Origin of the sequence: Reyranella humidisoli (genome assembly GCF_019039055.1) — a bacterium.
Lineage (GTDB): Bacteria > Pseudomonadota > Alphaproteobacteria > Reyranellales > Reyranellaceae > Reyranella > Reyranella humidisoli.
Window position 1 is genome coordinate 1 of the sequence record NZ_JAHOPB010000001.1, and the last position, 54051, is coordinate 54051.

The window sequence follows — 54051 nt, forward strand, 5'->3', positions numbered from 1 at the left end:
AAGCGCACCCCCGAAGGCCTCTCGCGGTACATCGGAGACCTTCTCAAGACCATCCGACAATCCGAATGCTGCAACTACATTCACAGCGCCGGATATGCTCTCGTCAAAACGTGAAACGCTCTAACCGCGGCGGAACACGCTCGACACAACGACCGCCCCGAAGCCCAGCACGGCGATACCGGACCCGGCCTGCACGGCCTGCCTGAAGCGGCGATTGCCGAACCGGGACTGGACCAGCCCGGCCGAGAGCCCATAGGCGAAGTGCACGCTGCCGACGACCAGGATCAGAACCGAAAACAGTACGACGAACTGAGGCGCCAGCGGCTGGTCGCGATGGACAAAGTTAGGAAAGAGCGCGGCGAGGAAGAACACCGATTGCAGGTTGGTGGCGCTGACGAAGAGGGCCTGCAGGTAACGACGCAGCGGTCCCGCCTCGGGTGCAGGTGCTCCGGCGGACACGCCTTCGCGCGAGCGCCGGGCCCTGAGCAGCGCCTTCACCCCGAGGAACCCCAGGTAGGCCGCGCCGGCCAGGCGCAGTCCGTCGTAGAGCGCGGGCATGGCGAGGAGGATCGCGCTGACGCCCATCGCCGCGGCGAGGGCCACGAGGAACAGCAGCGAGATGTTGCCGAGGATGGTGGGGGCGATGCGCCACAGCCCGAAGCTCAGACTGTGGTCGATCACCAGGATGACGTTGGGACCGGGCGACACCGACGCCACGCGATGACGCCGGCGAAGACCACGAGTTCGTTCACGCGGGCCACACCTTCGGGAAGGTCTCGCATTCCAGCCGATCCCCGGGCTTCAGACCGTGCCCCTCGATGGGCGGCGAGATCTGGCCGGCGCGCGCGCCGTAGCGGGCATCGTCGCCGCACCAGCGGGTCGCCCAGGCGCGGCGGCGGCGCGCGGTCGAGCGGTTGCCCGACGCGCCGTGCAGGGTGAGCGCATGGAAGGCGATGACGTCGCCGGGCTCCATGTCCCAGGCGAGGAACTCGTGCTGGCCGCGTTCGGCATCGAGATCGGGCAGCGGCTCGAAGCGGCTGTCCTGCACCTGCAGGTCGACGCCGCCCTGCTTGAAGAACTTGGGCTGGAACCAGCGGCCCCAGCGGTGCGAGCCCTTCACGTATTCGACGCAGGTCGCGCGATCGACGGGATCGAGCGGCGTCCACAGCGACACGACCTGCTCACCGTCGATCGGATAGTAGGGCTGGTCGTGGTGCCAGGGCGTGCGCTCCTGCGTGCCCGGCTCCTTCACCAAGAGATGATCGTGATAGTAGATCACCTCTTTCGAGCCCATCAGCCGGGCGACGATCTCGCGCGCGGGCGATTCGTAGACGAAGGCACGCGCGGCCGGATGGCGCTGCCACAGCTGGAAGTCGACGAAGAACAGGCCGGGCGCGCCCTGGGGCGTGTTGATACGAACCATCGGGCCCGGGCTCGCCATGTCGTCGTCCACGGCGGCCCGCATGCGCTCGATCCACTCCAGGGGAATGGCGTTGCGCAGGCAGACCGCGCCATCGTCGCGGAAGCGGGCAATCTCGGCGTCGGTCGGCATCGGCATGGGTCAGATCTCTCCAAAATCGCCGCTGCGGCCCTTGCCGGCGGCGAAGCGGGCCGCGCCCTTGCGCGACTCGGCCTGCAGCGCCGGCATACCGTGGCGCGCTTCGTTGACGAGGGCGGCCGGCAGGTCGAGCGACCATTGGTCGTAGGACGACAGCCGGTCGGAGCGCAGGCAGGTCTGCGGGAATTTCGTCAGCACCTCGGCCAGCGCGAGCGCCTCGGACAGCGCCGTTCCTTCCGGAACGAGCCGATTGGCCAATCCCCAGTCGAAGGCTTCGCGCGCGCCGATCTCACGCCCGGTGAGGATCATGTCGAGAGCGCGACTATGGCCGATCAGGCGCGGGAGACGCACCGTGCCGCCGTCGATCAGCGGCACGCCCCAGCGCCGGCAGAACACGCCGAACTTCGCGCTTTCCGACGCCACACGCAGGTCGCACCACAGAGCGAGTTCGAGACCGCCCGCCACCGCGTAGCCCTCGACCGCGGCAATCACCGGCTTCGAGAGAAGATGGCGCGTCGGGCCCATCGGGCCCGGCCCGGCCGGATCGTGCTTGGCGACGCCTTCGCGGCTGGCCGCCACCTTGAGATCGTAGCCCGCGCAGAAGGTGCCGCCACGTCCGGTCAGGATGGCGACGGACTGGGCATCGTCGGCGTTGAAGGCGAAGAAGGCCTCGCGCAGCAGGATCGCGGTCTCGGGATCGACGGCGTTGCGCGCCTCGGCGAAGCGGTCGATCGAGACGACCGTCGTCGTACCGACTTTCTCGACCGCGACTTTCGCCATTTACCGGCCCTGCATCATGCGCAACGGCGTGTAGACCAGCACCGTCTCGCCCCTCTGGTTCTTGATCAGATTGGTGGTCCGCACCAGGGCGCGCGAGGGATCCTTGGACGTGGGCTTGATCTCGGTGATCTCGATCTCGACGTGGATGGTGTCGTTCACGTAGGTCGGGCCCTTGATGTCGAAGCCCATCGACAGGAAGGCGAGACCCGTTCCCTGCAGCGTGGTGGGGATCACAAGCCCCTCGGCCATGGAATAGACCAGCGCGCCGGGGACGGGATGACCGCCGCGCATGGGCGCATGTTCCTGGATGTATTCCCGGTTGGTGAACAGTTCCTCCGAGAAGCCGCAGAGCGTCACGAAGTTCAGGAGGTCGGACTCGAAGATCGTGCGGCCGTAGGTGACGAATTTGTCGCCGACCTTGAGGTCCCGCCAGTTCCAGCCTTCACCGAGCTGTTTCACGATGCCGCTCCTTCAGTGGGCGTGCGCGGGGTGTGCCCCTTCGCGCAACTTGTAGAGCCGGCTGCAATAGGGGCATTCGACATGCCCTTCGGCGCCCAGGTTGAGATAGACCTTGGGATGGCCCAGCGCGCCGCCGCCGCCATCGCAGGCGACCCGGTCGGTTTCGACGATGATGACTTCGAACGGCTCCGTCACGATCCCACTCCTGTTACGCGCGCGGATGATAGCGGCCTCGACCGCCGTGGTCATGCTCCCCGTCTGTGCTCCAACAGCGCGGGCACGTCCGGCCGGGGGCTAGGCGGCGCAGCGAATGACGACCGAAGCGGGGCCACGCACCACGCTCATGTCGCCGCGGGTCGGCATGTTTTCCATCTTGAGAGTCGTGTAGTTGCCGGCGCTGCTGTTGCACATGGCGACCGCGCGGGTCTGGCAGGCGCCGGGTTCCTTGCAGCTGATGGCGATGGCGGGTTTGCCGTCGGTCCAGGTCACCTGCGTCGCATTGGTTTCCGTCCGGGGATCCTCGCCCGGCGTCCCCTTGGCCATGCCACAGGCCGCGAGCAGACCCGCGATGCCGACCACGAACGTCCACTGAATCATCGATCGCGCCGTCATCGCCTCTCCCTTTTGGCCCCGCTGAAAGGGGCAAAGAACAGTACATCGCGCCTGCGGACAGGTGCAAGGTCGCGCGGTCGCGGCGACGTGATCCAATACCGGCCCGAAAGCCTCTAGAATGAGGCATGAGAACACGCTCCAGCGCCTTGCTTTCATGTGCTCTTGCGGTTGCTTTGCTGGCTCCCACCGCGGCAAGCGCCCAGCAGACCAACGAGCAGCTCGCCGCACGCTGCGCCGAACTCGGCGCGCTCTACGACCGTTACAATGCGCGCCGCGGCGAAGGGTCGGGCGGCCCCGACATGACTCGCCTCGGGGCCGGGATCGATTGCCAGAAGGGGCGCTACCAGCAGGGCATCAAGGCGCTGGAGGATCTCCTGCAGCGCAAACGCATGCCCATCCCTCCGGCAAGCTGAGGCCTACTTTCCCTTCAGCTTGAAGTCGCGCCACAGCACGATGCCGCTGGCGTTGTCCAACGTCGTGCCGTCGAGCTGCTTCTTCAGCTCGTGTGCCGTCGGCCGCCAGATGAGCGTGCTCTCGCCGCTTGCCCCGGCGAAGCGGGCGGTGCCGCCGGTCAGCTTGAAGGTGCCGCGGCAGCCCACGAGCTCGTAGCCGGCGCAATCCCATTCACCCCACGCCGTGGCGCCATCGCCCGCCGTGAAGGTGCAGCCGCCCGACGCGCTGGTCTTGCGGCTGGCCTGGTCGATCTTCGACGACAGCGCGCAACTGACGCGCCCGGCCTGCTGCGGCCCATCGTCGGTTTCGATGAAGAGCGGGCCGGCCAGGCTGGCGGCCACGACGAGCTGCTTCTCGCCGGCACGGACGATCGTGCCGTTGGCGCCGACGACCGCGAAGGCGTTGAAGGTCTGGACGTCGTCCTGGGCGAGGACAGGACTGGCGGCGGCCACGCAGAGAGCACCCAGAAGGGCGCGAGCGAACATCGTCATGGACCGCCTCACTTGAAATCGATGATGACGGCGTCGGCGCCGAGCGACACCGCGAGGCCCTGGCGGCGCGTCTTGAGGTCGATCATCACGCCGTTGGTGTTCTCAAGCCACATCTCGCCCTTGCCCTGGTCGCCGTAGGCCGCGCCGTAGCGCGCCTGGCCGTAGGCGCCGGGGAACTGGCGCAGCTCCTTCAGATTGTAGACGTCGCCATAGGCTTCCATCTTGGAAACGCCGAAGCCGCCGACCCCGAGCCCGCCGACCGAGAACCGGTAGTTGCGGCCCTCGTAGTGCAGCGTGCCGCTGCCGACATTGCCGCTGCCGAAGAAGGCCACCTGGACCTGCTCGATGCTGACCGTGCCGGACTTGACCCGATGCGGCTGGGCGATGGCCGGCGCCGCCAGCGCCGTTCCCACCAGCCCCACCGAGCCGACCAGCGCCTGCCGGCGCCCGAGCAATCCCACTCTCTTCACGCTCATTACGCTCTCCCCGATCGGCCGCGTCAGACGTCGACGACGGCCGTAGCCTCAATTTCGACCAGCAGCCCCGGCACGGCAAGGGCGCTCACGGCCACCAGCGTCGATGTGACCACCGAGCCCTTGAGTGCCTTGCCCAGCGCCGCGCTGACGGCGCCCATGTCACGGATGTCGGTCACGTAGATCGTCGTGCGCACGAGGTCGCCAAGGCGGGCGCCAGCCGATTTCAGACCGGCCTCGATCTTGCGCATGGTGATGGTCGTTTGCTGGGCCGCGTCCTTGCCCTGGACCTGCCCCTTGGCATTGAGGGAAGTCGTGCCGGACACGAACACGAACGGTCCGCTCTTGATGGTGCGGACATAAAAACCCGCCACCTCGGTGCCGTCCGGAAAGACTTTCTTGGCCATGCCTCGCTCCAGTTCTTCGATGCGCTATGCTGGCACTCTAGGCGGCCGTTCGCGCCGGGCAAGGAGGAAGCCGTGTCACTCGATCGCTATCGCACCGCCATCGTCACCGGTGCCAGCCGCGGGATCGGTGCGGCGATCGTCCGCGAGCTGCGGATCGGCGGCCTCGACGTCTATGCCGTCGCCCGCTCGGCCGACGACCTCACCGAACTGGCCCAGGAGACCGGTTGCCGCCCGCTGGCACTCGACATCTCCCATCGCGATGCCGTGCTGCATGCGCTGGGCTCGCTCGATGCCGACGTGCTGGTCAACAATGCATCGGCTCCGGTGCGCGGCGGCGTGTCGTGGGAGACCCCGCCCGACGACATCGACGTGCTGATGGACGTGAACCTGCGCGGGACGCTCAACTGCCTGGCCGCCGTGGTGCCGGGCATGACGGCGCGCGGGCTCGGCCACATCGTCAATCTCGGCTCGACCTCGGGCACCGCGCCCCTGCCCGGCATGCCCGTCTATGCCATGACCAAGGCCGCCATCCACAATCTCAGCCAGACGCTGCGCCTCGACCTGCACGGGACGGGCGTGCGGGTGACCGAGATATCGCCGGGCAGGGTCGAGACCGGTGCCCATCTCGGCCTGATGGAGGATCGCGAGGAAGGGCGGCGCCGCTTCTACGAGGGCTTCGAGACGCTGCAGCCGGGCGACATTGCCGAGGCAGTCATGTTCGTGCTGGGCGCGCCGCAGCGCATGGATGTGAGCTTCATGGAGATCGTCCCGACCGACCAATCGTACGGCGGTTCGCAATTCCACCGCCGGCGCTGATCTGCGGCACGTCGCTTGCAGGAAGAACGTCCGTTGGGCAATCAGGGAACCATGAGCCTCAAGAACCTCGCTGCCATCCTCGACCCGCAGGCGCCGGCCGACCGGCCCTTCATCATCCAGGTCTCGCCCGAGGGCGACGAACAGCTCCGACTGAGCTACGGCGAGGCGCGCGCGCGCATCGCAGGCCTTGCACGCGGCCTGCTGAAGCGCGGCCTCAAGCGTGGAGAGGCCGTGGCGATCGTCGCGGCCAACAGCGCCGACTATCTCGTGCTCTACATGGCCACCATGGCGGCCGGCCTCGTCTCGGTCTGCGTCAACCACAAGCTGCCGCGCGAGACCGTGGCGCACATCATGAAGGACTCGGTCGTCAAGCTGGCGATCGCCGATGCCGAGCGCGCGCCGCCGGTCAGCGCGCTGGTGCCGACCGTGGCGATCGAACAGCTCGACAGCCTGCTCGATCCGGGTGCGTTCGATGCCGTCGACATGGCGCCGGAAGAAGTCGCCATGGTGCTCTACACGTCGGGCTCGACCGGGCTGCCGAAGGGCGTGCCGCTGACGCATGGCGGCTACATCTGGGCGACCGGCGCCACGCCCGAGCAGCGGCCGGGCATCGAGGACCAGAAGATCATCATCGCCGCGCCGCTGTTCCACATGAACGGCCTGTTCAGCGCCAAGCTGGTGATGATCAACGGCGGCACCATCGTGCTGATGACCAACTTCACCGCCCGCGGCTTCATCCGCGCCATCGACCGCAATCGCGTCTCCATGATCACGTCGGTGCCGACCATGCTGGCGCTGGTGATGCGCGAGACCGAGGAGCTGGCCAAGGCCGATCTCGGCTGCGTCACCACGGCGGTCACGGGTTCCGCGCCTTCGACGGCGGAGTTCTTCGAGCAGATGCACCGGATGTTCCCCAACGCCGAGACGGCGAACAGCTGGGGCACCACCGAGTCGGGTCCGCTGGGCTTCGGCCCGCATCCCGACGGCATACCGAAGCCGATGGGCGCGCTGGGCTATCCGCGCAAGAACATCGAGGTGAAGTTCGTCGGCGGCGCCGAGACCGGCGCGACGCAGGGCGTGCTGCACATCCGCACGCCGGCGCTGATGAGCGGCTATCTCAACCGCGAGACCGACACGAAGAAGCGGCTGATCGACGGCTGGTACGATACCGGCGACGTGATGCGCCGCGACGAGAACGGCTTCGTCTTCTTCGTCGGCCGTGCCGACGACATGTTCCAGTGCGGCGGCGAGAACGTCTATCCCGGCGAGGTCGAGAAGCTGCTGGGCCAGCATCCCGATGTGGCGCAGGCCTGCGTCGTGCCGGTGCCGGACGAGATCAAGTACCAGCTCCCGGTCGCCTTCGTGGTCGCCAAGCCCGGCACCTCCCCGACCGAGGAGGCCCTGCGCCGCTTCGCGCTCGACAACGGCCCGGCCTACGCCCATCCGCGTGCGGTCTGGTTCGTCGACGAGATGCCGCTCGCGGGAACCAACAAGATCGACCGCAAGACCCTGGTCGATCGCGCCGTCGCGACCTACGCGCGCGACGACGCGAAGCGGGTTTAATCAGTCATCCTGAGCGAGGTACGCCCGCTCGGGATGCCCCCGATTTCAGGAGTCCGCCGTGAAGCCGATCTTCTTCACGATCGGACCCCAGCGGTCGTAGCTCTGCTTCAGGAGCGTTGCGAGTTCCTGCGGCGTCGAGGATTTAACCTCGAGGCCCATGACGGCGAGGCCGTCGACCACGTCCTTCTGGGCGAGCGCTGCGCGCAGCGCTTCGTTGGCGCGCATGACGACCGGGGCGGGCGTGCCGCCCGGAGCGAAGAAACCGAACCATTCGGAAAAGACGAGATCCTTGTAGCCCTGCTCGGCGAAGGTCGGGACGTTCGGCGCGAAGCGGCTGCGGGTGGCGCCCGAAACGCCGAGAAGGCGCGCCTTGCCGGCGGCGACCTGCTGGGTGAACTCGCCGACCGGACCCGACACCGCCTGGATCTGGCCACCGACCATGTCCTGCACGGCGGGCTGCGTGCCGCGATAGGCGACATGTTTCAGCTCGATGCCGCCCGCCTGGCCCAGCAGCACGCCGATGAAATGCGGAACCGAGCCGGCCGCCGGCGAGCCGTAATTGGCCTTGTCCGGGTTGGCTTTGCACCAGGCCAGGAACTCGGGGATGTTCTTCACGCTGTCGGGCACGGCGGGGCCAACGCAGAAGCCGAAGTCGAAGACGCAGGCCAGTGTCACCGGCGTCACGTCGGTGAAGGCGTCGTAGGCCAGCTTCTTGTAGATGTGCGGATAGATCATCAGCATCGACGCGGGCGTCTGCAGGATGACGCTGCCGTCGGTCGCCGCGCCCTTCATCGACTGGATGGCGATCTGGCCACCGGCGCCGGCCTTGTTCTCGACGATCGCCGCCTTGGTGTAGGCGGTGCCCTTGAGGCCCTCGGCGACGCGACGGCAAAGCGTGTCGGACGTGCCGCCCGGCGGGAAGCCGGTGATGATGCGCACGTTCTCGAGCGGCTGGGTGCCCTGCGCGCCCGCACGGCCGGCGAGCCCCAGGGTGGCGAGCGCGGCAGCGGCACCCGTGGCGCGGACGAAGCCGCGGCGGTTCTGGTTGGTCATTGGTTTCCTCCCGTTTGTGCGCGGACTGTCGCCCAAATCTGCGGGCGCGCCAAGTGCGGCCGTCGGAAGATCACCTGCCACTCCGACGCCGGACAACGGCGGCCTTCTTCACGCCGGAAGGGCCGGTCCATCGCGGAAACGTCCTGGTGTCGAGGCCGAACAGGTCGAGCACGCGCGCGACCGAATGGGTCACGATGTCGTCGACGGTCTTCGGGCGCGTATAGAAAGCCGGCGACGGCACCGCGACGATGGCACCCATCTCGGTGACAGCCAGCATGCTCTTGATGTGGCCGGCATGCAGCGGCGTTTCGCGGAACATCAGCACGACCCGCCGGCGTTCCTTGAGGCAGACGTCGGCTGCACGCGAGACGAGGCCAGACGTCACCCCGGTCGCGATCTCGCTCAGGGTCCGCACCGAGCACGGCGCCACGATCATGCCCATGGTCTGGAACGACCCGCTCGATATCGCCGCGGCGATGTCGCCCGGCGCATGGACGTGATCGGCCAGCGCCCGCAGGTCGGCGGCAGACATGTCGGTCTCGAGCGACCGCGTCTGATCGCCCGCCTTGGAGATCACGAGATGGGTCTCGATCTTCAGGGCGCGCAACGCTTCCAGCACACGAATCCCGTAGACCGTTCCCGAGGCGCCGGTGATGCCGACGACCATGCGCCGGCCCGATGCGCCTGCTGCCTTGCTCGTTGCCATGCGCAGTCCCTCAGCCGCCGTTCTTGATGTTTGCGACGTGCCGAACTGCAGCGTCTCGCAAGACTTCACCTTTATGTGAACAAGTTACAGTGGAAACGCAATATGATGTAAGGTGGCCTTAAGCTGGCAACGATATCAGTGCCCCAAGATCGATCAAGGACGGTCCGCGGGCCAGTTTTCGCAATGAAAGATGCAGTGTCTCCCTCCGCCCTGAACCTCTTCCATGAAGAAGACGCCGCCGATCGCTGGCTGCCTCTGGTTCGCCGCGCCTTGCGCAGGACGAAGCCGTCCAGCGGAAGTTTCCAGAGCTTCCAGAACCTGTGCGCCGGCCTCGATCACCTCGGCATACCCTATCGGGTGAACAACTACGCGCATCTGCGTCGCCATCCCGGCGAGATCGCCTGCGTCATCGGCAAGCCGCCGGTGCTGGACAAGATCCCCTGCGGCACGCCGATCGTGTTCGGGTCGGCGGGCTACGACCATCCGGTCGACGATCCCACACTTCTCTCCGATCACAACATCCGGGGCGTGCTGGTGCCGTGCGAATGGGTCCGGAAAATGTGCGAACCCTACTGGGGCATGAAGGTGCATGCGTGGGCCGAGGGTTTCGACACCGAAGGCTGGAAGCCCCTGCCCGGCGCCGTCCAGGACATCGACGTCCTGGTCTGCGACAGGATCCGTTGCCATCCCGAGCGCGATCGCCCGGCGGTCCGCGATCCCATCGTCCGCGACCTCGAGGCCCGCGGCCTGCGCGTTGCCACCTTCCGCCACGACGGCGGACGCGAGGAACAGTTCCGCGCCCTGCTCGCCCGTGCGCGCTCGATGGTGCTGCTGAGCGAGCATGAGACCCGGGGCGTTGCCCTGCGGCAGGCCCTGTCGTCCGATGTTCCCGTCCTCGCCTGGGACGCCGGCGGCCTATGGCAGGATACCCGCTACCATCCCCATCGCGTTCAGTTCGGCCCCGTGACCTCGACTCCCGACTGGGATGACCGCTGCGGGATGAAGTTCCGCGATACCGACGACTTCGGCGCCGTCTTCCCGCGCTTCTGGACGGGCGTTCTCCAGCAACGATTCGCGCCCCGTGCGCATGTGCTGGAAAATCTGACCCTGGAAGCCGGCGCACGCCGTTACGCCGACCTCGTGCATCGCCTGAACTTCGGTGCCCTCGACCGGGAAGAGCCGGCAGACTGGCTAAAAGCTGCCTGACCGCGCGAACGCTGCCGCCCGGGCGCGTTGCACCGCGAGGGTGCCTCCGGTATGGTCCGCCGCGCTGGACCCGTAGCTCAGCTGGATAGAGCGCTGCCCTCCGAAGGCAGAGGTCGTGAGTTCGAATCTCGCCGGGTCCGCCACTTCACCTTGAATTCGATGACCGTGCGAAAGGCCGACCGCGACCCGCCGGCCTACGTGCTGGTCTTGCTCCGGGCGCCTCGCCCCCGGCCGTCGTTCGCGCCGCGACCGCCGACCGACAGAGTGATGTCCGTCAGTGTTCCCAGACGCTGGAGCACAGGCGCCACGTAGGCTCGCTTGGCCGCCGGGGCCGTGGGTCGGGCATCGGTCTCGAATACGTCATTCATGGCGTACCTCACAAACACTTGCCGCAGCGTCATCGAGCCCCGGCCACCACATTCTAGAAAAGATCGCCCCCGCTGTCCCGTTCTTCGAACGGCCGAAGCCGGACCGCATTGACACATTCGCATCCGGCGACTGATGTAGCGCCTCTGCAAACCGGGGACGCCCAAGAGCTTCGCCGGACCGGCACCGTCCGTCAGTGCAACAGTCAGGGATTCCCCGCGTGACTCCGACTTTCCTGAACGACTTCTTCTACGAGTTCGTCACGCTCTTCGTCATCCTCGATCCCATCGCCACGGTGCCGATCTTTCTCATGGTCACGGCCGGCCTGGACCGCAAGAGAGCGCTCCTGGTGGCGGCCTATGCGGTGGGCGTCGCCTTCCTGATCCTTCTGTTCTTCATCGTCGTGGGACGGCCGCTGCTGTCGGCGCTTCACATCCCGATGTCCTCGTTCCAGTTGGCGGGATCGATCGTGCTGCTGCTGTTCGGCGTGAAGATGGTGTTGGGCAAGGTGACGGAGGACGCGCTCAGCATGCCCGATGATGCGACGCCGCTTCAGCGCGCGGTCTTCCCGCTGGCGGTTCCCGGCATCGCCGGCGCGGGCGCGATCCTGACCGTCGTGCTGCTGACCGACAACAACGTCCGCTCGTTCGGCGAGCAGGTCACGACGACGGCCATCCTCGCGCTCTGCCTCTTCCTGCTCTTCGTGGCCTACGCGCTGGCCGGAACCCTGTTCCGCCTGCTCGGCAAGCCCGGCATCGAGATCGTGAGCCGCGTGTTCGGCCTCATCCTGTCGAGCATCGCCGTCACGGGACTGATCGTCGCCATCAAGCTGAGCTTCGGCCTCGGCTGAGGCTCACAATCTCAGGAGCCAGGCCTCGACGTTGCCCTTGCCCTTCACCTCGATCTCGCCGCGCGCCTCGAAGACGAACTGGTCCTTGAGCTTCTCGTAGACCGGTCGCGTGACCTGGATCGAATCGGGGATGCCGCCGGATTCCATGCGGCTCGCGAGGTTTACCGTGTCGCCCCACAGATCGTAGATGTACTTGCTCTTGCCGATGACGCCGGCCACGACCGGGCCGCTGTTGATGCCGACGCGCAATTTCATCGACACGCCATGCTCCATCGCATGCTCGCGGGTGATGTGGACCATGCGGATCGCCATGCGCACCATGCGCTCGGCGTGATTCGGCACCGGCACCGGCAGCCCGCAGACCGCCATGTAGGCGTCGCCGACGGTCTTGATCTTTTCGATGCCGAGCTCGCTGGCGGCGACGTCGAAGCGGGTGAACAGGCCGTTCAGAAGCGTGACGACCTCGGCTGGCGGCATCTCCGACGAAAGCTGGGTGAAGCCGACGAGGTCGGCGAAGGCGACCGTGACCTCAGCAAAGCCGTCGGCAATGCCCTTCTCGCCGCCGCGCAGCCGGTTGGCAATCGGCGCCGGCAGCACGTTCAGGAGAAGCTCCTCGTTCTCGCGGTTCTTCGATTCGATGACGAGGTTCTTCCGGTTCAGCTCGTCGATCATGCCGTTGAAGGCGAGGCAGAGCTGGCCGATCTCGTCGCGCGAACGGACCGGCACGTGCGCATCGAGATCGCCGGCCGCGAAGCGCCGCACGCCGGCCGTGAGGTCGCGCAACGGACCGAGCAGCGAGCGCGAGAGCCAGGCCCCGGTGAAGACCACGATCAAGAAGGCGATCGCTCCGACGATCATGAGGTCACGCTCCAGCCGATAGACCGGCGCGAAGGCTTCCGCGCTGTCGATCTTGGCGACCAGCCCCCATTTGACGCCGGCGATCCGGACCGGTCCCCAGGACGCCAGCGTGGGTACGCCGCGATAGCCGACGATCTCGCCGAACCCCTCTACGCCACCGACCGCGGCGCGCGTCGCCGACGTGTCGGCGCGCTGGTGCAGGATCGGAGAGCCGAATCGCTTGATGGCGGCAATGTCCTCGTCGGCCGCGCCGCCGGCCTTCAATTCGGTGAAATAGACGTCGCGGTTCTCGAAGAAATAGCGGCCGCTGGAGCGCACCAGGAAATCCGGGCCGATCAGATAGGCCTCGCCGGTCGAGCGAAAGCCCTCGTTGCGCCAGCGTCGGCCGCCGGTGACGATATTGTCGATCTCGTCGATGGACAGTTCCGCGATCAGCACGCCGGTCACGGCGCCCTGGTCGATGATCGGGGCCGCCATGAATGCGGACGGCAACCCTTCGGATGGCAGATAGGCCGAGAAATCCTCGAGGCACGTCGCGGAGGGATCGGGGGTGGTGGCACAGCGCGCCGCGGCCGCGGCGAGATTGGACTGGCGATAGGGGCCGGCCCGGAGCGAAGTCGCGAAGTCGGCATCTTTGTCGACCGTGTAGATCACCCGCCCCGTCCTCGGATCGACGATCATGAAGTCGTGAAAGCCGAGTGTCGCGGCCGCCGTCCGCATCAGCGGGTGATAGACCGCATGGACCTTGCTGTAGGCGCTGCCGTCGCCGGCATCGTCGAGGAGGTCCCGCCGCCCGTCGGGATGCGGATTGCGGACGATGTAGAGGTCCTGCAGGAAGTACGCGGCCGAACTGGTCGGCATGAACTCGGCGGCGGGAACATCCGCGCCCAGCAGCTTGCGCACCATCGGCAGGTAGTGGCCCCCGTACCAGCCCTGGACGGCCTGCTTCACCTCGGCCGGGAGTTCCTTGCTGTCCAACTCGTCGACGGCCTCGCGGAAGCCGCGCGTGGCGTCCACGACCATCTTGGCGGCTGCGAGCAGGCGCATCTCGCTGCGCACGGTGCGGAAATACCCCTCGACCTGGTGCGCCTTGGTCTCGCGGGCCGCGGTGAGCTGGTCGAAGATCGCCCGCTCGAGCGCCTCGCGGGCCTGGATGTAGCCCAGCACACCGGTGATCACGACCGCGACCGCGCCCAGCAGCAGCAGGATCGCGAACAGCTTGGCCGCCAGTCCCCAGCGAGTTGGCCGTGGCTCGGCGGCGGTCACGGTCATGACACGACTTATCCCTTCTTCGCGCCGTAGGTGCCGCCGGAGTTGATCGCGCGGATCTCGGCGGCGGTCTTGGCCTTGCGCATCATCTCGAGCTTCTCGGCCTCGTCGGCCAGCATCGCCTGGGCGTTCTTCAGTACGGCGCGGGCATGCTGTGCGGGAAACTTCACGGCGCCGTTCTCGTCCATGTGGATCAGCTCGCCCGGCGCCACGTCCATGCCGCCGACCGACACCGGGGCGTTGACCGACTGGACCGCCATGTCGCCGTGCCCGGCCGTGACGCCGCCCAGCAGCATCTGGAACTTCATGCGGCGGATCGCATCGACGTCGCGCGACGGGCCGTTCGACAGCAGGCCGACGCAGCCGACGGCCTGCATCGAGGTCGTCATCATCTCGCCGGCGAGGCCCGCCTTGTTCATCAGCTCCGGGGGCCACTTCTGCTGGATGACCAGGATGGTCGGCTTCTTCATGGCGTCGAGCGCATCGACCACGTCCATGAAGGTGAGACGGCCGGCGAAGTTCGGGTCTGGCAGGCCGTACACGCAGGTAACGGCATAGCCGATGAGCGCGCCCATCTCCGGATACATGCAGCGGATCGAGGTGTCGGTGTACCAGTTCTCGGTCCACGGGTTGTAGAGGCCGAGGCAGAGGGGATTCTTCGGATAGGTCGCGACCACGTTGGTAATGGTCGGCGTGTCGATCTTGCGCAGCTCGGCGAACAGCTGGTCTTCGGAAAGCTCGGACATGTCGGTCGTTTCCCCCTGGGTACGGCTTCGTTCTTCGCGCGAAAGGCGGCGGCGGGCAAGAGCCCTGCCCGCCCCCGTCACCCGCGCCGCCTCACGGCACGAAAATCAGGAAGACGAAGGTCGCGAACAGGACCAGGTGAACGAAGCCCGGCAGGATGTTCGTCCGCCCTCCACCGAAGGTCACGAGGCTGACGCCGAACGTCAGGACCAGCAGCACGATGTCGTGCGTGTCGATGCCGAGCGCGAGCGGCTGGTTCAGGACCATCGCCAGCAGACTGACCGCCGGGATGGTAAGTCCGATCGTGGCCAGGGAAGAGCCGAGCGCGAGGTTCAGGCTCTTCTGCAGCTCGTTGCGCCGGGCCGCGCGCAGCGCGGCCAGGGTTTCGGGCAGCAGCACCAGCAGCGCGACCAGCAGGCCGATGGCATCGCGCGGCGCGCCGACGGCGGTGACGACCTTCTCAACCGAGCCGGAGAAGCCCTTGGCCAGGAGCACCACCGCGACCAGAGAGACCACGAGCTGGCCGACGCTTTCCCAGAACTCGGTCGGCGTTGGGCCGCCGCCGGCCTCGCCATGGCCCTCGCCGGAATCCGAGAGAAAGTAGTCGCGATGACGGATCGTCTGGACGTAGAGGAAGACGCCATAGAGGACGAGGGTGACGAAGCTTACGAAGACGAGCTGGGTCGGCGAATAGAACGGGCCGGGTGCGCTGGTCGTATAGGTCGGCAGGATCAGCGTCAGCGTGGCGAGCGGCATCAGCACCACGAGATAGGCGTTGGCGCCCGGCAGGCGGAAACCCTGCTCGCCGTAGCGAAGCCCGCCCACGATCAGGCACAGGCCCACCATGCCGTTGCAGACGACCATGATCACGGAGAAGACCGTCTCGCGCGCGAGCCCCTCGTTACCCTCGCCCGCGAACATGATCGAGAGGATCAGCGCCACCTCGATCACCGTCACGGCCACGGTCAGCACGAGCGTGCCGTAGGGTTCGCCCAGGCGATGGGCGATGACGTCGGCGTGATGGACCGAGGAGAAGACCGTGGCCATAAGCACCGCCAGCTCGATGACGGGCAACACGGCGGCCATGGTCGGCGAGAGCGAGCCGCGGCCGATGGCCAGGGAAATCGCGAGGGCAATGAGGAGGCCGAGCGCGGGAACCAGCCGCCACGAGAGGGGCTTGCGCGCGCTGGCCATCCGCTAGCGCGCCTGGCGCCGTTTCCACCAATCCGCGAGTTCGCCGACGACGCCCTTGCGGAATGCGAGCACGATCACCACGAAGATGGCCCCCTGGATCACCAGCACGAACTCGCCGGTGAAGGCCAGGTAGTTCTGCATGGTGACGATGATGAAGGCACCGACCACCGGGCCGACGATGGTGCCGAGGCCGCCGACCAGCGCCATCAAAACGACCTCGCCGGAGGTCGAGGCCGCTACGTCCGTGAGGGTCGCGAACTGCTGCACCATCGCCTTGGTGGCGCCGGCAAGGCCGGCCAGCGCCGCCGACAGGACGAAGGCCAGCAGCTTGTAGCGATCGGCCTCATAGCCCAGCGACTTGGCGCGCTGTTCGTTGTCTCGAATGGCCTTCAGCACCTGCCCGAAGGGCGAATGGATGACGCGATAGATGGCGGCGTAGCCGAACAGGAAGATCGCCAGCACGACGTAGTACAGGACCTTGTCGTCCTTGATCGGGATCAGGCCGCCGAGCAGCGCCTTGCGGGGGATGCCCTGCAAGCCATCCTCACCGCCGGTGAACGGCGCCTGGATGCAGAAGAAATAGACCATCTGCGCGAAGGCGAGCGTGATCATGGCGAAGTAGATGCCCTGACGGCGGATCGCGAGCGCACCGGTCACGAGGCCCAGCAGCGCCGCACCGGCCACGCCGAGCAGCAGGCCGAGTTCGGGCGCCATGTCCCACGCCTTCACGACATGACCATAGAAATAGCCCGCCATGCCGAAGAACATGGCATGGCCGAAGCTCATGAGGCCGGCATAGCCCAGGAGCAGGTTGAACGCGCAGGCGAACAGCGCGAAGCACAGCGCCTTCATCAGGAAGACGGGATAGGCGAAGGCCGGCGCAACCAGCGCCAGCACGATCAGGAGGGCGTAGCCTATGCGTGTCGCGTTCATTTGGTCTGCCCGAACAGGCCGGCCGGCTTGATCAGCAGGACGAGCGCCATGACGACGAAGATCACCGTGTTGGAGGCCGGGGGGTAGAAGACCTTCGTCAGGCCCTCGACCAGGCCCAGGCCGAAGCCGGTGACGATCGACCCCATGATCGAGCCCATGCCGCCGATCACCACGACCGCGAAGACGATCAACACGAGGTTGACGCCCATCAGTGCCGATACCTGCTGGATCGGTGCGGCGAGCACTCCCGCCAGCGCGGCCAGCGCCACGCCCAGCCCGTAGGTGAGAGTGATCAGGCGCGGCACGTTGATGCCGAAGGCGCGGACCAGTGTCGGGTTCTCGGTGGCTGCGCGCAGATAGGCGCCGAGCTTGGTGCGCTCGATGCCGTACCAGGTGGCGAGGCAGATCACGAGCGCCGCCACCACGACGAAGCCTCGATAGGTCGGCAGGAACATGAAGCCGAGATTGAAGCCGCCGGGGATCGGGTTGGGATAGGGAGCGCCCGAGGATCCCCACTTCCACTGGAAGAGACCTTCGATCACCAGCGCCAGGCCGAAGGTCAGCAGGAAGCCGTAGAGATGGTCGAGATGATAGATGCGCTTCAATATCAGCTTCTCGAGAACAATACCGAACAGGCCGACGATGATCGGGGCGATGACGAGCGAGGCCCAGAACGGCACGTCGAAGATGCCGAGCAGCAGCCAGGCCGCGAAGGCGCCCATCATGTACTGGGCGCCGTGCGTGAAGTTGATGACGTTCAGCATGCCGAAGATCACGGCCAGGCCGAGGCTCAGCATGGCGTAGAAGGCGCCGTTGATCAGGCCGAGCAGAAGCTGGCCGAACAGCGCCTGGGGAGGAATGCCTAGAAGTTCGAACATGGCGGCCTCATACCCCCAGATAGGATTGCAGCTTGCCGATGCTCTGCTGCACGTCGCTCGAGGCGACCGTGTCGATCACGCGCCCGTCCTCCATCACATAGTGGCGGTCCGCAACCGTGGCCGCGAAATGGAAGTTCTGTTCGACCAGCAGGATGGTGAAGCCCCGGCTCTTGAGCTGGCGGATGATTTCGCCGATGCGCTGGACGATGACTGGCGCCAGCCCTTCCGTCGGCTCGTCGAGCAGCAGCAGCGTGGCGCCGGTGCGCAAAATCCGGCCGATGGCCAGCATCTGCTGCTCGCCGCCGGACAGCTTGGTGCCCTGGCTGTACCGCCGCTCGAGAAGATTCGGGAAGAGCTTGTAGATTTCCTCGATGCTAAGCCCGCCCGGCTTGACGACCGGAGGCAGTCTCAGGTTCTCGTCGACGTTCAGGCTCGAGAAGATTCCGCGCTCCTCGGGGCAGTAGGCGATGCCGAGGCGGGCGATGTAATCGGACGTCATGCCGATCGTCTCCCTTCCCTCGAAGGTGATCGATCCCGTGCGCTTGCCCAGGATGCCCATGATCGACCGCAGGGTCGTGGTCTTCCCCGCGCCGTTGCGCCCCAGCAAGGTAACGAGCTCGCCGCGGCGGATCTCGAAATCGACGCCGTGCAGGATGTGCGACTCGCCGTACCAGGCCTGCAGGCCCGCGACTTTCAACAATGTCTCAGCCATGACCGGTTCCGACATAAGCCTCGACGACGGCGGGGTGTTTGGAGACCGTGGCGTAAGGCCCCTCGGCCAGCACTTCGCCGCGCGCCAGCACGGTGATCGTGTCCGAGAGGTCGGCGACGACGGACATGTTGTGCTCGACCATCAGGACGGTGCGGTCCTTGGCGACGGTGCGGATCAGGGAGGCGATTCGCTTGATGTCTTCCTGCCCGAGGCCGGCCATCGGCTCGTCGAGCAGCATCATCTCGGGCTCCAGAGCCAGGGTGGTGGCGATCTCCAGGGCGCGCTTGCGGCCATAGGGAAGGTCGACGGCCTGGGCTTCCGCGAATTCGGCGAGACCGACGGCGGCCACCAGTTCCAGCGCCCGGGCATCGAGCCGGGTGAGCACGTTCTCGGAACGCCAGAACTGGAAGGAAATACCCAGCTTGCGTTGCAGGGCGACGCGGACGTTCTCGCGCACGCTGAGATGGGGAAACACGGCCGAGATCTGGAAGGACCGGGCCAGCCCCATGCGGGCGATCGCGGCCGGCGAGCTGCCGGTGATGTTGCGCCCGTTGAAATGGATCTGGCCGGCCGTCGGCGACAGGAAGTGCGTCAGCAGGTTGAAGCACGTCGTCTTGCCCGCGCCATTTGGCCCGATCAACGCGTGAATTGTGTGCCGCTTCACCCGCAGATTGACGTTCTTGACCGCGATGAAGCCCTTGAACTCCTTCGTCAGTCCTGTCGCCTCGAGAATTATTTCTTCTTTGGCCATCGGCTCTCCCTGTGCGGCGAATTAATCGAAGCTTTGTGCGTCTGTCCAGCACTGGCGTCCGCTTCGCCTCGCGGCTAGATTTCGGCCACCAGAAACGGGGAACACATTGGGAGGATCGAGTTCATGAAGTTCAAGACCAGCATCAGGCGCGCCGGAGCCGCCGCCGCCGTGGCCGGCCTCGCCGTCGTCGGCCTGGCGGCCTACGCCCAGGCCCAGGCGCCTCAGCCACTCAAGATCGGCGTCATGGAAGGCTTCTCGGGCGTCTATGGCGACCTGACCCAGGGTGAGGTCGAGGCCATCCAGATGGCGATCGACGATTTCGGCGGCAAGGTCCTCGGCCGTCCGATCGAAATCCTGCAGGCCGACCACCAGACCAAGCCCGATGTCGGCGCGGCCATCGCCCGCAAGTGGTACGACGTCGACGGCGTGAAGATGATCACCGGCATCGGCACATCGTCGGTGGCGCTGGCGGTGCGCAAGATTGCCCAGGAAAAGGGCATGATCGACATCAACACTGGCGCGGCCTCGGCCGACCTCACCGGTCCGGCCTGCTCGCCGACGGGCGCGCACTGGGTCTACGACACCTACTCGCTGGCCAAGGTGACCGGCGGCGCGGTCGTCAAGGACGGCGGCGACTCCTGGTACTTCCTCACCGCCGACTATGCGTTCGGCCATGCGCTGGAGCGCGACGTCACGGCGGTCGTTACGGCGGCCGGCGGCAAGGTGCTGGGCGGCGTCAGGCATCCGCTCAGCACGCAGGACTTCTCGTCGTTCCTGCTGCAGGCGCAGGCCTCGAAGGCCAAGGTCATCGGCCTTGCCAACGCGGGCCAGGACACGATCAACTCGATCAAGCAGGCCGGCGAGTTCGGCATCACCAAGAGTGGCCAGCGCCTCGCCGGCCTCCTGGTCTTCTCGACCGACGTGGCCGCTCTCACCCTGCCGGTGGCGCAGGGCCTCGTCCTCACCGAGGCGTTCTACTGGGATCTCAACGACGAGACCCGCGCCTGGACCAAGCGTTTCCGCGCCAAGAAGGACAAGATCCCCAGCATGCTGACGGTCGGCGTCTACAGCTCGACGCTGCACTATCTCAAGGCGGTGCAGGCCGCGGGGACCGACGACCCGAAAGCGGTGATGGCGAAGATGCGGGAAATCCCCGTCAACGACGTCATGACGAAGAACGGCAAGCTGCGCGAGGACGGCCGCCTGGAACGCGACATGTACCTGTTCCAGGTCAAGTCGCCGGCGGAGTCCAAGAGCAAGGACGACATCTACAAGCTGATCGCCACGGTGCCGGGCAACGAGGCCTTTCGCCCGATGAAGGACGGCAAGTGCCCGTTCGTGAAGAACTGATCCCTCGCGGATCGTGACCTACAAGGAGGGGCGCCGCGAGGCGCCCCTTTTTCTTTCCCGATCCAAGGGAGCGCTCCCGTTCCTTGACGGGCCATCGGTGCTCACGTCTGATGTGCGAAAGCTCGACGACAACGGGCGAGTGGGGAGTGACGCCGCGTGACCGTTCAGGATCGGCCCCTCAAAGGGGCCTGGGGCATGACCGCCCTGCTCTTTCTCTTCATGCTGATCAATTTCGCCGACAAGGTCGTCGTGGGGCTCGCGGCCGTTCCTCTCACGCGTGACCTCGGACTGACGCCGGAACAGTTCGGCGACATCGGCTCGGCGTTCTTCCTGCTGTTCGCGGTCTCGGCGATCGTCGTCGGCTTCATCTCCAACCGCGTGAAGACCAAGCACACGCTGCTGGTCATGGCGATCCTCTGGTCGATCGTCCAGTTTCCGATGCTGGGCATGGTGAGCCTGGAGACGCTCATCATCTGCCGCGTCATCCTGGGTGCGGGCGAAGGGCCGGCCGGTCCGGTCGCGACCCACGCCATCTACAAGTGGTTTCCCGACTCGCTGCGCGGATTGCCGACGGCGGTGATCGCACAGGGATCGGCCTTCGGCGTCATCATCGCCGTGCCGCTGCTCAACTGGATCATCGAAAAATACTCGTGGCACTGGGCGTTCGGCGCGCTCGGCATCGCGGGCCTGGCCTGGGCCGTGCTGTGGCTGATCTTCGGCCGCGAGGGCACACTCGTCGATGCTCCGGTGAGCAACACCGGCGGCAGCAACGAGCGCGTGCCCTATCGCTACCTGCTCACCTGCCCGACAATCCTCGCCGCCTGCGCCGCGGGCTTCGCCAGCTACTGGGGCCTGGCGCTGGGCCTCACCTGGTTCACGTCCTACCTCGTCGCGGGCCTCGGCTTCAGCCAGAAGCTGGGAGGCAACCTGACCGTCCTGCCCTGGGTCTTCGGCGCCCTCGTGGTCCTGGCCGGAGGTTACGTTTCCCAGAGACTGAAGAGGAAAGGTGTGTCCAGCCGCCTCTGCCGCGGCGTCCTGCCGTGTCTCACCATCGTCGCCGGCGGCTGCGTGCTTCCCTTCGTCGGCGCGATGCCGACGGACGGTCTCAAGATCGCCGCCCTGGTCTTCGGTTCCGCCATCGGCAGCACGATCTACGTCGTCCTTCCCATGATCATCAGCGAACTGACCCCGCATCCGCAGCGCGCGGCGATGCTGGCCATCACCACGTCGGTCGTGACGTTCGCCGGCGTCCTCGCACCCCGGATCATGGGCTCGATGATCCAGAACGCGGCAACGCCGATCGCCGGCTACGAGCAGGGCTACGTCATCCTCGGCGTGCTGCTCCTCGCCGGCGGCATCATCGGCCTGCTCTTCATCCGTCCCGAGAGGGATCGCAAGCGACTGGCCGCGCACGCCATCGCCGACCTGCCGCTCCAGCCCGCCCGCGCCTGACCGAGGAGGAACCGATGACGTCGTCGCTGCCCCGCCGCCCACTGCTAGCCGCTCTTTCCGCCGCGCCGTTCCTGATCGGCAGGGGCGCTTCCGCCCAGGGAGAACTCGTGAACGTCCAGAAGCAGCTCTTCACCATGAAGGAGTTCCGCCTCGAGAGCGGCACCGTCATGCCCGACGTCAGGATTGCCTACGAGACCTACGGCACGCTGGCACCCGATGGCCGCAACGGCGTGCTGCTGACTCACGGCTACACGTCGAGCCAGCACATGGCAGGTCGCGCGGGCGCCAACGGCGCGGAAGGCTCGTGGGACGGGCTGGTCGGCCCCGGCAAGGCGATCGACACGAACAGGTTGTTCGTCGTGTCGTCCAACATGCTGGGCTCGTCCTACGGCTCGACCAATCCGGCGCAGGTGAACCCGAAGACCGGGAAGCCCTACGGCCCCGATTTCCCGACCATCACGCTGGTCGACATCGTCAACGCGCAGAAGGCCCTGCTCGACGGTCTCGGCGTGAAGCATCTCGTGGCGGTCGCCGGCCCTTCCTTCGGCGGCTACCAGACCTTCCAGTGGGGCGTCACCTATCCCGATTTCATGGACGGGCTGGTGCCGGTGGTGAGCGCGCCCAAGGGCTCGGGTGGCGAAGCCTCGGTCAAGGCACTGATCGACGTGCTGGCCAAGGACCCGAACTGGAACGGCGGGCGCTATTACGAGAATGGCGGGATCACCAGGGTCCTGACCGACATGCGCGTGGCGACCCTGAAGCGCTACGGCATCGAGGAGCAGCTCGCCGCGCAGTTCCCCGACAAGGCCGCGCGCGAGGCCGAGATCGTGAAGCGCGCCGAAAGCTGGTCCAAGGTATTCGACGGCAATTCGCTGGTCGTGCTGCGTCGCGCCAGCGTGAACTTCGACGCCGAGAAGGACATGTCGAAGATCAGAGCCAAGGTACTCTACGTGATCTCGCGCACCGACAAGCTCTTCCCGCCCTCGATCGCGCCGGCGGTGATGGAGAAACTGAAGGCCGCCGGCGTGACCGCCGATTATTTCGAGATCGACAGCGAACTCGGCCACTCCGCCTCGGGCCTCGACGCCGCCAAATGGGCACCGCGGCTCAAGGCCTTCATGGCGACGCTGCCGAAGGGAGCCTGATCCTAGAAGGGGCGGTCGCCCTTCACCGTGACGCGGTGGCCACTGCGGGTGTGGGGCCAGTAATCCCACATGGCGCGGTGCTGGGCGCAGCGATTGTCCCAGAAGGCGATCGAGTTCTCGCGCCAGCGGAAGCGGCACTGGAACAGCGGGTTCTCCATGTGCTGGTAGAGATAGCGTAGGATCGCGTCGCCCTCGTCGCGCGGCACGCCGAGCAGGCGGCTGGTGAAGCCGGCATTGACGTAGAGGCACTTCCGGCCGGTGACCGGATGGGTGCGCACCACCGGATGCTCGGCGCGGGGATACTCGGCCTTGTCGGCCACGCCGATCGGCTTGAACAGGCCGCGATAGACCGGCTCGCCGTCATGCAGCGCGATCATGCCGTCGAGATAGGCCTTCATGCGGTCTGACAGCGCGTCGTAGGCCGCGTACATGTTGGCGAACAGCGTGTCGCCGCCGCGCGGCGGGCAGGTCTTGATGTGGAGGATGGAGCCCATCGGCGGCTCGACCTCGCAGCTTACGTCGGTATGCCACCCCTCGCCGTTGGCGCGCGGGCTGTTCCTGTCGGAGTGGATACGCATCATTTCCGGCACGCCCGGCTCATGCGGCGCGGCGGGATGGACATGCAGCTCGCCGAACAGGCGGCCGAACGACATGTGCTGCTCGGGCGTGAGCACCTGATCGCGGAAGAAGATCACCAGATTCTCGGCCAGGGCCCGGTGGATTTCGTCCTGCTGGCGGTTCGACAGCGGCTTGCTGAGATCGATGCCGCCCAGCTCCGCGCCGATGATCGGCGTCAGCTTGTCGACGGTGATCGTCTCGTAGGGCGCACCCTCCTCGGCCTTGTAGCGGATACGCGGGCCGGCATTGGCGTTCAGGGAACCTGTCATGATTGTCTCCAGGGGGGATGGAAAGAGCCGGATTCCTCTCGTCTCTATTCGTCGAGGGTGATCTTGTTTTCCCGGATCAGCTTCGACCAGACCTCGCCTTCCGCGGCGACGAACCGATCGAACTGCTCCGGGGTCCAGTCCTTGAGGACGGTCCCGAGCTGGGTCGAGCGTTCGACCACGACATCGAGCCTGGCGATCTTCCTCATCGCCGCATTCAACTTGTCTATGATCGGCTTGGGTGTGCCCGCCGGTGCGAACATCCCGTACCAGGCATCGAACACGAAACTCGGCAGGCCCGCTTCGGCCGTCGTGGGAATCTCCGGGAACGCGGGATGACGCGCCTCGTTCGCAATGGCCAGCGCCTTCACGTTGCCGTTGCGGATATGGGCCGCGAGCGAGGGCGGACTCATGACCGCCAGCTCCACCTGCCCCGCCACGAGGTCGGCGCTCACCGGCCCCGCCCCCTTGTACGGGATATGGACGAGATCGATGCCGGCCGCCTTGTTCAGCAGCACACCGCCGATATGGGCGACCGAGCCCGGCCCGAACGACGCATAGTTCAGCTTGCCCGGATTGGCCTTGGCGTAGGCGATGAAGTCCTTGAGATTGTCGGCCGGCACCTTCTTGGCAATGACGATGAGCTGCGGGGCGATCGCGCCCATGGCGACACCGGTCAGGTCCTTGGGCGACCAGTTCAGGTTCTTGATCATCGCCGGGTTCGCCGAATGGAACGACGAATACTGCATCAGCAGCGTGTACCCATCCGGCTTCGCCTTCGCGACGAGAGCCGTGGCGATGTTGCCGTTGCCACCGCCCTTGTTGTCGACGATGACCTGCTGGCCGAACTCCCGGGACAGGTGATCGGCGAACATGCGGCCCACGATGTCGGTGCCGCCGCCCGGAGGCGCGGCGACGACGAGGGTGATCGGCCGATCGGGATAGGCGCCCTGCGCCTGCGAGATCCGGCTCGCGACGATCGATCCGGCGGCGGCGGTTCCGAGCGTAAGGAGGTGTCGGCGCTGCATCCCTGTGTTCCTTCTCGATCCGCCCCACCACGGGCGCGGTTGACGCAGCGCTAGCACCGATCCACCTTATGCATGAAGTGCATTGTCTGCAGACTTATTGCTGAGGCTTTCGCAGGAATGGACAAGCGTCTCCTCGAGTCCTTCGTGGCCGTCTATCGCTCGGGATCGCTGGTGGAAGCCGCGGAGCGCCTCAACATTTCGCAATCGGCCCTGTCCCGCCGCATCACGGAATTCCAGCATCGGCTCGGCCTGTCCCTGTTCGAGCCGTCGGGCCGCGGCATGGCGGCCACCAGCGATGCGCACGACCTGCTGCCGCTGGCCTCGGCGGCGCTGGAAGGCATCGCCAGGCTCGAAGCGGCGGCCCGGGTCAACAGCGTGCAGCCCGCGGTGCACATCACGGTCGCCGCGACCGCCCATACGATCGAGACGGTGGTGGCGCCGCGGATCGCCGACTTCATCCAGACCAAGCCGAACATCCGCATCGGCGTCATCGAGGCCAACGGCGTCGAGATCGAGAACCTGGTGCTGAGCGGCGAGGCGTCGATGGGCATCACCGGGCGCCCGCGCTACGACACCGGCCTCGTCGAGCACCAGATCGTGCGCCTGGACATCCTCGCTGCATCACCGAAGCCCTTCAGCGCCAGCGAACGCCGGAGCGGAATCGACCTCCGGGCGCTGTGCGAGCGCGACCTGCTGGTGCTGGATCGCGGATATCAGTCGCGTCTGACTCTCGATGCAGCCCTGCGGCTGCTGTCGCTGTCGCCCAGCATCCGCCACGAGGGCGGTTCGGGAACGGTGATCCTTGCGCTGGCCCGGGCCGGCCTCGGCACGGCCGTCATCCCGGCGACCACACGCACCGACCTTCACACGGCCAAGATCATCGCCAACGGCATCGTGCTCGGCATGGACCTCGCCGCCATCTGGGATCCCACGCTGCGCTGGCGCGCCGAAGTCGAGCAGGTCGCCGAATCGATGCGGGCGTCCTTCGCCACCCGCAAGCGCATGCGGCGCGGGTGAACCCTAGCCCTTCACCGCGCCCGCGGTGAGGCCCGACGACATGTAGCGGCGGAATGCATAGTAGATGGCCGCCGGCGGCAGCGCGTAGAGGAAGCCTGCCGTCATCAGCAGTTCCCAAGGCGAATCGTCGGCCGAGAGGAAGTTGCCCAGCGCCACCGGCAGGGTGATCGCCGTGTTCTTCGACAGCAGCAGGAACGCGTAGAGATACTCGTTCCACGCCAGCAGCAGCGCATAGGTGCCGACGGCGATCAGCGACGGCACCATCAGCGGCAGGTAGATCAGGCGGAAGAGCTGGAACGGCGAGGCGCCGTCGATCATGGCGGCCTCGTCGAGTTCGACCGGCAGCTTGTCGGACGCCTGGCGCAGGATCCAGATCGCATAGGGCGAGGCGATCGTCGCCATCGCGAGCACCAGCGCCCAGTCGTTGTTCAGCAGCCCGTACATGCCCATGGTCTTGTACATGGGCACCGCCAGGAACGCGGCCGGGATGAAGTAGGTCAGCAGCGCCAGGTTCATCACCATGCGGCCGCCCTTCATGCGCAGGCGACTGATCGCAAAGGCCGCGGCGGTCGCCACGAACAGCGTGATCGCCGCCGTGCCGACCGAGATGACCAGCGAGTTGAACATCTGCAGCCAGAAGTGATTGAGGAAATGGTGCTTCTGGCTGAGCACCGTTCCGAAGTTGCGCAGGGTCGGATTCGTCGGCCAGAGCTGGCCCGAGAAGGCCGCATCCTTGGGCGAAATCGCGAACAGGAGCATGTGGTAGATCGGGATCAGCGTCCACAGCAGCACCGGAATCCCGATCAGCAGCAGCCCGCTCTCGAAGCCGACCGTGCGCAGGATTTTGCGCGGGCTCATCGCGAGAGCCGCCGCATCATGAAGTAGACGAGCGGCAGAATCAGCGGCAGCGCGCACACGATCGACGCCATGGCGAGACCGACCTGGTCGAGACGCAGGTAGCGGATGCCGAGCGTCGCCAGCACATGCGTGAGATCGGCCGGGCCGCCGCCGGTCAGCAGATAGACGCTGTTGAAGTCGCCGACCGTGAAGATCATCGAGAGCAGCGTGCAGGTGACGTAGAGCGTGCTCATCGACGGCCAGGTGATGTAGCGGAAACGGTGCCAGGCCCCGGCGCCGTCGACCGAGGCGGCTTCGTAGAGTTCGCCCGGGATGGCCAGCCGGCCGGCCAGCAGGATCAGCGTCCAGAAGGGCAGCGACTTCCAGATGTGCACCAGCATCGAGAGCGTCAGCGCCAGCGCGGGGTCGTTCAGCCAGTTCGGCCCGTCCTCGGCGGTCAGTCTGAAAATCAGCTGATTGATGACGCCCCACTCCGGATTGAGCATGAAGCGCACCGACAGGATGGTCGGGATCGACGGCACCGCCCAGGGCAGGACGAACAGCACCGCGAGCACCTTCACCCACCAGCGCTTGTGCATGAAGAAACCGGACAGGAACAACGCGAGCGCCATCTTCACGTTGATGGCCACGACCAGGAAGATGAAGGTGTTGATCACTGTCCGCAGGAAGATCGGATCGGCCGCCAGCTCGACATAGAGCTGCGGGCTGCGCGCCAGCCAGAAACTGTAGCCCACCGGGAACACGACAAAGCCGATGAAGATCGCGACATAGGGCGCGACGAACAGCAGGCTCCAGGCCTGCCGCTCCGACAGGCCGAAGCCGGCCCACCGGGATTTCTCCCGGGGGGCCATCGTGTCGATCGTGGACGCCGCCATACGCGTACTCGCGAAAGCGGTCTTACTTGGCCACTTCCTTGATGCGGGCGATCATCTCGTCCACGGCCTTCTCGACCGAGACTTTCTCGCTCACCACGCGATTCATCGCCTTGGCCCACACATTCTCGTTGTTGAGAATGGTGAACTTGTAGTTCTTGGTGAACTCGAAGGGCAGCGTACCGGCCTTGAACTGGTCGTACACCGCCTTGCGATGCTTGTCGGCCTGCCAGAACGGGCTCTCCTGGCTGGCCTTCGTCACCGGGAACCAGCGGCCGAGCGCGCCCTCGACATAGGGGCGGAGGTTCTCTTCCTCGAGCAGGAACTTCAGGAACTCGCGCGCGCGCGGCTTGTTCTTGGAGTCCTGGAAGATAACGCCGACCTTGACGGCCGTGCGGTAGACCATCTGCGAGCCGTCGGGCTTCTTGGGGAAGCCGGCCGTCGCGATCAGCTCGTCATAGGCCTTACGGCCGGTGGCGCGCTGCTCGGGCGTGAGCTGCTCGTTGTTGGCGTCGTCCAGCCACTTGGCGGCGATCGAGATCGTGTAGTTGTGCGTCATGATCGTCGTGCGATTGTGGAAGGCGACGTTGTTGTCGGGATCCTTCCAGGTCGTCGACGAGGGCGGCGAGCAGCCCTTGGCATAGATGTCGGTGTAGTCGCGCAGCGCAGCAATCAGCCCTGCGCGCACCTTCGGATCGTCGACCAGCAGCTTGCCCGAATCGTCAACCAGCTTGACGTTGTAGGCGTCGACCCAGCTCAGGAACGACTGGAACGAGTCGGTCGATTCCACGCCCATCGGGTTGCCGATGCCGTAGACGCGGCTGCTGGTGGCCTTGCGATAGGCCGGCTGGACCTTGTCGCACCAGAAAGACCAGTACTCCTTCCAGGTACCGGGAATGTCGTTTTCCTTGAAGCCCGCCGTCGCCAGCATGTCCTTCCAGTACTGGATGTGCAGCGTCTGCTGCTTCAGGACAAAGCCGTAGAAGGCCTTCTTCTTGGCCTTGTCGTTATAGAGATAGGCCGTCTCGATCGTGACCGGCGCGAACCGGTCCTTCATCGGCTCGATGACGTCGGAAATGTCCTCGAGTTTGCCGTCGTAAGCCCACTTGCCCGCGACCTGCACGTCATAGGTGTCCGAGTAGGCAATGTCGGGCGGCGAGCCCGAATCGAGGGCGGCAACGGTCTTGGGGATCATGTCCTGCACGGCGTACTGGGACAGGTCGACCTTCACGCCGGTCTTCGCCTCGAATTTCTTGATGGCGGCGAACAGCGCATCGTCCTCGGACTTGTAGAAGCCCTTCACCCACCAGACGTTGAGCTTCTCCTGGGCAAATCCGGGAGCCGCCGAAAACGCGATCGCCAGCGCGGCCGCACCGGCCAAAATCCGTCTCATTGTTCCCTCGTGGTTCTTAGTTGTCTGACAACTCGACTATCAGTCCACTCTGCGGGAGTCGAGGAAAGACCGTAGTGCCTGCGCGCATTGCACAGCGTGCGAGAAAGGCAGGCCATGACGGGACCGGCCGAAGACATTCAACTCGGCATCGGGCAGGCCCTTGAACAGGTCGGCCATGACGGACACCGGAATGAACGGACTGCCGTCCGGATGCAGCAGCAGAGTGGGACATTTGATTTCGGGCAGGCGGGAGGTGAGGTCGGTGCCGATCAGGACGCCGAGCGCGTTCAGGATGGAGACACGCGACCATTTCTCCTGTTCGACAGCGAACCATGCCAGCCGCTCCGGCGACACGGCGCCGTCATGGAAGCGATCGCGCAGGAAGGCGTCGGACCAGCCCTTCGAGCCGCCTTCGTCGAGTTGGCGGCGCCAGGCTTCGACTCGTTGGATGGACGCACCGAGATGGGCGCCGTTGCTGACGGTGAGCGTGGCGATCCGGCCGGGCCGCGCGAGCGCCGCCGCCAGCGCCACGGTGCCGCCGATCGATTCGCCCACGAGATGGAACCGCTCCGCACCGGCGGCGTCGGCGACCGCGAACAGGTCCTCGACCAGCAGATCGAGCGACCACTTGAAGTCCTCTGCCGGGATCGTGGAACGGCCGTAGCCGCGCATGTCGAAGGTCATGAGGCGGAAGGCGTCCGCCAGTGCCGGCTGCCAGCCCGCCCAGATTCCCGGGCTGGCGCCGATCCCGTGATGGAACAGGATCGGCAGGCGTTTCTGTCGCCAGGGCGCAACCTGATCGACCACGTCGTAGTGGAGGGTGCCCTGCGCAGTGTCCGCGAGCGGCATCGGTCAGTCGGCTCGCATGCCGGCTTCCTTGATGACCCCTTCCCACTTCTTGCGATCGGCCATGATGGTCGCCTTGAACTCGGCAGGCGAGCCGATGATCGTATCCATGCCGCTTTCGGCGAAGCGCTTCTGGACTTCGGGCTTGGCGACCGCCGCGCGCAGCGCCTTGTTCCAGTAGTCGGTCAGGTTGGCCGGCAGGGCCCTCGGCCCGAACACGCCGAACCAGTTCACCACCTCGAAGCCCGGCAGGTATTTCGAGATCAGCGGCAAATTGGGAAACATGGGAGACGGCTTGGGCGATCCGAACGCCACGGGAATGAGCCCGCCGCCGTTAATCTGTCCCAGGAACTCCGGCATGTTGCCGAACATCATGTCGCAATTGCCTGAAATCATGTCCTGGATCGCGGGCGCACCGCCGCGATAAGGCACGTGCAGGATATTGATGCCGGCCATCTTCTTGAACAGTTCGGCGGCGAGATGCTGCGACGTGCCGTTGCCGGCCGAAGCGTAAGTGAGCTTGCCGGGGTTCTTCTTGGCGAAGTCGATGATCTCCGGAATCGTCCGGTACTGCATGTGCTTGCCGACGACCAGCATGTTGGTGACGCCCACGATGTTGGCGATCGGCGTCAGGTCGGTGTCGACGTTGATCGGCAGCTTCTGTCCCGGCATCACCGGCGACACGCACATCGCAGCCATGGCGGCGAGGCCGATCGTGCGGCCATCCGGTGCCGCATTGGCCACGATCTCGTTGGCGATGAAGCCGCTGGCGCCGGTCTTGGTATCGACGATCACTTTCTGGCCGACCTCGGACGTCGCCGCTTCCGCGAGGATGCGGCACAGCAGATCGGCCGTCCCGCCCGGGGCGAAGCCGCAGAGAAAGCGGACGTCGCCGCCAAGCGACTGCGCGCGTGCGGGCACTCCCGCCAACGAGCCGAGCAAGGCTGCCGCACCCGCGGCCGTGAAAGTCCTGCGTTGCATTTTTGTTTCCTCCCTGTGTTGGCAAAAGCCTAGCATACTTCCTGAATGAGCAAGCCCCTTCGCCGCCATCTGCTCGCCGGCCTCGCGGCACTCCCCCTGGCCCCGGTCCGCGCCCAGGTATCGGACTTTCCCGACAGGCCGCTGCGGTTCATCGTGGGTTTCCCGCCCGGCGGTCCCAACGATCTCCTCACCAGGGTGATCGCGCCGGGCATCGGCGAACGGCTGGGTCGCACCGTCGTGGTCGAGAACAAGGCGGGCGCCAACGGCGAGATCGCCGCAAATTTCACGGCCAAGAGCCCACCCGATGGCAGCGTGTTCATGCTGGCCTCCAACGGCTCGACCACGGTCGCACCGGCCTTGAACCGCAACATGCCCTACGATGTGCGGACGGACTTCGTCGCCGTGGCGCCGGTCGGCATCAACCCGATGCTGCTGGTCGTGCGCCCCGATCTGCCGGCGAAGGACATCGCCGGCCTGCTGTCGCTGGCGCGGGCGCGGCCGGGAAAACTGAACGGCGCCTCCGCCGGCGCGGGCGGCGCGACCCACCTGGCGCTCGAACTCTTCAAGGCGATGGGACGGCTCGACATCGTGCACGTGCCCTACAAGGGCGGCGGCCCCGCGATGGCCGATCTCATGGCGGGCCAGGTCGATCTCTATTTCGGCGGCCTCTCGACGGCGCTGCCTCATGCGAAGGCCGGAAAGATGCGCGCGCTCGGACAGACCGCGCTCGAGCGCTCGGCGGCGGCGCCCGACATTCCCACCATCTCGGAGTCCGGACTGCCAGGGTACGAAGCAGCGATCTCCTACGGCGTGTTCCTTCCCGCCGGCACGCCGAAAGCCCTGGTGGATCGCCTGCATGCGGCCATCGACGCGACGGTCCGCTCGCCCGATGTCGCGAAGAGGTTCGTCGAACTCGGTGCCGACCCGCAGTTCGGTACGCCTGCCGAGTTCGCGGCCTATGTGGCCGATGACCTCGCCAAATGGGCCCGCCTCGCAAAGGAGGCGGGCCTCAAGGCGGAGTAACGTCCTACTGGACGGACGAGAAGGCCGTCGGCGTCAGCATCTGCACCGAGACGTTCTCGACGATCGCGCCGTCCTTCTCCGTTTCGGCGCGCTTGGCCAGCCACTCCGGATCGGCGGCGAAGGCGTTCCACTTCTTCTCGCGGTCGGCCAGCGATTCCCACGCGAGGAAATAGGTCAGCTCCTGGTTCGACTCGCCGATCAGCGTCGTGAAGAAGCCGGCCTGCTTGATGCCGTGCCGCTCCCAGATCTTCAGCGTGATGGTGTTGAAGCGATTGAGCAGCGCCGGGAGACGTCCCGGCACGCACCTGTAGACCCGCATTTCGTAGATCATCTTCTCTCTCCCCTAGAATTGCCCGCCGAAGCGCGGCACGAACCCATCGTCCCTGTGGTCGATGTGGCAACTGAATGGCGCCCCGAAGTGGCACGGCATCAGCCGCGCGCCGCTGCCGGCGCAATGCTCCAGCGCCGCGCGCCGGCTCTTGCGCGCACCGACGCCGTCGGCGCAGGCGAAGCTGTTCCACTCGGGATGATAGACCTGCAGTGCGTGGTGAAGGATGTCGCCACAGAACAGCGCCTTCTCGCCGCGCGATTCGAACTTGATGGCGATCGTACCCGGCGTATGCCCCGGCGCCGGCTCGACCGCTAGATTCTCGTCGAGTTGCGCGGCCCCATCGATCATCTGCGTGAGCCCGGCCTCGACCACGGGCAACACGGAATCGCGGAACGAGCCCGCATTGACGGGACCGGTCGCGGGATCGCTGTCGAGCTTGAGGTAGTGATCGTAGTCGGCGCGGCTGAAGACGTATTTGGCATTCTTGAAGGTCGGCACCCACTTGCCGTTCTCGAGCCGCGTGTTCCAACCGACATGATCGACGTGGAGATGAGTGCACATCACCATGTCGATCTGGTCGGGCTCGACGCCGGCCGCCTTCAGCCGTTCGAGATACTTCGTCTCCATCAGGTGCCACTTGGGCCGATGGGGACGCGGCTTGTGATTGCCGACACAGGTGTCGATCAGGATCGTCTTGCCGCCGATCTTCAGCAGCCAGCTATGGACGCTCAGCTTCAGGCAGGCAGAAGCCTCATCATAGTGAGCCGGCATGAGCCAGCCGCGATGACGCTCGACGACGGCGGGATCCCAGTCGGGAAAGAAAGCCCTGGCGTCGAAGTTGGGCTCGTAACTTTCCTCGATGCGCACGGCCGTGCCGGCGCCGAGCTTGACCTCAACCATCCCTGCCTCCCCTGTTTGCAGGGGAGCTTAGCGGTGCGAGGCCGGTGCGGGAAAGACGTCCGTTTCGCCTCCCGCTTGCCGTCAGAACGGCAGGCGCGAGGCGTCGACGCGCTCGACGTGGCGGTGCGTGAGCGCCGCAATGGCGGCTCCCCCGAGCGGCACCACGATGGCAAGGGCGATGAAATGAATGCCGAGCAGCCAGGGCTCGAACAGGCCGGGCATCAGGTGTCCGACCGTCACGGTCGAGACGAAGAACAGGACGGCAAAGCTCGCCCCCGCAAGCAACCCACCCAGCATCACGAGAAGAAGCGAAGTCGTCAGCGATCGTCCGATGAGATAGCTCGCCGCGAAGGCGGCACCGGTGGCAACAAGCGCTGTAACAGTTTCCATCACCCACTCCTCCAATACGCTCTCGACTTACGAGAAATCAGAGTCGACACTGCGTCGTCACCCTCACTTTGGAACATCCAATGTTCGTCGAGAACCGACCAATTGCGCATGTCTGACTCTGCATTCGACTGGCTTTCCGCAGCGGAACTCTCAAAACTCTTCGCGCGCCGTCAGGCGTCTCCCGTCGAGATCGTCGACGCGATGTTGAAGCGTGCATCAGCGCTGCAACCTCATCTGAACGCGTTCGTGCTGGTCGATGCGGAAGGCGCGCAAAGTGCCGCAAAGGCTGCGGAATCGCGCTGGCAGAAAGGCGAGCCGCTCTCTCCGTTCGACGGGATTCCGACGACGATCAAGGACACGACGAACGTAAAGGGATGGCCGACACGTCTCGGATCGCATTCCACGGACGAGACTCCAGCTATCGAGAACGCCGCCGTCGTCGACAGGTTCCTTACCGGGGGCATGATCATTCTTGGCAAGACCACGACGCCCGAGTTCGGCTGGAAGGCTCTGACCGACTCGCCTCTCCAGGGCACGACGCGCAATCCGTGGAACGTCGCCCACTCGCCCGGCGGCTCGTCCGGCGGCGCCTCGGCGCTCACGGCGGCGGGCGTCAATCCATTCAACCATGGCAACGATGGCGGCGGTTCGATCCGCATTCCCGCAGCCCATACCGGGCTCGTCGGCCTGAAGCCGTCATATGGACGCATCCCGCAGTCGCCGGCCGATGCGCCCTTCGCCGACGTCATCAGCCAGGGCGTCCTGGCGCGCTCGGTGCTCGACACCGCGATGGCGCTGAACCTCACGGCTGGTCCCGATCCGCGTGACTGGCGATCGCTGCCGGCCGAGGCGCGCGACTACACAGTCGGCCTCGACGCCGGCGTGCGCGGCTGGAAGATCGGTCTCAGCCTCGACCTCGGCCACGTCCAGGCCGATCCGGAGGTGCGCGATCTCATCGTGGCCGCGGCGAAGCGCTTCGAGGATCTCGGCGCGCATGTCGAGGAGGTCGGCCCGATGTTCGAGCCGCTTCAGCAGCATTTCGAACCGCTGTGGATCGGCAGCTTCGCCACGCGTTTCCGCCAGATCCCGACGCAGCTCCACGACAAGCTCGACCCCGGCCTGCGCGCGCTTGCGGAAAAGGGTCTGTCGATCACCCTCGCCGACTATGCCCGCGCCTACGAAGCCAAGAGCAAGCTCGCGCGCGACCTGGCTCTCTGGCACCGCAACTACGATCTGCTGCTCGCGCCCGTCACCCCGACCGCGGCGCCGCCGGTGGAGACGCTCTACAATTCCGAGGCGTTCCCGCGCTGGACGAAGGGTGCGCCCTACACTCTTCCCTGCAATCTCACCGGACAACCTGCCGCGTCGATGCCGGCGGGTCTCACCAGGGCTGGCCTGCCGGTCGGCCTGCAGATCATCGGCCCGCCGCGCGCGGACGACGTCGTGCTACGCGCGATGCGCGCCTATGAAGGCGCCAGCGGCTGGACGTGGCCGCAGCCGCGCGTGCTGGAGACACTTCGGGGATTGTGAGGCCGCGCGCCCGTCAGGCCGCGCGCGAGACCTTGTCGGTCTTCGGGCGAACGACGCGCAAGGCGATGACCAGGACGCGATAGCCGAGGAAGCCGGCGCAGAGCGCACTGCCCGCCGCAATGTATCCCGGCTCGATCAGCGCTTCGCCCATCATCGCCGACGAGAAGTCGATGATGGACAGTGCGACGAGAATGAGAGCGGCGATGAGTCCGTCGACCGTCGCCGGCAGCGACACCAGCCCCGACTCCCGGTTCGACTGCACGCTCAGCATCCATCCGCGAATACGGCCGATCACCGAGCCCACCGCGAAGGCCACCACCCAGAGAATGTCGAACAGGAAGCTCGCCTCGAACACGCCGGCGAGCAGCATCAGGGTCGCCAGCACCGCGAAGCCGCCTGGCAGCGCGACCCGTCCCAATGTCGTTACGCCGCCGCGCGACTGCATCGCCATCGTCCAGAGGCAAAGGGCTGCGAACAGAAGCGTGAGGCCGTTCGCCAGGCTGAGGGCCGAAACCATGAGCGAAGAAAACGACACGGCGCGCGGCGAGTAAAGCGCTGAGGCTGCACAAGCACTGTCGGGGAGAGGTTTTTCCGCTTCAGCCCACGAGAAATTGAGTGGGCCAGACAGGTTCCAAACGTCAGGATGTAGAGCGTCGGAATACATAAGAATCGGGGAGAAAACGACATGACGGCCAGATCGAAGTTCGCGGCGCTCGGCGTTTCCACGCTTTTGCTGGTTGGTTCTGCCACGTCGTCGCAGGCCCAGCAGACGCCGCCGCAATTTCCCAATATGACCTTCTTCATCACCAGTGTAGGCGGCCCGCAGGGTGCCAATTTTGGCGGGCTCGAGGGCGCGGACCGGCATTGCCAGACGCTGGCCGCCAAGGCGGGCGCCGGCGGCAAGACCTGGCGAGCCTATCTCAGCACCCAGGCGGTCGGCGGCGCGACCGCGGTCAACGCCCGGGATCGCATCGGCAAGGGACCGTGGGTGAATGCCACCGGCGTTCAGATAGCGGCGAGTGTCGAGGACCTGCACTCGGACAACAACAAGCTGACGGCCGCAACCAGCGTCGCGGAAACCGGCAGGCTGATCCCCAGCCGGCTCTACACGGTGAACCAGCACGACATCCTCACCGGCACGCAGGCCGACGGCACCGCCTTCCCGCCGGACAAGGACATGACCTGCGGCAACTGGACGAAGAACGGCGAGGGCAGCGCCATGGTCGGTCACACTGATCGCATGGGCCTGCGCGACGATGCGCCGTCGAAGTCGTGGAACACCTCGCACCCGTCACGGGGCTGCGACTTGCCCGCGCTGGTGGCGACCGGCGGCGCGGGCCTGCTTTACTGCTTCGCGGCGAACTGATCTGACGCAAGCGGCGCCGGTCATTGCCGGCGCCGCTGCCTGGATACGGGAATCAGGCGTCAGGCTTGACGCCGGCGGTCGTGATGACCTTCTCCCACTTGTCGATCTCGGTCTGCAGGAACTTGCCCGTATCGGCCGGCGTGGCGCCGACCGGGATGACGGCCTGCTCGGCGAGGCGCTTGCGCAGGGCCTCGTCTTTGAGGGCGCGTCCCACTTCCGTCGACATTTTGTCGACGATGTCCTTCGGCGTGCCGGCCGGCGCGAGGAACATCACCCAGGTCGACGATTCGATCAGCGGTCCGCCCGACTCCACGATGGTCGGCACTTCCTCGACGCCCGGAACGCGGTTCTTCGACAGCATGGCAAGCGCGCGGATCTTGCCGGCCCGGACCTGAGCCATCACGCCGATCGGCGCGTCGATCAGCATCTGGATGTTGCCCGCCGCGAGATCGGCCAGCGCGGGCGCCGTTCCCTTGTACGGAACGTGCACCATGTCGGTGCCCGTCACCTGCTTCATCAGTTCGCTGGTGAGGTGCGCGGCGGCGCCGACGCCGGAAGAACCGAACGAGATCTTGCCCGGGTTCTTCTTGGCGTAGGCGATCAACTCCCCGACGTTCTTCACCGGCAGGTCGTTGGTGACCGTGATGATGAGCGGCGCGACGCCGACCAGCGATACCGGCTCGAAGCCCTTCACCGGATCGAACTTCAGCTTGCCGGCATAGAGCGTCTTGTTGGCCGCGTGGGCCGCAATCACCGTCAGGAAGGTGTAACCGTCGGGTGCTGCGTTGGCGACGATCTCCGCGCCGATCAGCGAGTTCGCGCCGGGCTTGTTGTCGACGACGAAGGTCTGGCCGATGTTCATCTTCTCGAGCGTCAGTCGCGTCGTCACGTCGGTCAGGCCGCCGGCCGTATAGGGCACGACCCAGCGGATCGGCTTGTTGGGCCAGGCCTGGGCGCGCGCGGCGCCCGGAATCAACGCAGCCGCCGCCGTGGCCGCGAGCGCCGTGCGGCGATTGATCGTCTTCATGTGTTTTCCTTTTTCCCTGTTCGTCCGTCAGTCGAGGTCGAGGCCGTTCATCCCGGCGTTCTTGCGGGCCTTCTTCGCGATTTCGCTCAGCACCTTGCCGGCCTGCACCGGATCCATGATCTGCTCGACCGTGGGGCCCTTATGCCAGCCCTCCGCGACGGCGAAAATGCCGTTTCCGGCCTGGAAGACACGGCCCGTGACCTCGCGGCTGTCCTCGCTCACCAGCCAGGTGGCGACGGGCGCAATCCACTTGGGATCGCGGCGCTTCTTGTCCTCCTCGGTGTATTCCCGCAGGTCCTCGGTCATCCGCGTGAAAGCCGACGGCGAGATCGAGTTCACCGTGACCCCGTAGCGGGCGAGTTCGCGCGCGGCGATGATGGTGAAGGAGGCGATGCCGGCCTTGGCCGCACCGTAGTTGGTCTGGCCGATATTGCCGTAGATGCCCGACACCGACGTCGTCGTGATGATGCGCGCATCCACCGGGCCGCCCTTCAGCTTGGCCTGGTCGCGCCAGTAGGCGGCCGCATGGCGGGCCGGTGCGAAGGTGCCCTTGAGGTGCACCTTGATGACGGCGTCCCACTCGTCCTCGCTCATGTTGACCAGCATGCGGTCGCGCAGGATGCCGGCGTTGAGCACGATGGCGTCGAGTTTGCCGAACGCCTCGACCGCCTGGTCGATCATGTGCTTGGCGCCGTTCCAGTCCGAGACGTCGTCGCCGTTGGCCACGGCCTCGCCGCCCATCGCCTTGATCTCGTTCACGACCTGCTGGGCGGGGCCGACATCGTTGCCCTTGCCGGTCCGGTCGCCGCCCAGGTCGTTCACGACCACCTTGGCGCCGTGCTCGGCCAGCATCAGGCAGTGTTCCCGGCCGACGCCGCGGGCGCCGCCCGTCACGATCGCAACCCGTCCCTCGCACAATCTCGCCATTGGTGCCTCCCGTCTTTTGCGTGTCTGAACCCTGTCGTCCTGGGCTAGTCTAGCGGGGCTTACAGGAGGATCGCCATGGACACGCTGCCGCTCGTTACCCCCGAACAGGTCGGACTTTCCGCAGCGCGGCTCGACCGCGTGCGCACCTGGATGAATGGATGGGTCGACAGCGGGAAGCTGGCCGGCATGGTCACCTGCGTCATGCGCAAGGGCGAACTGGCCTTTGCCGAGGTCGCCGGCAAGTCCGACTTGGCCCGCAACAAGCCGATGCGCGCCGACACGATCTTCCGCATCTATTCGATGACCAAGCCGCTCACCTCGGTGGCCATCATGATGCTCTACGAGGAGGGCCGTTTTCAGCTCGACGACCCGATCTCGAAGTTCATCCCCGCCTTCGCCAACCCGCGCGTGATGACCGGTGGCAGCCGCGGCAAGATCGAGACCGCGCCGGCCGAGCGCGAGATCAACTTCCGCGACCTGCTCACCCACACGTCGGGCCTGACCTATGGCTTCATGGAGAGCAATCCGGTCGATGCCGCCTATCGCGCAAAACAGGACGGCGTCGATTTCCAAACGGCCGACACCAGTTTGAAGCAGGTCGTCGAGCGGCTGGCGCAGCTCCCGCTGATCGCCCAGCCCGGCAAGGCGTGGAACTACTCGGTCTCCACCGACGTGCTGGGCTACCTGGTCGAGGTGATCTCCGGCCAGCCCTTCGAGAAGTACCTGAAGGAAAAGGTCATCGACCCGCTCGGCATGGTCGACACCGACTTCCACGTCCCGGCCGCCAAGCACGATCGCTTCGCCGCGAACTACGCTGCCGGCGCCGGCGGCAAGCTCGACCTGATCGACGATCCGGGCAAGAGCCGCTACCTCGCGCCGCGCAAGGTGAACTCGGGCGGCGGCGGCCTCGTCTCGACCGCCTCCGACTATCTGCGCTTCTGCAAGTTCATGCTGAACAAGGGCGAACTCGACGGCGTGCGCCTGCTCGGCCGCAAGACGGTCGAACTGATGACCATGAACCACCTGAAGGGCGACATGGCCGACATGGGCACGCCGCGCTTCTCGGAATCGACCTACACCGGCATCGGCTTCGGTCTCGGCTTCTCCGTGATGATCGATCCGGCCAAGGCGTACATCGCCGGCACGCCGGGCGAATATGCCTGGGGCGGCGCGGCCTCCACCGCCTTCTGGATCGATCCGGTCGAGGACATGGCCGTGGTGCTGCTGACGCAGCTCATGCCCTCCTCGACCTACCCGATCCGTCGCGAACTGCGCGTGCTCACCTACCAGGCGATCATCGACTGAGGGACGAAATCATGCGCAACACCGGCAGCATCGAAGTCCGCAAGCTCCATCCGCTGTTCGGCGCGGAAATCACCGGCATCGACATCACGCGCCCGCTCTCGGCGCGTGAGTTCGGGCCGATCCGCGCCGCGTTCGAGGAGCATTCCGTGCTCCTGTTCCGCGACCAGGCGATGGACGACGACACGCAGATCGCCTTCAGCGAGAATTTCGGACCGCTCGAAACGACGCTCAGCGCCAATCCCGCCGCCGGCACCAAGTTCGCGCGCCAGTCCAATCTCGACATCATGACCGGCGAGCCGATACCGCCGGACGACATGCGCATGATCTACCAGAAGGCCAACTACTTCTGGCACTCCGACTCCTCGTTCAAGCGCATCCCCTCGCTCTGCTCAATCCTGACGGCGCGGATCTGCCCGCCCGAGGGCGGCAACACCGAGTTCCTGAACATGCGCGCGGCCTGGGACGCGTTGCCGCCGGCCCTGCAGGCGACGATCCATCCGCTGGTCGCCGAGCATGCGCTGGCCCATTCGCGCGACCGCGTGCAGAAGGGCATCCTGAGCGCCAAGTCGCTGGCGGAACTGCCGCCGGTGAAGCAGCGCATGTTCCGCGACAACCCGATCAACGGCCGCCGCGCCCTCTATATCGGCGCCCATGCCGGCCGCATCCTCGACTGGCCCGAGCCGATCTCGAAGGCGATCCTGTGGGAGCTGGCGCAGCGCGCCGAGCAGCCCGAGTTCATGATGTCCCACGCCTGGCGCGAGGGCGACGTGATCGTCTGGGACAACCGGGCCGTCCTGCATCGCGCCACCTACTACGACGCGACCAGGCACAAGCGCCTGATGCAGCGCACGACCATCGGCGGCGACGAACTGACGGTCCCCCAGTAAGCATGGCCGAACCCGCTTCAGCCGGCCCGCTCCCCGACGGCATGCCGCCGGGGCCACGGCGACTCGCCGCCGTGGCAACCATCACCATCGGCCTGTCGATGGCGGTGCTCAGCAATTCGATGACCAATCTGGCCCTGCCCTACATCGCGAAGGATCTCGCGATCACGGCGGAGAGCTCGATCTGGATCGTCAACGCCTACCAGATCGCCCTGATGATCATGCTGCTGCCGGTCGCGGCGCTGGGCGACATCGTGGGCTATCGCGCCGTCTATCGCTGGGGCCTCGTGATCTTCTCGCTGGCCTCGATCGGGTGCGTGCTTGCGCCCACCCTCTCGTGGCTGATCACGGCGCGCACGCTGCAGGGGCTGGGCGGTGCGGCCATCATGGCGATACAGCCCGCCCTGGTGCGTTCGATCTATCCACGCGCCGCGCTCGGCCGCGGGCTGGGCTTCAATACCACCGTCGTGGCGACCTCGCTGGCGGCCGGCCCCAGCCTCGGTGCCGCTTTGCTCGCCATCACGAGCTGGCCGATCCTGTTCGCCGTCTACATCCCGCTCGGCATCCTCTCCTTCTTCCTCGCCGGCCGCTTCCTGCCGGTGACGACCCACGCCAAGCGGCCCTTCGACGTGCCCTCGGCAATACTGTCGGGCGGTACCTTCGGCCTGCTGATCTTCGGCATCGACGGCGTCGGCCATGGCCATCCCGTCCCGGTGATCGTGGCCGAACTGGTCGGCGCCGCCCTGTTCGGCACGCTCTTCGTCTGGCGCCAGCGCAGGCTTGCCGACCCGATGATGCCGATCGACATGTTCGCGCGGCCGATCTTCTCGCTCTCGATCTCGGCTTCGACCTGTACCTTCACCGCGCAGGGCCTGGCCTTCGTCAGCCTTCCCTTCTTCTTCCACACCGTGCTGGGCCGCGACGCCACCGCGACCGGCCTGCTGCTGACCGCGTGGCCGCTCGCCCTGGCTGGCGTGGCGCCGATCGCCGGCCGGCTGGCCGACCGCCACCATGCCGGCGCGCTGGGCACGATCGGTCTCACCTGCATGGCGTCGGGCATGATCCTGATGGCGTTGCTGCCGCCGGATCCCTCGGCCTTCAACATCGTGTGGCGGCTGGTTCTGTGCGGCATGGGCTTCGGCATCTTCGCCTCGCCCAACAACCGGCTGATGATGAACGCCGTGCCGCGCGACCGCAGCGGCAGCGCCGGCGGCATCATCGCCACGGCGCGGACGCTCGGCCAGACGATGGGCGCCGCGCTGGTCGCCTTGGTGTTCGGCCTCTTCGACTTCTCCGGCGGCGGCGCGGCCGATGCCGCGCGGGCGGCGCTCTGGCTGGGCGCCGGCTTCGCGATCACCGCCCTGATCCTGAGCAGCCTGCGACTACGGCACTGACGTCGCGTGCATCTCGCGGAACAATGACGGCGCCATGCCGAAGCGGCGTTCGAACGCCTGGCCGAGCCGCGCCGAGGAGCGCAGGCCGACCCGGCCGGCGATGGCCTTGAGCGGCAGGCCCTTGGCCAGCAGGGTGCGCGCCGCATCGAGCCGCAGCCCCTCGACGAAATGCGCAGGCGTCTTGCCGGTCGCCTCGACGAACTTGCGATAGAAGCTGCGCTCCGACAGGCCCGCACGCGCCGCCAGCGCCGGCACGTCGAGCGGCTCGTCGAGATGCGTCTGCATCCATTCGACCAGCCGCGCGAACGGCGCATCGACCTCGGTCTGCGCCTGCAGCAGCGGGCTGAACTGCGACTGGTAACCGGGCCGCCGCGCATAGAGCACGAAGTGCCGCGCGATCAGGTTGGCTGTCGCGGCGCCAAGATCGGCCTCGACCAGCGCCAGCGCCATGTCGATGCCGGTCGTCACGCCGGCTGATGTCCACACCTGGCCGTCGACGACGTAGAGCGCATCGGCATCGACCGTGAGCGCCGGGTACTTGTCGGCGAGCCGCTGACAGCTTGCCCAGTGCGTCGCCACCCGCTTGCCGTCCAGCAGTCCCGCCTCCGCCAGCACGAACGCGCCCGTGCAGACCGAACCGAAGCGCCGTGTCTTCGGTGCTACGCGACGCAGCCAGCCGCGCACATCCTCGCGCTTCATCACCGCCCGAAGCCCGCGCGATCCGCCTGCGACCAGTAGCGTGTCGTAGCGCCCGCCGATACGCTCGCTCATCAGGGTGACGCCGCAGTTCGAGGCGACCGCATCGCCATCGGGCGAAACGATGTGCAGATCGTAGACCGGCCGCTCGCGGCCTTCGTTGGCCGCGCCGAACACGGCGGCCGGCCCGGTGACGTCGAGGAGCTGGCAGCCTTCGTAGGCGAGGATGGCGATCCGGTGTGCTTTGGGCATTGGCAGAAAATACCCTCTATTTGTCATTTCTGCCAGAGGCTGGATCGCCTAACGTGCCGTCAACAGAGGAGACACTCCATGGCTGACACCGTCCATATCGGCATCCTGCTCTTTCCCGACCTCACGCAGCTGGACGCGACGGGCCCCGCGCAGGTCCTGTGCCGCGTGCCCAACGCCAAGCTGCACATGATCTGGAAGACGCTCGATCCGGTTCCGACCGATGCGGGTTTCTCGATCGTGCCGACCACGACGTTCGCCGACTGCCCGCAGCTCGACGTGATCTGCGTGCCGGGCGGCGGCGGCCAGGTCGCGCTGATGACCGACGAGGAGACGCTCGCCTTCCTGCGCAAGCAGGCCGTTGGCGCGCGCTACGTCACCTCGGTCTGCACTGGCTCGCTGGTGCTCGGCGCCGCGGGACTGCTGAAGGGCTACAAGTCGGCCTGCCACTGGTCCTCGCGCGAGTTCCTGCCGGCCTTCGGCGCGATCCCGGTCGCCGATCGCGTGGTGCGCGACCGCAATCGCGTGTCGGGCGGTGGCGTCACGGCCGGCATCGATTTCGGTCTCACCCTGGCGGCCGAGCTGGCCGGCGAGGAAGTCGCCAAGTCGATCCAGCTCACGCTCGAATACGATCCGCAGCCGCCCTTCGATTCCGGCAGCCCGGAGAAGGCGGGACCCGAGCGGGTGAAGCGCCTGAAGGAGCGTATCCACGGCATGCTGCAGAAGCGTCAGAAGGCAAACGACGATGCAGCGGCCAAGCTCGCTTGAGCGAGCCGCGGATCGAGAAAGGGGTCGAGCCCTTGCCCGGCCCATTAGCCGAACCTAGGGTTTGACGGTGAACAAGCTTGAATTGAAGGTTCCGCCGCCCGCCGCCGCCTTGCTCGTCGCCGTGGCCATGTGGCTAGTGGCCTCCAGGACGGACGCACTCTCATTCGCGTTGCCGGAGCGGCGGGCGCTCTCGATGGTGTTGGCCGCTTTGGGGGTCGCGGTCTCCGCGGCCGGCACATGGTCGTTCCTGCGCGCCCGAACGACCGTCAATCCGACCAGGCCCGAAGCCGCCTCGTCGCTCGTCGCGACCGGGATCTTTCGCTTCACGCGCAACCCGATGTATCTCGGCCTCCTCCTCGTGCTGGCAGGATGGGCCGCTCATCTGGCGAACGCCGCTTCCGTGGCAGGTCCGCTGCTGTTCGCCCTCTACATCACACGCTTCCAGATCCTGCCCGAAGAGCGTGTGCTCGCCGCCAAGTTCGGCCCGGACTTCGAGGCCTACACACTTCGGACCCGGCGCTGGATCTGACGCGGACCAACGCCGGACCGCCGACGCTTCGCCTCCGGCCGATCGTCAAGATGCGCCCAGAAGGCGTCGCAGCACGGCATCGAGCGTGATCGTACCGCGCCGCATCTCGCCGGACCCGGCGGGAAAGACCAGCCGCCCGGCATTGATCGCCTCATAGAGGTCCGCCAGCTTCCCGGCGTAAGATGCACCCAGGCCCGCGGCAACGAAACCGGCCAGCATCTCTTCACGCGATGACGGCACCGCCGTCACGGCTTTCCCCAGCAGCCGCGACAGAATTTCCGCCGCGTCGAGTGCCGAATACTCAGCCGGGCCCGCGAGATTGACGACGCGCGTGCCTGGTCGTGGATCGAACAGGAGTTCGGCCGCCGTGCGCCCGACATCCAGGGCCGACACCGCATCGCTGCGCACGTCGAGCGGGACCTTGACCGACGGGAGCACCGCGGCCTGCTGCGCGACCGGCAGCATGACGGCCCAGTTCTCAAGGAAGTCGCCCGGTCGCAGGAACACGATCGAAGGCGCAGCACCGGCCAGCGCCGCCTCGAAATCGTAAAGCGCGCGCACGACGCCGTTGCCCTCGGCGAGATGGGCGCCGACCGAGGACAGAGCCACGACATGCGGCACTCCGGCCGCGCGAACGGCGGCCGCGATCGAGTTTGCCAGCACCCTTGCCTCCGCCAGCACATCGGTCGCCTGCGGTGGCGGAACCAGCATGATGAAGGCAGCCTCCGCGCCCCGCAGCGCCGTCGCGAGGGTCGTCGCGTCGCCGGCATCGGCACGCACGGCTTCGACGCCGAGCCCCGCCAGCCGAGCCGGATCCCGCGACACGGCACGTACCGTTTTCCCGCGCTGCTTCAGGGCTTCGACCGCAGCTCCACCGACCTGCCCGCTGGCTCCCATGACGACGAACATTGCGACCTCCAACTGTGTGTGGGGTCGCACCTATCATCACGGTACGCTTTGCATAAGTACGCACATTTTTTATACTTAGTATCAGTCATGGATTTGGAGAGGCGCGCAAGATGGCCGAGAGCAAGGCTCCCTGGTGCCCGGTGACGGCGACGGTCGAGGTGATCGGCGGGCGCTGGAAGCCCACGATCCTGTATCACCTCAAGGACCGGCCGCGCCGCTTCAACGAGTTGCGCCGCCTCGTCCCCGGCATCACGCAGCGCATGCTGACGCTGCAGCTGCGCGCGCTCGAGGAGGACGGAATCGTGTCGCGCGCGGTGCACAACACGGTCCCGCCTCACGTCGAATATTCGTTCACCAAGAAGGGCTGCACGCTCGGCCCCATCCTCGACGCCATGGAGGAATGGGGCGATGCCCATCGCCCGCGCAAGCGCGGGCGGACCTGAGGCAACCTAGTCGGCGCCGGCCGTCGCGCTTTCGATGGTGATGGCCTTGCCGGCCGCCATGTCGAACTTGAGACGGCGCACATAGTCGAGGTCGCGACCGGTGACGCGCACGAAGCGGCTGCCGTCGGGATAGTCGATCGCGTGGATCGCGCCGACGTCGTAGACGCCCGCATGACCGGGTTCGAGGCGATAGGTCTTGACCTTCTCGAGCTTCGCATCGCCCGCGTCCGTGCCGCCGTCGAGACGCTTGTACTCGCTCATGTCGGTGTACTTCACCGCCTGGCCGTAAACCGCCCACGAGGCGCCGTGATCGTGCGGCGGGCTCTTGTGCGGCTTGGGATTGCAGTGTGCCAGCACGACGAAGCCGAGATCCTTGTCCTCGTAGAGCTTGCGCGTGCCGATCGGCGCGGCCGGGCCGACCGCCTCGTCGACGAAGGACGGGTTGGCCAGCAGCTTCTCCAGCAGCACGCGGACCTGCTCGCGGCCGGCGGGTCCTTCGTGCGTCTTGAGCGCGGACTGGGCTTCATTGACGAAGCTGTCGAGCGTGTAGGTCATGCGGCGGCTCCCCGGAATAATCTTGCGCCGAACGGCGGACGGAAATGATCCGCCCGCCTCCCGCCCCGTGTCAACGGCCGCCGAAGATGCGGCGGGCGATGACCATGCGATGCACTTCCGACGGGCCCTCGTAGACCCGCATGGTGCGCACCTTCTGCGCCATGATCGACAGCGGCAGCTCCTGCGTCACGCCCATCGCGCCGAACGCCTGCTGGGCATGGTCGATCACCTCGCTCGCCATCTCGGTCGCATAGACCTTGATCATCGAGGCCTCCATGCGCACGTCGCGGCCCTCGTCCTGCTTCACCGCGGCATCCATCACCATCAGGCGGCAGGCATGGAGCTTCATCGCGGCGTCGGCCACCCACCACTGGATGGCCTGGCGGTCGGCCAGCTTCTCACCGAAGGTGACGCGCTGGTTGGCATGTTCGACCAGCATGTCGAGCGCGCGCTGCGCCATGCCGACACACCAGGAGCCCATCTGCAGGCGGCGAATCGTGAGGCGCATCTGCATGGGCGCGAAGCCCGCGCCGATGCGGCCCAGCACCTGGGTCTCGGGCACCCGGCAATCCTCGAACACGACTTCATAGGTGCGCTGGCCGGCCAGCATCGGGATCGCACGCGCCACGACGAGGCCGGGCGTGCCCTTGTCGATCAGGAAGGCGGTGATGCCGCCGCGTGCGCCGAGGTTGGGGTCGGTCACCGCCATGGCGATGGTGAAGTCGGCCTTGGCGATGCGGCTGATCCAGATCTTGCGGCCGTTGATGACCCAGTCGTTGCCGTCCTTCACCGCCCGGGTCTTCATGCCGGCCGGATCGCCGCCGGCGCCGGGCTCGGAGATGGCGATGGCGGAGCTGGTCTCGCCCGCGGCGTAGGGCTCGAGGTACTTCTTGCGCTGCTCCGGGCTCGCGGTGGCGAGCAGCATGTGCAGGTTGGGCGAATCCGGCGGGAAGGTGAAGGGCACGCAGGTGTAACCCAGCTCCTCGTTGACGCCGACCAGCGCCACGGCCGGCAGGTTGGCGCCGCCCACCTCTTCCGGCACATCCAGCGCCCACAGGCCGAGATCCTTGCACTGCTTGAACAGCTTGGCGTTCTCGTCGTCCGACAGCGAAGCCTGCTGGCCGGACGCGAACCGTTCCAGCACGTTCTTCTCGAGGGGCATCAGCTCGTTGCGCACGAACTTCTTCACGAGATCGCGCAACATCTGATGTTCTTCGTTGACCTGGTACATGCCTGTTCCTCCTGAATCCGCTACGCCGGTTTCCCGACACCCTTGTTGACGAAGTCGAGCGTGTAGGCCCGGCCCACGTCGAGCCCCCGGGGCAACACGTCTACATCGACCATCGACTGGTAGAAGCCCCGCCAGCGCGCATCGGCCATGGCCCCGACGCCGGCCTGCAGCGCGTCGCCCGACAGCACGATGCCACGCTCGTTCATCACCTTGATGGCGTACTGGATACGGTCGTCGGTCTGTTCCGGATTGACCTTCTTGATGAGGGCGTTGGCGGCCTCGATGGCCGGTCCACCCTTGAGATACTGCGCCCAGCCCTCGAGCGTCGCATTGACGAAGCGCTGGATGAGGTCGCGCTTTTCGGCCGCGAGCCTGCGTGAGATCGCGATGGTCGTCTGATAGGCGCTGAAGCCCGCATCGGCGATCAGCAGGTAGGGCGGCATGCGACCGATCGCCTGCGAAATCGAATAGGGCTCCGACGAGATGAAACCCTGCTGCACGACGTTCCTGTCGGCGAGATACGGCGCCATGTTGAACGTGTAGGGCCGCAGTTGGTCGTCGCTCAGCCCGTACTTCTTGCGAAGGTACGGCCAATAGGTGACGCGGCCGCCGCTGCCGATCAGCAGTGTACGACCCTTCAGGTCCGCGAATCCGTTGAAGCCGGTGTCAGGGTGGCCGATCAGGACCTGCGGGTCCTTCTGGAAGATCGCGGCGATCGTGAAGAAGGGCGCGTCCTCGCGCACGTAGGTGAAGGCCTCGAAGCTGTTCGACATGGTCATGTCGACGCGGCCCATCAGCAGGAGCTGGCTGATGTTCAGGCTGGGCCCGCCCTGGCGGATCTCGCAGTCGATCCCGGCCTTGCGGTAGAGGCCCGCGGCGAGTGCCTGATAGTAGCCGCCATGCTCGGCCTGGGCGCGCCAGTCGGTCTGGAAGACGAGCTTTTCGAGCGTCTGCGCCCGCGCTGAGCGTGCCAGCGGCCACAGAAGCGGTGCGGCGGCAAGGCCGAGTGCGGCACGCCGGTCGAGGCGCCAGGCGGTCATGGGGCGAGAGCCTCCCCGCGGCGGTCGAAACGCAGCGCAACCAGTTCCTTGACCGCCATGGCCGATTCGCCCATCGCGCCGATCGAGGGCATCCAGTAGTCCCACCAGGCGCTGCCGTCGTCGGGAACGGTCCAGTCGACGCCGAAGATCGCGAAGTCGAGGCCGGCGCGCCGGGCAAGCTTGGCGACGCGCGGGATGTGAAAGGCCGAGGTGATGATCGCCACCCGGCTGCCCTTCACCATTTCCCGCACGTTGCGGATATTCTCGATCGTGTTGAGTGCCTTGCCCTCGGAAACGATGACGCCGTCCGGAACACCCAGCGCGACCAGGAACCGGCGCATGGCCTCCGCCTCGGTGGTCGCCGGGCCGCCCCGCTGCTCGCTCAGGGAACCTCCGCTCACGATGATCTTCGGCGCCGCGCCGGCATGGAACATCCGTGCCGCCAGCCAGATCCGGTCCGATGCGTCGGTCAGTTCCGGTTCCATCGTGTAGGGCGGCCGCGCCGGCGTGATGCCGCCGCCCAGGACGACGATCGCCTCATAGCAGCACGGCTTGTTCTCGGCGACGAGCCTGCGGGCTTCGGTCTCGAGGATTCCCGTCAAAAACGTCGACAGCGGCGTAAACGACAGGACGAGAGTCTGGAGGATTGCCAGCCCGAGAACCACGGATGCGAGACGACGCCATCCGAACAGGCGCATCGACAGCCACAGCACGACGCCCAGCGCCAGCGAAGCCGGCGGCAGCATCAGGTTGGCGAGGATTTTCAGGAGGATGAAGGTGTTCATGCCGGGTCGCGTGCTCCGGCTATACTAGAACAACGGCGGGCAATCTTCTGCAAAGCAGCACAGACATGTCGCTCTGCGATGACAGCAGGCGCGCCGAAGCGCAGGGTCCAAAAAGAAGGGCGGGCCCGGCCTGCGCCGGAACCCGCCCGATCTTGACCCGTCGAAAACGAGTTAGATCGCTTCCTTGAGATCCTTGGCGACGCGGAAGGCGACCTTCTTCGAAGCCTTGATCTTGATCGCTTCGCCGGTCGCCGGGTTGCGACCCATGCGCGCCGGACGGGCACGGACCTGGAGAATGCCGAGGCCGGTGATGCGGACCTTGTTGCCCTTCTTGAGGTGACGAACGACCAGGCCGACGAACTCGTCGAGCGCGCCCGTCGCGTCCTTCTTGGTCATGCCCGTCTTTTCGGCCAGCTCGGCTGCGACCTTGGACAGCGGAACGGTCGGAACAGTGGTGGGTTTGGTAGCCATGGTTGAGGGGTTCCTTACATTTCTTTGGTTCGCCAACGTCTCCTGACGCCCCAGGGCACCGTTGACGGCGCCAAGGTTATCCACGAATCGATCCCCCGCAAGTCCGGAATGCACGGAAAATGTCGATTTTTGGGGCTTTTTAGGCCATCAGAGGCAGTCATCCACAGATTGCAGAGAGCATTTAGCGTGTCGAGTCCCGCCTTGATCCCGACTTTCAGCACCGCCGTGAACACGTGGCAGTGCGACGAAAACAACCATCTGAACGTCCAGTTCTACACCGAGTTCGCCCACGAGGCGTCGGCCAGCCTGCTGGCGCATCTGGGCTTCGGGCCGCGCGCCCAGCGGGCAGCGGAGGCCGCCTCGCGGGTGGTCGACGACCATGTCCGCTACCTGCGCGAGTTCCGCGTGGTCGAGCCGGTCGAGGTCCACTCGGCTCCCGTCGAAGTCGGCGAGCGCGATCTCGTCGCCTATCACGAGGTGCGCAATCCCGCGAAAGGCGAGGTCGCCGCCACCATCCGCCGGCGCATCGAATGCGACCGTCCCTGGCCAGCGGCGTTCCGCGCCAAGGCCGAGGCGACCTGCGTGGCCCTGCCGGACTCCGCCCGGCCGCGCAGCGTCGGCAAGCTCACGCTGCCCGACCTGTCGCTCGCCGACGCCCCCTCGATCGGCCTTGTCGAGGTCGGCCGCACGCAGATCACGCCCGACGAATGCGATGAACGCGGCGACTTCCTGCCCCGCCACTATTTCGGCCGCTACTCCGACGGCGCGCCGGTCCTGTGGAACCACATGGGCTTCGACCGCGCGGCGATGCAGGAACGCCAGGAAGGGTCGGTCGTGGTCGAGATGCTGAACCGCTATCGCCGCCCGCTGCGCGCGGGCGACCTCGCCGTGGTGATGAGCGGTCTCGCCACCTTCACCGACAAGACGATCACCTTCACGCACTTCCTGTTCGAGGCCGAGACCGGCACGCTTGCTGCTTGCGCCGAGGCGGTCGGCATGAAGTTCGATCAGAAGATCCGCAAGATCATGACCTTCCCGACCGAGGACCGTGCCCGCATGGAGGCGCGGCGGCTCAAGCTCTGAGGAGAAGTCGATGGACGAGAAGACGAAGACGGCCGCGGGCATCGCGGCCGGCCTGCAGGGCGTGAAGTACGACGACAAGCGGCTCGCCGAGCTGGCGGCGGAGGTCGAGATCCTGAACGACGCCGTGCGCAAGGCCGCTGCAGCGCGTCTCACCTTCGACGACGACCCCGCAGCGTTCGCCAGCGTCATGGCGAAGGAAGCGCGCTCGTGAAGAACGAAGATCTCGCGCTCGACGACCTCACCGCCATTGCCGATGCGATCGCCGAGGGACGCACCACGTCGGTCGCCGCGACCGAAGCCTGCCTTGCCCGCATCGATGCGTGGCAGCCGAGGGTCAACGCCTTCCTGCGCGTCTATCGCGAGAAGGCGCTGGAGCAGGCAAGGGCGATGGACGCCGAACTGGCTGCCGGCAAGCGGCGAGGGCCGCTGCACGGCGTGCCGATGGCGCACAAGGACATGTACTACCGCAAGGGCGAGGTCTCGACCGGCGGCAGCCGGATCCGTGGCGACTGGGTGGCGCCGGTGACGGCGACGGTTCTGGACAAGCTCGACGCGGCGGGCGTGGTCGAACTCGGCTTCCTCAACATGGCGGAATTCGCCGCCGGTCCCACGGGCCACAACGTCCATCATGGCCATTGCCGCAATCCGTGGGACCAGACGCGAGTCACCGGCGGCAGTTCGAGCGGCTCGGGCGCCTCGGTGGGCGCGCGCATGGTCTACGGCGCGCTGGGCTCCGATACCGGCGGTTCGATCCGCCTGCCCGCCGCGGCGTGCGGCGTGGTCGGCATGAAGGCAACCTACGGACGCGTCAGCCGGGCCGGCGCAGTTGCCCGTTCGTGGAGCCTCGACCATGTCGGCCCGCTGACCCGCACCGTGCGCGACAATGCCCGCATGCTGTCCGTCATCGCCGGCCACGATCCCGACGATTCGACCACCAGCGAGAAGCCGGTGCCCGACTACGAGGCGCTGCTCGACGGCGGCGTCGCGGGCCTGCGCATCGGGCTGGCTCTTCCGAACGACGGGCCGGCGCCGCTCGATCCCCAGATCGGCGCAGCCATCCAGGCCGCGGCCGACACGCTCGGCCGGCTCGGCGCAAAGGTCTCCGCCGTCACCCTGCCCGACTTCACCGCGCTCTATCGCGCCGCCGAAGTGATGGTGAAGTGCGAAGCGGCCGCCATGCACCGGCCCTGGATGGAGAAGACGCCCGAGCTCTATGCCAACCAGGTGCGCACGCGCATGGAGGCGGGCTTCTTCATCCCGGCGACGCAGTACATCGACGCGCTGCGCCTGCGGGCCCATTTCGTGAAGGAGTTCCTGTCGACGGCGATGGACGGCGTCGATGCCGTGCTGCTACCGGCGATTCCCTTCCCGCTTCCGACCATCGAGGAGACCGATACCGAGACCAAGGGCGGACCGGCGGTGCTGAAGATGGTGGCGGGCTTCACCGGCCTCACGCGCCCGTTCAACACGCTCGGCGTGCCGGCGCTCTCGGTGCCCTGCGGCTTCGACACGAACGGCGCACCGATCGGCCTGCAACTCGTCGGCCGGCCGTTTGACGAAGCGATGCTCTACCGCATCGGTCACGCCTACCAAGGTGCGACCGAGCATCATCTGAGGGTGCCGGTCTAAGAGAAGGATCCCTCGCTGACGCTCGGGATGACACGATCCACTTGTCCAAAAAGCGGTGTCATCCCGAGCGCAGCGAGGGATCCTTACTCATGACCACTAGACCGCGAGGTTGACCGTCACGCTCTTGCGCTGCGTGAAGCTGTCCAGCATGCCCTCGAGCGAGAATTCGCGGCCGAGGCCGCTCTGCTTGTAGCCGCCGTAGGACATGCCAGGCGTCTGTCCTCCGCCCTGGTTGACCTGCACCCAGCCCGATTCGATGGCGTGCGCGGCGCGCAGGCCCTTGCCGATATCGTGCGTCCAGACATAGGCGGCGAGGCCGTAATGGCTGTCGTTGGCCATGCGGATCGCCTCGGCCTCGTCGCTCCAGCGGATCGCCACCAGCACCGGCCCGAAGATTTCCTCGCGGGCGAGACGCCAGTCGTTCGAGCGGTCGGCGAACACGGTCGGCATGGTGAAGTAGCCTTCCGACAGCGGGCCGGTCTTGGGCGGCAGGCCGCCGAACACCAGCTTGGCATCGGAACGAGCGAGGCCGTCTTCGACGTACTTGCAGACCTTGGAGTACTGCTTGTTGTTGATGATGGAGCCGATGTCGCTCGCCTCGTCGAGCGGATCGCCGATCTTGAGCGCCGTGGTCTTCTTTTCGAGCTTCTTGAGGAAGCTGTCGAAGATGTCCTCGTGCAGGAACATGCGCGAGCCGGCCGTGCAGCTCTGGCTCTGACGCGTGAAACGCATCGCATTGATGATGCCGTCGACCGCCCAATCCTCGTCGGCGTCGGGATAGACGATCGAGGGGCTCTTGCCGCCCAGTTCGAGCGACACCGGCACGATGCGCTCGGCCGCGGCGCGCATGATCACCTTGCCGACCTCGGTCGAGCCGGTGAAGGAAAGCTTGGCGATCTTCGGATGGTTGGCGAGCGGGCCCCCGCATTCCGCGCCGTAGCCCGTCAGCACGTTCAGCACGCCCGGCGGCAGGAACTCCTGGCAGATGTCCGCCATAAGCAGGACCGCCATCGGCGCATCCTCGGCCGCCTTCATCACCAGCACGTTGCCGGCGCAGAGCGCGGGCGCGATCTTGAGCGCGCCCAGCATGACCGGCGCGTTCCACGGGATGATGGCGCCGACGATGCCGAGCGGCTCACGCCGCGTATAGGAGAGCACATGCTCGCCGAGCGGCACGGTCTCGCCCTTGAGCTCCGAGCCCAGTCCGCCGAAGTAGCGGAAGATGTCGGCCGCCAGCTTGGCCTCCCCGCGCGCCTGGGTGCGCAGCGCATTGCCGGTTTCCAGCGCAATGGTGCGCGCCATCTCCTCGCTGCGGGCCTCGAGCACTTCGGCGATCTTGAGCAGGATCTTTCCGCGCTCGCGCGGCACGACGTTCTTCCACGCCGGGAAGGCCCTCTCGGCGGCCGCGACGGCGGCATTGACGTCAGCTTCTCCGGCACGCGGCACTTCCGCGACGGCCGTGCGCTTGCCCGGATTCTCGATGGTGATGCGTGCACCGGAGGCGCTCTCGACCCACTTGCCGCCGATCAGCATGCCCTTGGGCTTGTAGGTATTGGCCGGCAGGGCCTGGGTCTTCGTTTCGGCAGTGGCGGTCGACATGCGGGTCCTCCGGGGTCCAAAAAATCGGC

The 54051-nt window shown here is 66.4% G+C and carries 61 protein-coding genes and 1 tRNA gene; 22 read left to right on the forward strand and 40 right to left on the reverse strand.

Features of this window, described 5'->3' with window-relative positions; genetic code table 11:
• Window positions 1–120: 120 nt before the first annotated feature.
• From KQ910_RS00005 to KQ910_RS00030, 6 genes are all read right to left on the reverse strand, one after another.
• Window positions 121–708, reverse strand: coding sequence for a LysE family translocator (locus KQ910_RS00005; protein ID WP_216955587.1), 588 nt, complete (start codon window positions 706–708; stop codon window positions 121–123).
• Between the two features lie 40 nt (window positions 709–748).
• The gene (locus tag KQ910_RS00010) at window positions 749–1558 is read right to left on the reverse strand and encodes a phytanoyl-CoA dioxygenase family protein (RefSeq protein WP_216955589.1); all 810 of its coding nucleotides are present in this window, start codon (window positions 1556–1558) and stop codon (window positions 749–751) included.
• Window positions 1559–1561: 3 nt separating this feature from the next.
• A complete protein-coding gene (locus KQ910_RS00015; RefSeq protein WP_216955591.1) occupies window positions 1562–2338 on the reverse strand; it encodes a crotonase/enoyl-CoA hydratase family protein in 777 nt (258 codons plus the stop codon).
• Window positions 2339–2797 (reverse strand): MaoC family dehydratase, encoded by a 459-nt coding sequence (locus tag KQ910_RS00020; protein WP_216955593.1) that lies wholly within the window; start codon window positions 2795–2797, stop codon window positions 2339–2341.
• A gap of 12 nt (window positions 2798–2809) precedes the next feature.
• A complete protein-coding gene (locus KQ910_RS00025) occupies window positions 2810–2992 on the reverse strand; it encodes a zinc-finger domain-containing protein (RefSeq protein ID WP_216955595.1) in 183 nt (60 codons plus the stop codon).
• A gap of 99 nt (window positions 2993–3091) precedes the next feature.
• Window positions 3092–3409 carry a hypothetical protein gene (locus KQ910_RS00030; protein WP_216955597.1) on the reverse strand — a complete coding sequence of 106 codons (318 nt, stop codon included), beginning with the start codon at window positions 3407–3409 and terminating at the stop codon, window positions 3092–3094.
• A gap of 173 nt (window positions 3410–3582) precedes the next feature.
• Between KQ910_RS00030 and KQ910_RS00035 the strand changes: the two genes are divergently transcribed.
• Complete coding sequence (locus KQ910_RS00035) at window positions 3583–3822, forward strand: hypothetical protein (RefSeq protein ID WP_216955600.1); 240 nt, start codon at window positions 3583–3585, stop codon at window positions 3820–3822.
• A gap of 3 nt (window positions 3823–3825) precedes the next feature.
• On the opposite strand, the gene KQ910_RS00040 is transcribed toward KQ910_RS00035, so the two are convergent.
• Genes KQ910_RS00040 through KQ910_RS00050 form a run of 3 tightly spaced genes read right to left on the reverse strand, consistent with a single transcriptional unit; the run spans window position 3826 to window position 5233 of the window.
• Window positions 3826–4353 (reverse strand): hypothetical protein, encoded by a 528-nt coding sequence (locus KQ910_RS00040; RefSeq protein WP_216955601.1) that lies wholly within the window; start codon window positions 4351–4353, stop codon window positions 3826–3828.
• 8 nt (window positions 4354–4361) lie between these two features.
• Window positions 4362–4829 carry a hypothetical protein gene (locus KQ910_RS00045; protein WP_216955604.1) on the reverse strand — a complete coding sequence of 156 codons (468 nt, stop codon included), beginning with the start codon at window positions 4827–4829 and terminating at the stop codon, window positions 4362–4364.
• Window positions 4830–4852: 23 nt separating this feature from the next.
• Window positions 4853–5233, reverse strand: coding sequence for a RidA family protein (locus KQ910_RS00050; RefSeq protein ID WP_068197679.1), 381 nt, complete (start codon window positions 5231–5233; stop codon window positions 4853–4855).
• 72 nt (window positions 5234–5305) lie between these two features.
• Between KQ910_RS00050 and KQ910_RS00055 the strand changes: the two genes are divergently transcribed.
• Both KQ910_RS00055 and KQ910_RS00060 read left to right on the forward strand, forming a co-directional pair.
• Complete coding sequence (locus KQ910_RS00055; RefSeq protein ID WP_216955607.1) at window positions 5306–6049, forward strand: SDR family oxidoreductase; 744 nt, start codon at window positions 5306–5308, stop codon at window positions 6047–6049.
• A 51-nt stretch (window positions 6050–6100) separates the two neighbouring features.
• A complete protein-coding gene (locus tag KQ910_RS00060; RefSeq protein WP_216955620.1) occupies window positions 6101–7612 on the forward strand; it encodes a class I adenylate-forming enzyme family protein in 1512 nt (503 codons plus the stop codon).
• Between the two features lie 45 nt (window positions 7613–7657).
• Here the strand turns inward: KQ910_RS00060 and KQ910_RS00065 are convergent, their stop codons facing one another.
• Both KQ910_RS00065 and KQ910_RS00070 read right to left on the reverse strand, forming a co-directional pair.
• Window positions 7658–8665: a Bug family tripartite tricarboxylate transporter substrate binding protein gene (locus KQ910_RS00065; RefSeq protein WP_216955624.1), complete on the reverse strand. Its 1008-nt coding sequence runs from the start codon at window positions 8663–8665 to the stop codon at window positions 7658–7660.
• Window positions 8666–8735: 70 nt separating this feature from the next.
• Window positions 8736–9371, reverse strand: a complete 636-nt coding sequence (locus tag KQ910_RS00070) for a UbiX family flavin prenyltransferase (protein WP_216955658.1) — start codon at window positions 9369–9371, stop codon at window positions 8736–8738.
• Window positions 9372–9566: 195 nt separating this feature from the next.
• Here KQ910_RS00070 and KQ910_RS00075 point away from each other — a divergent pair, with 195 nt between their 5' ends.
• Both KQ910_RS00075 and KQ910_RS00080 read left to right on the forward strand, forming a co-directional pair.
• A complete protein-coding gene (locus KQ910_RS00075) occupies window positions 9567–10577 on the forward strand; it encodes a glycosyltransferase (protein ID WP_216955661.1) in 1011 nt (336 codons plus the stop codon).
• 66 nt (window positions 10578–10643) lie between these two features.
• Window positions 10644–10720, forward strand: a tRNA-Arg gene (locus KQ910_RS00080).
• 51 nt (window positions 10721–10771) lie between these two features.
• On the opposite strand, the gene KQ910_RS00085 is transcribed toward KQ910_RS00080, so the two are convergent.
• Window positions 10772–10945 (reverse strand): hypothetical protein, encoded by a 174-nt coding sequence (locus KQ910_RS00085; protein WP_216955664.1) that lies wholly within the window; start codon window positions 10943–10945, stop codon window positions 10772–10774.
• Between the two features lie 218 nt (window positions 10946–11163).
• On the opposite strand from KQ910_RS00085, the gene KQ910_RS00090 reads away from it, so the two are divergent.
• Window positions 11164–11793 carry a MarC family protein gene (locus KQ910_RS00090; RefSeq protein ID WP_216955667.1) on the forward strand — a complete coding sequence of 210 codons (630 nt, stop codon included), beginning with the start codon at window positions 11164–11166 and terminating at the stop codon, window positions 11791–11793.
• 3 nt (window positions 11794–11796) lie between these two features.
• Here the strand turns inward: KQ910_RS00090 and KQ910_RS00095 are convergent, their stop codons facing one another.
• The 7 genes from KQ910_RS00095 to KQ910_RS00125 all read right to left on the reverse strand — a co-directional run bounded on the left by KQ910_RS00095 (window position 11797) and on the right by KQ910_RS00125 (window position 19132).
• A complete protein-coding gene (locus tag KQ910_RS00095) occupies window positions 11797–13923 on the reverse strand; it encodes an adenylate/guanylate cyclase domain-containing protein (protein WP_229600280.1) in 2127 nt (708 codons plus the stop codon).
• Between the two features lie 8 nt (window positions 13924–13931).
• Window positions 13932–14666: an RraA family protein gene (locus KQ910_RS00100; protein ID WP_216955670.1), complete on the reverse strand. Its 735-nt coding sequence runs from the start codon at window positions 14664–14666 to the stop codon at window positions 13932–13934.
• Between the two features lie 91 nt (window positions 14667–14757).
• Window positions 14758–15858: a calcium:cation antiporter gene (locus tag KQ910_RS00105; protein ID WP_216955672.1), complete on the reverse strand. Its 1101-nt coding sequence runs from the start codon at window positions 15856–15858 to the stop codon at window positions 14758–14760.
• Between the two features lie 3 nt (window positions 15859–15861).
• Entirely contained in the window at window positions 15862–16791 is a 930-nt protein-coding gene (locus KQ910_RS00110; protein WP_216955675.1) for a branched-chain amino acid ABC transporter permease, read from the reverse strand.
• On the reverse strand, window positions 16788–17669 hold the full coding sequence (locus tag KQ910_RS00115) for a branched-chain amino acid ABC transporter permease (protein WP_216955678.1): 882 nt from the start codon (window positions 17667–17669) through the stop codon (window positions 16788–16790). Before KQ910_RS00115 ends, KQ910_RS00110 begins: the two co-directional genes overlap by 4 nt.
• 7 nt (window positions 17670–17676) lie before the next feature.
• Complete coding sequence (locus KQ910_RS00120; RefSeq protein ID WP_369408261.1) at window positions 17677–18381, reverse strand: ABC transporter ATP-binding protein; 705 nt, start codon at window positions 18379–18381, stop codon at window positions 17677–17679.
• Window positions 18374–19132 carry an ABC transporter ATP-binding protein gene (locus tag KQ910_RS00125; protein WP_216955683.1) on the reverse strand — a complete coding sequence of 253 codons (759 nt, stop codon included), beginning with the start codon at window positions 19130–19132 and terminating at the stop codon, window positions 18374–18376. The genes KQ910_RS00120 and KQ910_RS00125 overlap by 8 nt, the downstream gene beginning before the upstream one ends.
• A gap of 123 nt (window positions 19133–19255) precedes the next feature.
• Between KQ910_RS00125 and KQ910_RS00130 the strand changes: the two genes are divergently transcribed.
• The 3 genes from KQ910_RS00130 (at window position 19256) to KQ910_RS00140 (ending at window position 23079) form a co-directional block, all read left to right on the forward strand.
• Entirely contained in the window at window positions 19256–20482 is a 1227-nt protein-coding gene (locus tag KQ910_RS00130) for an ABC transporter substrate-binding protein (RefSeq protein WP_216955686.1), read from the forward strand.
• Window positions 20483–20677: 195 nt separating this feature from the next.
• Entirely contained in the window at window positions 20678–21934 is a 1257-nt protein-coding gene (locus KQ910_RS00135) for an MFS transporter (RefSeq protein ID WP_216955689.1), read from the forward strand.
• A gap of 14 nt (window positions 21935–21948) precedes the next feature.
• Window positions 21949–23079 carry a homoserine O-acetyltransferase family protein gene (locus KQ910_RS00140; protein WP_216955692.1) on the forward strand — a complete coding sequence of 377 codons (1131 nt, stop codon included), beginning with the start codon at window positions 21949–21951 and terminating at the stop codon, window positions 23077–23079.
• Between the two features lie 2 nt (window positions 23080–23081).
• Here KQ910_RS00140 and KQ910_RS00145 read toward each other — a convergent pair whose 3' ends face one another.
• Both KQ910_RS00145 and KQ910_RS00150 read right to left on the reverse strand, forming a co-directional pair.
• Window positions 23082–23966 (reverse strand): TauD/TfdA dioxygenase family protein, encoded by an 885-nt coding sequence (locus tag KQ910_RS00145; RefSeq protein WP_216955694.1) that lies wholly within the window; start codon window positions 23964–23966, stop codon window positions 23082–23084.
• A gap of 44 nt (window positions 23967–24010) precedes the next feature.
• Window positions 24011–24991 carry a Bug family tripartite tricarboxylate transporter substrate binding protein gene (locus KQ910_RS00150; protein ID WP_216955697.1) on the reverse strand — a complete coding sequence of 327 codons (981 nt, stop codon included), beginning with the start codon at window positions 24989–24991 and terminating at the stop codon, window positions 24011–24013.
• Window positions 24992–25108: 117 nt separating this feature from the next.
• On the opposite strand from KQ910_RS00150, the gene KQ910_RS00155 reads away from it, so the two are divergent.
• Window positions 25109–26008 (forward strand): LysR family transcriptional regulator, encoded by a 900-nt coding sequence (locus KQ910_RS00155; RefSeq protein WP_216955700.1) that lies wholly within the window; start codon window positions 25109–25111, stop codon window positions 26006–26008.
• Window positions 26009–26011: 3 nt separating this feature from the next.
• Here KQ910_RS00155 and KQ910_RS00160 read toward each other — a convergent pair whose 3' ends face one another.
• Genes KQ910_RS00160 through KQ910_RS00180 form a run of 5 tightly spaced genes read right to left on the reverse strand, consistent with a single transcriptional unit; the run spans window position 26012 to window position 30958 of the window.
• A complete protein-coding gene (locus KQ910_RS00160) occupies window positions 26012–26866 on the reverse strand; it encodes a carbohydrate ABC transporter permease (RefSeq protein ID WP_216955703.1) in 855 nt (284 codons plus the stop codon).
• Entirely contained in the window at window positions 26863–27717 is an 855-nt protein-coding gene (locus KQ910_RS00165; RefSeq protein ID WP_216963459.1) for a carbohydrate ABC transporter permease, read from the reverse strand. Before KQ910_RS00165 ends, KQ910_RS00160 begins: the two co-directional genes overlap by 4 nt.
• Before the next feature lie 46 nt (window positions 27718–27763).
• Window positions 27764–29131, reverse strand: coding sequence for an ABC transporter substrate-binding protein (locus KQ910_RS00170; RefSeq protein WP_216955706.1), 1368 nt, complete (start codon window positions 29129–29131; stop codon window positions 27764–27766).
• Between the two features lie 39 nt (window positions 29132–29170).
• Complete coding sequence (locus KQ910_RS00175) at window positions 29171–29980, reverse strand: alpha/beta fold hydrolase (RefSeq protein WP_216955709.1); 810 nt, start codon at window positions 29978–29980, stop codon at window positions 29171–29173.
• Window positions 29981–29983: 3 nt separating this feature from the next.
• Window positions 29984–30958 carry a Bug family tripartite tricarboxylate transporter substrate binding protein gene (locus tag KQ910_RS00180; RefSeq protein ID WP_216955713.1) on the reverse strand — a complete coding sequence of 325 codons (975 nt, stop codon included), beginning with the start codon at window positions 30956–30958 and terminating at the stop codon, window positions 29984–29986.
• Window positions 30959–31003: 45 nt separating this feature from the next.
• Here KQ910_RS00180 and KQ910_RS00185 point away from each other — a divergent pair, with 45 nt between their 5' ends.
• The gene (locus tag KQ910_RS00185) at window positions 31004–31981 is read left to right on the forward strand and encodes a Bug family tripartite tricarboxylate transporter substrate binding protein (protein ID WP_216955716.1); all 978 of its coding nucleotides are present in this window, start codon (window positions 31004–31006) and stop codon (window positions 31979–31981) included.
• Window positions 31982–31985: 4 nt separating this feature from the next.
• Here the strand turns inward: KQ910_RS00185 and KQ910_RS00190 are convergent, their stop codons facing one another.
• The 3 genes from KQ910_RS00190 to KQ910_RS00200 all read right to left on the reverse strand — a co-directional run bounded on the left by KQ910_RS00190 (window position 31986) and on the right by KQ910_RS00200 (window position 33602).
• Window positions 31986–32312 (reverse strand): NIPSNAP family protein, encoded by a 327-nt coding sequence (locus tag KQ910_RS00190; protein WP_068198625.1) that lies wholly within the window; start codon window positions 32310–32312, stop codon window positions 31986–31988.
• Window positions 32313–32324: 12 nt separating this feature from the next.
• Complete coding sequence (locus KQ910_RS00195; RefSeq protein ID WP_216955719.1) at window positions 32325–33212, reverse strand: MBL fold metallo-hydrolase; 888 nt, start codon at window positions 33210–33212, stop codon at window positions 32325–32327.
• An 81-nt stretch (window positions 33213–33293) separates the two neighbouring features.
• Entirely contained in the window at window positions 33294–33602 is a 309-nt protein-coding gene (locus KQ910_RS00200; RefSeq protein ID WP_216955722.1) for a hypothetical protein, read from the reverse strand.
• 108 nt (window positions 33603–33710) lie between these two features.
• On the opposite strand from KQ910_RS00200, the gene KQ910_RS00205 reads away from it, so the two are divergent.
• Window positions 33711–35132, forward strand: a complete 1422-nt coding sequence (locus KQ910_RS00205) for an amidase family protein (protein WP_216955725.1) — start codon at window positions 33711–33713, stop codon at window positions 35130–35132.
• A gap of 13 nt (window positions 35133–35145) precedes the next feature.
• On the opposite strand, the gene KQ910_RS00210 is transcribed toward KQ910_RS00205, so the two are convergent.
• Window positions 35146–35649: a hypothetical protein gene (locus KQ910_RS00210; protein ID WP_216955728.1), complete on the reverse strand. Its 504-nt coding sequence runs from the start codon at window positions 35647–35649 to the stop codon at window positions 35146–35148.
• 168 nt (window positions 35650–35817) lie between these two features.
• Here KQ910_RS00210 and KQ910_RS00215 point away from each other — a divergent pair, with 168 nt between their 5' ends.
• Complete coding sequence (locus KQ910_RS00215) at window positions 35818–36498, forward strand: hypothetical protein (RefSeq protein ID WP_216955730.1); 681 nt, start codon at window positions 35818–35820, stop codon at window positions 36496–36498.
• Window positions 36499–36550: 52 nt separating this feature from the next.
• Here KQ910_RS00215 and KQ910_RS00220 read toward each other — a convergent pair whose 3' ends face one another.
• Both KQ910_RS00220 and KQ910_RS00225 read right to left on the reverse strand, forming a co-directional pair.
• Window positions 36551–37525 (reverse strand): Bug family tripartite tricarboxylate transporter substrate binding protein, encoded by a 975-nt coding sequence (locus KQ910_RS00220; protein ID WP_216955733.1) that lies wholly within the window; start codon window positions 37523–37525, stop codon window positions 36551–36553.
• A gap of 27 nt (window positions 37526–37552) precedes the next feature.
• Window positions 37553–38452 carry an SDR family NAD(P)-dependent oxidoreductase gene (locus KQ910_RS00225; RefSeq protein ID WP_216955736.1) on the reverse strand — a complete coding sequence of 300 codons (900 nt, stop codon included), beginning with the start codon at window positions 38450–38452 and terminating at the stop codon, window positions 37553–37555.
• 75 nt (window positions 38453–38527) lie between these two features.
• On the opposite strand from KQ910_RS00225, the gene KQ910_RS00230 reads away from it, so the two are divergent.
• Genes KQ910_RS00230 through KQ910_RS00240 form a run of 3 tightly spaced genes read left to right on the forward strand, consistent with a single transcriptional unit; the run spans window position 38528 to window position 42035 of the window.
• Window positions 38528–39757, forward strand: a complete 1230-nt coding sequence (locus KQ910_RS00230) for a serine hydrolase domain-containing protein (protein ID WP_216955739.1) — start codon at window positions 38528–38530, stop codon at window positions 39755–39757.
• Window positions 39758–39768: 11 nt separating this feature from the next.
• Complete coding sequence (locus KQ910_RS00235; RefSeq protein WP_216955742.1) at window positions 39769–40644, forward strand: TauD/TfdA dioxygenase family protein; 876 nt, start codon at window positions 39769–39771, stop codon at window positions 40642–40644.
• A gap of 2 nt (window positions 40645–40646) precedes the next feature.
• Window positions 40647–42035 (forward strand): MFS transporter, encoded by a 1389-nt coding sequence (locus KQ910_RS00240; RefSeq protein WP_216955745.1) that lies wholly within the window; start codon window positions 40647–40649, stop codon window positions 42033–42035.
• Here the strand turns inward: KQ910_RS00240 and KQ910_RS00245 are convergent.
• Window positions 42024–42983, reverse strand: a complete 960-nt coding sequence (locus KQ910_RS00245; RefSeq protein WP_216955747.1) for a GlxA family transcriptional regulator — start codon at window positions 42981–42983, stop codon at window positions 42024–42026. The two genes, KQ910_RS00240 and KQ910_RS00245, sit on opposite strands and share 12 nt — an antisense overlap.
• 78 nt (window positions 42984–43061) lie before the next feature.
• On the opposite strand from KQ910_RS00245, the gene KQ910_RS00250 reads away from it, so the two are divergent.
• Window positions 43062–43748, forward strand: coding sequence for a DJ-1/PfpI family protein (locus KQ910_RS00250; protein ID WP_216955750.1), 687 nt, complete (start codon window positions 43062–43064; stop codon window positions 43746–43748).
• A 67-nt stretch (window positions 43749–43815) separates the two neighbouring features.
• Complete coding sequence (locus KQ910_RS00255) at window positions 43816–44277, forward strand: methyltransferase family protein (RefSeq protein ID WP_216955753.1); 462 nt, start codon at window positions 43816–43818, stop codon at window positions 44275–44277.
• Window positions 44278–44322: 45 nt separating this feature from the next.
• Here the strand turns inward: KQ910_RS00255 and KQ910_RS00260 are convergent, their stop codons facing one another.
• Window positions 44323–45186, reverse strand: a complete 864-nt coding sequence (locus KQ910_RS00260; RefSeq protein WP_216955756.1) for an NmrA family NAD(P)-binding protein — start codon at window positions 45184–45186, stop codon at window positions 44323–44325.
• A 110-nt stretch (window positions 45187–45296) separates the two neighbouring features.
• Here KQ910_RS00260 and KQ910_RS00265 point away from each other — a divergent pair, with 110 nt between their 5' ends.
• Window positions 45297–45629 (forward strand): winged helix-turn-helix transcriptional regulator, encoded by a 333-nt coding sequence (locus KQ910_RS00265; RefSeq protein WP_216955761.1) that lies wholly within the window; start codon window positions 45297–45299, stop codon window positions 45627–45629.
• 6 nt (window positions 45630–45635) lie between these two features.
• On the opposite strand, the gene KQ910_RS00270 is transcribed toward KQ910_RS00265, so the two are convergent.
• From KQ910_RS00270 to KQ910_RS00290, 5 genes are all read right to left on the reverse strand, one after another.
• Window positions 45636–46184, reverse strand: coding sequence for a cupin domain-containing protein (locus KQ910_RS00270; protein ID WP_216955764.1), 549 nt, complete (start codon window positions 46182–46184; stop codon window positions 45636–45638).
• A gap of 70 nt (window positions 46185–46254) precedes the next feature.
• On the reverse strand, window positions 46255–47415 hold the full coding sequence (locus KQ910_RS00275) for an acyl-CoA dehydrogenase family protein (RefSeq protein WP_216955766.1): 1161 nt from the start codon (window positions 47413–47415) through the stop codon (window positions 46255–46257).
• 20 nt (window positions 47416–47435) lie between these two features.
• Window positions 47436–48455, reverse strand: coding sequence for an ABC transporter substrate-binding protein (locus KQ910_RS00280; protein WP_216955770.1), 1020 nt, complete (start codon window positions 48453–48455; stop codon window positions 47436–47438).
• Entirely contained in the window at window positions 48452–49240 is a 789-nt protein-coding gene (locus KQ910_RS00285; protein ID WP_216955773.1) for a YdcF family protein, read from the reverse strand. Before KQ910_RS00285 ends, KQ910_RS00280 begins: the two co-directional genes overlap by 4 nt.
• A gap of 171 nt (window positions 49241–49411) precedes the next feature.
• Window positions 49412–49747, reverse strand: coding sequence for an HU family DNA-binding protein (locus KQ910_RS00290; protein ID WP_255560204.1), 336 nt, complete (start codon window positions 49745–49747; stop codon window positions 49412–49414).
• A gap of 150 nt (window positions 49748–49897) precedes the next feature.
• Here KQ910_RS00290 and KQ910_RS00295 point away from each other — a divergent pair, with 150 nt between their 5' ends.
• Genes KQ910_RS00295 through KQ910_RS00305 form a run of 3 tightly spaced genes read left to right on the forward strand, consistent with a single transcriptional unit; the run spans window position 49898 to window position 52423 of the window.
• Window positions 49898–50794: an acyl-CoA thioesterase gene (locus tag KQ910_RS00295; RefSeq protein WP_216955779.1), complete on the forward strand. Its 897-nt coding sequence runs from the start codon at window positions 49898–49900 to the stop codon at window positions 50792–50794.
• Window positions 50795–50804: 10 nt separating this feature from the next.
• Window positions 50805–51005: a hypothetical protein gene (locus KQ910_RS00300; RefSeq protein ID WP_216955782.1), complete on the forward strand. Its 201-nt coding sequence runs from the start codon at window positions 50805–50807 to the stop codon at window positions 51003–51005.
• A complete protein-coding gene (locus KQ910_RS00305; RefSeq protein WP_216955785.1) occupies window positions 51002–52423 on the forward strand; it encodes an amidase in 1422 nt (473 codons plus the stop codon). Before KQ910_RS00300 ends, KQ910_RS00305 begins: the two co-directional genes overlap by 4 nt.
• 96 nt (window positions 52424–52519) lie before the next feature.
• Here the strand turns inward: KQ910_RS00305 and KQ910_RS00310 are convergent, their stop codons facing one another.
• Entirely contained in the window at window positions 52520–54022 is a 1503-nt protein-coding gene (locus tag KQ910_RS00310) for an aldehyde dehydrogenase family protein (protein WP_216955788.1), read from the reverse strand.
• Between the last annotated feature and the right edge of the window lie 29 nt (window positions 54023–54051).

Coding starts and splice junctions, on each gene's coding strand:
- KQ910_RS00010 (WP_216955589.1), bottom strand. CDS start 1,558: ATGCCGATGCCGACCGACGCCGAGATTGCCCGCTTCCGCGACGATGGC.
- KQ910_RS00015 (WP_216955591.1), bottom strand. CDS start 2,338: ATGGCGAAAGTCGCGGTCGAGAAAGTCGGTACGACGACGGTCGTCTCG.
- KQ910_RS00030 (WP_216955597.1), bottom strand. CDS start 3,409: ATGACGGCGCGATCGATGATTCAGTGGACGTTCGTGGTCGGCATCGCG.
- KQ910_RS00040 (WP_216955601.1), bottom strand. CDS start 4,353: ATGACGATGTTCGCTCGCGCCCTTCTGGGTGCTCTCTGCGTGGCCGCC.
- KQ910_RS00045 (WP_216955604.1), bottom strand. CDS start 4,829: ATGAGCGTGAAGAGAGTGGGATTGCTCGGGCGCCGGCAGGCGCTGGTC.
- KQ910_RS00050 (WP_068197679.1), bottom strand. CDS start 5,233: ATGGCCAAGAAAGTCTTTCCGGACGGCACCGAGGTGGCGGGTTTTTAT.
- KQ910_RS00060 (WP_216955620.1), top strand. CDS start 6,101: ATGAGCCTCAAGAACCTCGCTGCCATCCTCGACCCGCAGGCGCCGGCC.
- KQ910_RS00065 (WP_216955624.1), bottom strand. CDS start 8,665: ATGACCAACCAGAACCGCCGCGGCTTCGTCCGCGCCACGGGTGCCGCT.
- KQ910_RS00070 (WP_216955658.1), bottom strand. CDS start 9,371: ATGGCAACGAGCAAGGCAGCAGGCGCATCGGGCCGGCGCATGGTCGTC.
- KQ910_RS00085 (WP_216955664.1), bottom strand. CDS start 10,945: ATGAATGACGTATTCGAGACCGATGCCCGACCCACGGCCCCGGCGGCC.
- KQ910_RS00095 (WP_229600280.1), bottom strand. CDS start 13,923: ATGACCGTGACCGCCGCCGAGCCACGGCCAACTCGCTGGGGACTGGCG.
- KQ910_RS00100 (WP_216955670.1), bottom strand. CDS start 14,666: ATGTCCGAGCTTTCCGAAGACCAGCTGTTCGCCGAGCTGCGCAAGATC.
- KQ910_RS00105 (WP_216955672.1), bottom strand. CDS start 15,858: ATGGCCAGCGCGCGCAAGCCCCTCTCGTGGCGGCTGGTTCCCGCGCTC.
- KQ910_RS00110 (WP_216955675.1), bottom strand. CDS start 16,791: ATGAACGCGACACGCATAGGCTACGCCCTCCTGATCGTGCTGGCGCTG.
- KQ910_RS00115 (WP_216955678.1), bottom strand. CDS start 17,669: ATGTTCGAACTTCTAGGCATTCCTCCCCAGGCGCTGTTCGGCCAGCTT.
- KQ910_RS00120 (WP_369408261.1), bottom strand. CDS start 18,381: ATGGCTGAGACATTGTTGAAAGTCGCGGGCCTGCAGGCCTGGTACGGC.
- KQ910_RS00125 (WP_216955683.1), bottom strand. CDS start 19,132: ATGGCCAAAGAAGAAATAATTCTCGAGGCGACAGGACTGACGAAGGAG.
- KQ910_RS00130 (WP_216955686.1), top strand. CDS start 19,256: ATGAAGTTCAAGACCAGCATCAGGCGCGCCGGAGCCGCCGCCGCCGTG.
- KQ910_RS00135 (WP_216955689.1), top strand. CDS start 20,678: ATGACCGCCCTGCTCTTTCTCTTCATGCTGATCAATTTCGCCGACAAG.
- KQ910_RS00140 (WP_216955692.1), top strand. CDS start 21,949: ATGACGTCGTCGCTGCCCCGCCGCCCACTGCTAGCCGCTCTTTCCGCC.
- KQ910_RS00145 (WP_216955694.1), bottom strand. CDS start 23,966: ATGACAGGTTCCCTGAACGCCAATGCCGGCCCGCGTATCCGCTACAAG.
- KQ910_RS00150 (WP_216955697.1), bottom strand. CDS start 24,991: ATGCAGCGCCGACACCTCCTTACGCTCGGAACCGCCGCCGCCGGATCG.
- KQ910_RS00155 (WP_216955700.1), top strand. CDS start 25,109: ATGGACAAGCGTCTCCTCGAGTCCTTCGTGGCCGTCTATCGCTCGGGA.
- KQ910_RS00160 (WP_216955703.1), bottom strand. CDS start 26,866: ATGAGCCCGCGCAAAATCCTGCGCACGGTCGGCTTCGAGAGCGGGCTG.
- KQ910_RS00165 (WP_216963459.1), bottom strand. CDS start 27,717: ATGGCCCCCCGGGAGAAATCCCGGTGGGCCGGCTTCGGCCTGTCGGAG.
- KQ910_RS00170 (WP_216955706.1), bottom strand. CDS start 29,131: ATGAGACGGATTTTGGCCGGTGCGGCCGCGCTGGCGATCGCGTTTTCG.
- KQ910_RS00175 (WP_216955709.1), bottom strand. CDS start 29,980: ATGCCGCTCGCGGACACTGCGCAGGGCACCCTCCACTACGACGTGGTC.
- KQ910_RS00180 (WP_216955713.1), bottom strand. CDS start 30,958: ATGCAACGCAGGACTTTCACGGCCGCGGGTGCGGCAGCCTTGCTCGGC.
- KQ910_RS00185 (WP_216955716.1), top strand. CDS start 31,004: ATGAGCAAGCCCCTTCGCCGCCATCTGCTCGCCGGCCTCGCGGCACTC.
- KQ910_RS00190 (WP_068198625.1), bottom strand. CDS start 32,312: ATGATCTACGAAATGCGGGTCTACAGGTGCGTGCCGGGACGTCTCCCG.
- KQ910_RS00195 (WP_216955719.1), bottom strand. CDS start 33,212: ATGGTTGAGGTCAAGCTCGGCGCCGGCACGGCCGTGCGCATCGAGGAA.
- KQ910_RS00200 (WP_216955722.1), bottom strand. CDS start 33,602: ATGGAAACTGTTACAGCGCTTGTTGCCACCGGTGCCGCCTTCGCGGCG.
- KQ910_RS00205 (WP_216955725.1), top strand. CDS start 33,711: ATGTCTGACTCTGCATTCGACTGGCTTTCCGCAGCGGAACTCTCAAAA.
- KQ910_RS00210 (WP_216955728.1), bottom strand. CDS start 35,649: ATGGTTTCGGCCCTCAGCCTGGCGAACGGCCTCACGCTTCTGTTCGCA.
- KQ910_RS00215 (WP_216955730.1), top strand. CDS start 35,818: ATGACGGCCAGATCGAAGTTCGCGGCGCTCGGCGTTTCCACGCTTTTG.
- KQ910_RS00220 (WP_216955733.1), bottom strand. CDS start 37,525: ATGAAGACGATCAATCGCCGCACGGCGCTCGCGGCCACGGCGGCGGCT.
- KQ910_RS00225 (WP_216955736.1), bottom strand. CDS start 38,452: ATGGCGAGATTGTGCGAGGGACGGGTTGCGATCGTGACGGGCGGCGCC.
- KQ910_RS00230 (WP_216955739.1), top strand. CDS start 38,528: ATGGACACGCTGCCGCTCGTTACCCCCGAACAGGTCGGACTTTCCGCA.
- KQ910_RS00235 (WP_216955742.1), top strand. CDS start 39,769: ATGCGCAACACCGGCAGCATCGAAGTCCGCAAGCTCCATCCGCTGTTC.
- KQ910_RS00240 (WP_216955745.1), top strand. CDS start 40,647: ATGGCCGAACCCGCTTCAGCCGGCCCGCTCCCCGACGGCATGCCGCCG.
- KQ910_RS00245 (WP_216955747.1), bottom strand. CDS start 42,983: ATGCCCAAAGCACACCGGATCGCCATCCTCGCCTACGAAGGCTGCCAG.
- KQ910_RS00250 (WP_216955750.1), top strand. CDS start 43,062: ATGGCTGACACCGTCCATATCGGCATCCTGCTCTTTCCCGACCTCACG.
- KQ910_RS00260 (WP_216955756.1), bottom strand. CDS start 45,186: ATGTTCGTCGTCATGGGAGCCAGCGGGCAGGTCGGTGGAGCTGCGGTC.
- KQ910_RS00265 (WP_216955761.1), top strand. CDS start 45,297: ATGGCCGAGAGCAAGGCTCCCTGGTGCCCGGTGACGGCGACGGTCGAG.
- KQ910_RS00270 (WP_216955764.1), bottom strand. CDS start 46,184: ATGACCTACACGCTCGACAGCTTCGTCAATGAAGCCCAGTCCGCGCTC.
- KQ910_RS00275 (WP_216955766.1), bottom strand. CDS start 47,415: ATGTACCAGGTCAACGAAGAACATCAGATGTTGCGCGATCTCGTGAAG.
- KQ910_RS00280 (WP_216955770.1), bottom strand. CDS start 48,455: ATGACCGCCTGGCGCCTCGACCGGCGTGCCGCACTCGGCCTTGCCGCC.
- KQ910_RS00285 (WP_216955773.1), bottom strand. CDS start 49,240: ATGAACACCTTCATCCTCCTGAAAATCCTCGCCAACCTGATGCTGCCG.
- KQ910_RS00300 (WP_216955782.1), top strand. CDS start 50,805: ATGGACGAGAAGACGAAGACGGCCGCGGGCATCGCGGCCGGCCTGCAG.
- KQ910_RS00310 (WP_216955788.1), bottom strand. CDS start 54,022: ATGTCGACCGCCACTGCCGAAACGAAGACCCAGGCCCTGCCGGCCAAT.